This window comes from Paenibacillus anaericanus (assembly GCF_003994475.1).
GTDB classification, from domain to species: domain Bacteria; phylum Bacillota; class Bacilli; order Paenibacillales; family Paenibacillaceae; genus Fontibacillus; species Fontibacillus anaericanus.
The window spans coordinates 1-57,671 of sequence record NZ_RZNY01000025.1 but is presented as its reverse complement, the minus strand read 5'-3'; the positions used below and the strand labels follow the sequence as shown (position 1 = coordinate 57,671).

Genomic DNA, 57,671 nt, shown 5'->3' with positions numbered 1-57,671 from the left:
GAAGAACATGTTGTTCATTATGAGGAGCAAGAGGGAATTTCGCGTAAAGATGCGATGAAAAAAGCTGCGGGAGATCGAGGAGTCTCAAAAAGAGATATTTACCAACTGCTATTATAGAGGTAAGGACAAAAAAAGTGATCCCTACTAGTAGGAGTAATCCTACTAGAGGGACCAAGGAGATATGAAAAAGGTTAGAATTAACAGTTTCAATAAATCTATTATATACTATAATTCCTAGTTTGTCACAGGGGCAGGAATTTCAGAAATACATTCGTGACAAACGATCTTACCTTTGAAGTAAATAACGTTCTCAGCGTTGCCGCAGAAGATACAAGCAGGTTCATATTTCTTCAACATGATCCGCTCTCCGTCTACATAAATTTCCAGTGCATCTTTTTCGCCAATACCGAGTGTACGGCGTAATTCAATCGGAATAACAACCCGACCTAATTCATCTACTTTTCTTACAATTCCAGTTGATTTCATCATAACTGATGATAACCCCTTCCGCTATAATTTAAATATGTCATAGTTCGACAAACTTCTATCTTTTATGATATTTATAATACCAACCATTGCCAAAATAGTCAACCTATTAATGGAATATTTCTTTTAATTCTCCATATTTGCGCTTTGCAGGGTCTGTTTTTCCTATAAATCCAGTAAAAATAAGTGCTTTCCAACATTCGACATATTGGAAATCAACACTTCGTCGTTATTCGACATAATTCGACATTTTATGTCGATATAAGGCATAATTCTGCTAAATATTTTTAAGAATTAGATATGAAAAAATATGAGATAAGGAGTGTTAGCCATGCATCGCCAATTACGTGAAGAAAAGGTGTTCAAAGATCCGGTACACAACTATATACATGTGCAGGATGAAATTATCTGGTCTCTCATTAATACTACGGAATTTCAACGTCTCCGTCGCATCAGGCAGCTTGGCACATCTTACTTAACATTTCATGGTGCAGAGCACAGCCGATTCTCTCATTCTCTAGGTGTATATGAAATTACTCGTCGAATCATCTCGCAGTTTGAACAGGGTAAGTACCCTGATTGGCCAAGGGATGAGCGATTGGTTGCTCTTTGTGCGGCATTGCTCCATGATCTTGGGCACGGTCCCTTTTCTCATTCTATAGAACAGGCATTTCAAATGGACCATGAGGATTGGACTTGTAAAATATTGCTCGGAGATAGTGAGGTTGCTTCAGTATTAAGAAGATTGGGTGATGATTTCCCGGCCAAAGTGGCATCCGTCATTCGTAAAGATTATGACAAACCGATCGTTGTTAACTTGGTCTCAAGCCCGCTTGATGCGGATCGAATGGATTATTTGCTCAGGGACGCTTATTTTACGGGTGTAAATTATGGCACCATTGATATGGACCGAATATTACGGATGCTCCGGCCATTTCAAGGTAGGGTTGTTGTGAAGGAATCAGGAATGCATGCGGTGGAAGATTATTTGATGTCCCGTTACCAGATGTATTGGCAGGTTTATTTTCATCCCGTTACCCGTAGTTCAGAGATCATCCTAAGGCAAATTCTTCGCCGAGCTAAGGAATTGTATAAGAGTGGGCATTCCTTCGCTTTTTTACCTGATCCATTGCCAGGCCTATTCAAACGTGAATTAACTGTGCAGGAGTATCTACTATTAGATGAGGCGCTCATTCAAACTGCATTTATGCAATGGAGAAATGAGAAGGATGATTTACTTAGTGATCTTTGTTCCCGATTTATGGACCGTAAATTGTATAAATATGTAGAAACTGAATCCCTTGATAAGGAAATGATAGAAGAAATACGGCACGCTTTTGCAAAAGTGGGACTTAACCCAGATTACGACTTGGAAATTGATTTTCCCACTGATCTGCCGTATGATGTTTTTCGACCTGACGGGAAATTTAGGGAGAAACAAATACTACTCTTGGATCGTCAAGATCAGTTGCGAGAAATTTCTGAGGTATCGGATATTGTTCGGTCAATCAGTGGACTTCATCGGGGTAAATTTCATTTGTACTTTCCGGATAATAAATTGACCCCTGTGTTAGATAAGCTTCCCCAGGAAATTGCGGATTTGTTTCAATTACAGACATAATTAGGAGGATTAGCAGAATGCTATTCGATACTCATACTCATTTGGATGCAATTCAGTTTGATGAAGACCGCGAGGAAACGATTACAAGGGCACTGGAGCAAGGTGTTACTCGAATGATCAATATCGGTTTTAATCGGGAGACGATCCCGACAACAATGAAGCTTGCGGAGGCTCATGACTTCATTTATGCAGCTGTTGGTTGGCATCCACAGGATGCGATTACGATGCAAGAAGGTGACTTGGACTGGATCGCCGAATTATGTGCCCACGAAAAGGTAGTTGCGATCGGCGAAATAGGCCTCGATTATTATTGGGATACTTCACCTAAGGATGTACAACATACGGTACTCCGTAATCAAATTGGACTGGCTCGGAGTTTGGGCATGCCAATCTGCATTCACAACCGGGATGCACATGAAGATGTGGTTCGGATTTTACGTGAAGAGAAGGCAAGTGAGGTTGGCGGAGTGATGCACTCGTTCTCCGGAAGCTGGGAAATTGCTAAAATGTGTCTGGATATGGGGTTTCATTTGTCGTTTGGTGGCCCCATTACGTTTAAAAATGCCAAACAGCCAAAAGAGGTCTTAGCACAGACACCGATGGATCGATTATTGATCGAAACGGACTCCCCATATTTAACACCACACCCATATCGTGGTAAAAGAAATGAGTCTGCACATGTTCGTCTAGTTGCAGAAGCTGCAGCTGAGATAAAAGGCATGTCCTTCGAAGAAATCGCTGAAATAACAACTCAAAATGCGCTGGGACTATTTGGGATTAGATGAATTCGAGAGTAAAAGAGCTGAAAAAGTGAGTAAACGGGAAAGATTAATACTTTTTAACTGTTTAAAGCGAGAATATTACAAAAAATTAACCATATTTTAAAAGAAACGTGGTTGATTGATGCTTTACAACATGCATCGAAACAGGATAGAATCTTTTCAGTAATCGAATTCGGTGTCCATCTGGAAACTAATGGGACGTCTTCGATCACATGTTTCCATGAACCAGTCTCGCTGAATCTCCTAAATGGAGAACGGGGGAACCGATACGTAGATTGATCAGGGTTCGTATACCGATCCTCTCGTAATTGATTTCTTTATGGGTCTTTGGGGTGAATTCGAGGTCATTGCGCCATGAGCGAATGTACTGAGAAAGGGCGGCTCTCTGCGTCCGAATCCGACAGCTAACCTCGTAAGCGTCTCAAGAGAGGCAACTCGTGCATCCTATTACATCATGACATGCGGAAGCCACGAAGGAGTTCCTCTAACTCTTTCTTTAGGCTTCTTTTGTTTTTGAATAAATGTAATAGGCACATCATACTCTTGTTTAACAGGAGGATGACCTATGCCGACCGGACTGGGGCAGGATGCGGAATGCAGTTGTTTATGCATTTCGTACAAATGAATAATAGTCACGTCAAATGTATCTTATATCGACTTAGACGGCGGGGCTATGAAGGAGGAGAGAAGATATGGGCATTTTCCACAAAAAGGAGACCCATGAATCACGCTCATCCAGCATGTCTTACGCAATGCATTGGAAGCCTGAAAATTTACGTCGGATTTCTGTAATTAGCTTGTTCGTGATCGCTGCAGTTGTCACACTGATTGGTTTGAATAGCCAAGACAAGAAGAATGTCGCCTTGGCAAAAGACGGTGAGATGGGATCAGTAGAGACACAGCACTCGCTAATGAATGAGGTGTTGGATGAACACTCCATTTTATTGAATCCGGAGGACAAAGTTTCAAGTCCACTTGCAATTTCCGTTGTGAGAGCCGTTCCCGTAAAGCTTACTGTGGACGGAACAACCAAGACACATTTTACAACTCAGAAAGACGTAGAGGGTGCTATCAAGGAACTAGGTGTTTCCTTGGACCCCATAGATAAAATTACCCCTGCTTTGAGTAGTGAGCTTAAGTCCAATTTGGAGATTCGGATTGTCCGGGTTAACAAGCAACTGGTTCAAACTCAAGAGGCTGTACCATTCACCATCGTGAAGACCTCTGATCCAGATCTGCTTAAGGGGAAGACTAAGGTCATCCAGCAGGGAAGCAAAGGTTTAGTTACCCACAACATAGAGAAAGTATATGAAGACGGAATTTTTGTATCTAAGCAGTGGCTCGGTAAAGAGGTCTCTAAGACCGCTCAACCGAAAGTGATAGCCGTTGGTACAAAGAAACCAACAGCCGTTCTGTCTGCCAGTATCACTCGGACCGGTGATAAGGTTGATATTAGTGGACTAACGACCAAAGGTGGCGTCTCGTTTAAATATAAAAAAGTGCTGAAGAACGTCACTCTTACCGCCTATTCTGCCGAGGAAGACGGTATTGGTACGAAGACAGCTTCCGGTACTCGTGTGAAAGAGGGAAGAACAATTGCTGTAGATAAGAGCGTTGTCCCGATGGGATGGTGGGTCTATATCGAAGGTGTTGGCTTCCGTCGTGCCGAGGATACGGGTGGTGCAATTAAAGGTAATAAAATGGACGTCTATTACGATAGCTTGAAGGCAGCCAATCAATTTGGCCGCAAGAAGGGTCGTACAGTCTATGTCATTGGTCCTACCAAGCCTGAGTTAAACTAGAGATCTAGTTTTACATTGGGTAGGGAATCGGATAATATTATGTTAATAAATAAGCTTAAGTTCAAGAAGAGGATTTATCCTCTTCTTTTTGTTGTGATAAGGAAGGAAGAGAGTACATGATCAAAGAGATCATTGTGGTGGAGGGCCGGGACGATACGGTTGCTGTGAAACGTGCCTTAGAAGCAGATACGATTGAAACCGGTGGCTCTGCAATTAACGAAATGACACTGCGGAAGATAGCCCTAGCACAGGAGCGACGTGGTGTTATTATTTTTACTGACCCTGATCATGCCGGTGAGCGCATCCGCAAAATTGTAGCCAATCGGGTGCCTGGCTGTAAGCATGCCTTCCTGCGGGAAGCAGATGCGACGAAGCGGGGAGATATCGGCGTCGAGAATGCTTCTCCTGAGGTCATACGTGAGGCCCTAGCTAATGTACGCAGTGAAGTCGTTGGTGAAGCCAGTGAAGCGGGAATGATCGACTGGGAGGATTTATTGGCGGCAGGGCTTATTATTCATCCGGAGGCAGCTGCTCGGCGGAGAGTCATGGGTGAAATACTTGGTATTGGATATTGTAATGGGAAACAATTTTATAAGCGGATGACAGTATTTAGAATTAGCCGGGAAGAATTTGCGGCCGCATTAGCTCAATTGGAAGACAAAGGGGTATAACTTGTTATGAATATTTTGGAAGACGTTTCAACGCCACGCCGGACGAAAGAGATCATTGCGCGACACGGATTTAAATTTAAAAAAAGTCTAGGTCAGAACTTTCTGATCGATCAGAATATCCTCGGTAAGATTGTTGCTGCAGCAGGATTAGATGAGTCCAAAGGAGCACTGGAGATTGGTCCAGGTATTGGTGCGCTTACGGAAAAGCTGGCTCAAGAAGCAGGGAAGGTGGCGGCCGTAGAGATCGATCGTCGTCTCATTCCTATTCTTAGAGAAGTTATGGAGCCTTATCCTCAAGTAAATGTTATACAGGGCGACGTTCTGGATCTGGATTTGCGCGCACTATTTGAGGCAGAATTCGGCGATGTTAGCGGTGTTAGCGTGGTGGCTAATTTACCTTATTATGTAACGACGCCGATCCTGATGAAGCTATTGGAAGAGAAATTACCACTGGAACATATTGTCGTCATGATTCAGAAGGAAGTAGCCCAGCGGATGGCGGCCTCTCCAGGAGGCAAGGAGTATGGCAGTCTTAGTATTGCTGTTCAGTATTACAGCAAGCCAGAATTAATTTGTATGGTGCCTCCTACTGTCTTCATTCCACAGCCGAATGTAGAATCGGCAGTCATCAGGTTAACAGTTCGTGATGAGCCACCAGTGCAGGTGGATGATGAGGCTTTCTTCTTCGAGGTCGTACAGTCTTCTTTTACTCAGAGACGTAAGACGATTGCAAATAACCTGAAAAGCCGTTTCTTCTCAGGTGAAGGGCGCGAGACATTGGAACGCCTGTTGGCAGAGGCAGAGATTGAACCATCAAGACGTGCAGAAACGCTCAGTCTAGAGGAGTTCGCTCGTCTTAGCAATGTTTTCCTTGGTGCTGGATTGAACTCTTAGTTACTGTAACCATTCCCTCTGTTAGCCCATACGATGGGGGTAGAGGTGATGGACTTGACGAATTTGGGAGACTTGGTCGTTCGCAAATCTTACGGAGGAGATGTAACCTTCCGAATTGAGAAGATTGAGCGAAATGTGGCCATAATCAAGGGAATAGATTTTCGGTTGCTGGCTGACGCACCTTTGACTGACTTAGTTAAAGTGGATCCGGATTCCCCTAGCGAAAGAGCGAGACGTGCGAATATCCAGGCTACAAAATCGCTGGAGTGGTTACATCGAGAACGAGTCGAGCAAGCACAGCGAAATCAGACTGTATTAAATCAGGAATGGCTTCCACAAGATAACGTAGAAACTGAACCATCGTACTTTGAGGTGCCTGGTAAGGTACTTCATTTAGATGGTGATGAGCGGTATTTGCAGAAAAGCCTTGAACTGTATGAGAAGTTAAGAGTGCCTGCTGAAGGTTATTTTGTGAACGAGTCTGCTATGGCCGGAGCACTGCAGCGTTTGCTGCCAAGTGTTCGTCCAGATATCGTGGTAGTGACAGGTCATGACGGTGTACTCAAGAATCGCCCTAACAGCAATCTTTACAATTTGTCGAGCTATAAGAACTCAAGACATTTTGTAGAGGCTATTGGAGCGGCTCGGCAATATGAACGTAATTTTGATACCCTGACTATTGTTGCAGGAGCATGTCAATCGCATTTCGAGGCATTGTTACAGGCAGGAGCCAATTTTGCCAGCTCACCAGGGAGGGTGCTCATTCATGCACTCGATCCGGTCTATATTGCCGCGAAGGCTTCGTTTACGTCCATCCGGGACACCATTCATATCACCGACGTGCTGAACAATACAATTAGCGGTACTCAGGGTGTAGGTGGTATTGAGACACGGGGGAGCTATCGTATTGGTCTGCCCAAACCTAAAGATTTATCAACTTTGAAGGTTGTACCTTCTATGTAGTTTAGTTATCCTGAAACGTCCGATATTATCGGGCGTTTTCTTTGTTTTTACTGAGAAAATGAGGCGTAATACAGGTTTCCAAAAAAAACAATTGACAACCGATTTTTCTTGCTGATATACTTATTTGTTTGGAATTGACAAGACACTGCTTTCTGTTGTATAATAGAAAAAGAAAGTAGGTGGTCACAGGTAATGGCTAAAAATGCGCTGTCAGATATTAAGCACAGTCTCGAAGCTCACGTAGGACAGAAAATTCTGCTCCGGGCCAACGGAGGACGCCGAAAGACCGTCGAACGTACCGGTGTATTGGAGGAAACTTATCCTTCCGTCTTTATCGTGAAGTTGGATGAAGAGCAACAGACTTTTAAACGTGTGTCATACAGTTATGCCGATATACTTACTGAATCCGTTGAGGTTATGATCTGTAACGATAATAACAATAGCGAGATGCGGATTTCGTATATTAAGCCGTGAACATCATGATTATTCAGTAAACGACCTTGGCCCAAAGCTAGGTCGTTTTTTTGCGCCCAATAATGGATACTCAATAATAGACAAAAGCTCCTAGTCATGTGCGACTGTAGGGTGGGTAGGTTTTCCACCGTATGAGAGGAGCTTGAAGGCGTCATACTAACATTGTTTCTTCATATCCATCATTTCGTAAGGAGGGCTAGCTATGTCACGTAGAAGGCGCAGCGTTATGTCGGAGGATTTGAAGGTTGAACTTGCAAAGGATCTAGGGTTTTACGATACGGTCCAACAAGAGGGTTGGGGTGGCATTAAGGCCAAAGATGCTGGCAATATGGTCAAAAGAGCGATTCAACTCGCAGAGCAAGCCGCCTCAAAACGATAGAAAGGAAACGAAGCCATCCCTTTGGGAGGCTTCGTTTTTTTAAATTATAAAGGCTGTAATAATGCCAAGATAATAATTAGGGACTTTATAGCCTTTTATTCTTATGTGAAGATCAAGTAGAATGAGGGGATAGCGTGATACTTGTAAGCTAAGAGGAGCCTTTCCTTCTCTGCATAGACGAAGGTGAAAGTTTTTTTTATAATATGTTAAGTTATATGTGAATCTATGGAAATGCTGAGGGTGGGTGAATACCTTGAAAATATATGAAAAAGCACCGGCTAAAATTAATTTAATGTTAGACGTATTACATAAGCGAGAAGACGGATATCACGAAGTAGAGATGATTATGACGATGGTCGATCTTGCTGACCGCCTAGAAATGAGCACTCTTCCACGGGATACCATTATTATTTCAAGCCAGGCTGGGTACATTCCACTGGATGAGAAGAATCTTGCCTTTCAAGCGGCTAGGTTAATTAAGGATCGTTATAATGTGAGTAAAGGTGTATACATCCATCTCGATAAGAATATTCCCGTAGCAGCAGGGCTTGCTGGAGGTAGCAGTGATGCAGCTGCTACACTTCGGGGGTTGAATCGACTATGGGAGCTGGACATCCCTGTTGAAGAGCTCAAAGCACTAGGTGCAGAGCTGGGCTCGGATGTCCCCTTCTGTGTGACCGGTGGTACTGCGCTTGCAACAGGCCGGGGAGAGAAGCTCACCCCGCTACCTAATCCGCCGCAATGCTGGGTTGTTTTAGCGAAGCTTCCCATCAATGTATCAACCGCAGAGGTATACGGGCGTCTACGTAGCTCGAGAATCACACACCATCCTTCAGCCAATACTATGATTGAGGCGATCGAGAGTGGATCCTTCTCATCTGTATGCGAAGGGCTTGGTAATGTTCTGGAGGATGTGACACTACAATTGCATCCAGAGGTGGCTCACTTGAAGGAGGCCATGCTTAAGCTTGGCGCGGATGGTGTTCTCATGTCCGGCAGTGGACCTACGGTATTTGGACTTGTCTCCAAAGAGTCTAAAGTGTCACGAATATATAATGGACTGCGCGGCTTCTGTAAAGAAGTATATGCAGTGCGACTACTAACTCGAGGGTAAAGTTTGGACAAATCCGTACAAAAGTGGTATATTTTCTATAAAATATTCGGATTTAGCGAGGGGTACTTCGTGAAAAAATTAAAAAGAAGCGCTCGATTGGTAGACATGACACAATACTTATTATCCCGTCCGCATCACCTCATACCGCTCACTACGTTTGCTCAGCGCTATGGCGCAGCCAAATCGTCGATCAGTGAGGACTTGGCAATTATCAAGGAAGTATTCGAGGACCAAGGAATGGGTGAATTACTTACATTAGCCGGCGCAGCTGGTGGAGTTAAATACATTCCGAAGGTGAGTCGTGAAGGGGCTCTAATCTTTATTAATCAGCTCTGTGAGAAGTTGTCGCAGCCTGATCGCATTCTCCCTGGTGGTTATTTGTATATGTCAGATCTGTTAGGACAACCAGGTCTGATGAATGAAGCGGGTAAGTTATTCGCTACTGCTTTTGCAGACGCAAAAATTGATTGTATTATGACCGTAGAGACCAAAGGTATTCCTTTGGCTTATGCCACGGGTGCTGAGCTTAATTTGCCGGTCGTACTAGTGCGAAGAGATCATCAGGTGACGGAAGGGTCCGCTGTAAGCATTAATTATGTGTCTGGATCTCAGAAGAGCCTGCATACCATGAGCCTGTCTCGGCGTGCACTCAAAGAAAGATCCCGAGTACTTATCGTGGATGATTTCATGAAAGCAGGCGGAACGATTCAAGGTATGGTCGACCTGTTGGCTGAGTTTGATGCGACTGTTGCAGGGGTTGGCGTACTGGTGGAATCAGGTGAGGTTGAGTCGGAACAACGGCTACTACATGATTATGTGTCCCTTGCTACACTCAGAGCTGTAGATGCCAAGGGTAAGGAAATTTCAGTAGAACCTGGGAACTATTTCTCCAGGAAATAATAGGTCGAAAGAGATGTCGATTTTACACTAAAATAATGAGTTTGGGACGAAACTTGTCGAAAATCACTCATTCTTAAAAAAATTCCTGAATTTAGGTCATTTTGTTTACGAAAAAAAAAGGATTTCCGTTTGCTATGTGGAATAATACACCAAGTCTCTGATGGAAAAAGGTGGTGAACACATATGCAAATTACGGATGTAAGGCTTCGCCGGGTTAGCTCGGAAGGTAGAATGAAAGCGATAGCATCCATTACCATCGATAACGAGTTTGTTGTTCATGACATTCGTGTAATCGACGGGAATAATGGAATGTTCGTGGCAATGCCAAGCAAGCGCACACCGGACGGGGAATTTCGGGATATCGCGCATCCGATATCTTCCGGCACACGCGAGAAGATTCAAGCTGCGGTATTGGCTGAATACGAACGTGCTGCTGACCAGGAGGAAGTTATCGAAGAAGGGGCTTAATTCAATTTTAGTTTTTTAATCAATTGGGGTTTGAGAAAAGAGAGCCATGTAACATGGCTCTCTTTTCTTTTTGGCCTAAATGAGATATATTCAGTAATGAGTTTAAGAGAAGGAGGCAGGGGCCTTGAAAAGATTAGCGATTGTTCTTGCCGCAGGTCAGGGGAAGCGCATGAAGTCCAAGCTTTATAAAGTGCTCCATCCCGTGTGTGGCAAACCGATGGTCGGGCATGTCCTGAGCGCGGTGAAGAAAGTCAATTGTGAACGTAGTATTGTGGTCGTAGGCCATGGTGCTGAAGCGGTTCAATCTTATCTCGGAACGTCTGCTGAATATGTACTGCAAGAGCAGCAGCTCGGAACCGGTCATGCTGTGAAGCAAGTTAAACCGCTCTTGGGAGAAGAAGAAGGAATCACCCTTGTCGTTTGCGGAGATACTCCACTAGTGACAGAGGAGACCCTTGAAGCGTTGATCAGTCTTCATACCCGCAGCGGAGCCGCGGCTACTGTGTTAACAGCTTCCTTGGATAATCCTGGTGGTTACGGACGGATCATTCGAGGAGAGAACAATTCCGTTCAACGAATTGTTGAACAGAAGGATTGCTCGGCAGAGGATGCGGCAGTGCAGGAGATCAATACTGGCACCTATTGTTTTGATAACGCTAAGTTGTTTGCTGCGCTGGAGAAAGTCACGAACCAAAATGCCCAACAGGAATATTATTTGACAGATGTGATCGGTATTTTGGTGCAAGAAGGCGAGATTGTCGAGGGTTATTTGACAAATGATTACGCAGAATCTATTGGTGTTAACGACCGTTTGGCGCTGTCCGAGGCGGAGTCGTTTATGCGTGAGAGAATTTTGCGGAAGCATATGCTCGGTGGAGTGACCATTATCGATCCAAGTTCGACATATATCGGAGCGGATGTAACAATCGGAGCCGATAGTATTATCTATCCGGGTTCGTTTATCTCCGGTCATAGTGTCATCGGTGAGGATTGTATTATTGGGCCCTCTGCTGAAATTGAAGATTGTCAAATCCACTCTAATGCAAAGGTAAAACAATCAGTACTCTGTCAAGCAGAAGTCGGCAGGGGAACGACGGTTGGGCCTTTCGCTTATTTGCGTCAAGGTACAAAATTAGGAGAAGGTGTCAAGGTAGGCGATTTCGTAGAAATCAAGAATGCCTCTCTAGATGATGGCTCCAAAGTGTCACATCTTAGTTATATCGGTGATGCCAAAGTAGGCAAGAACGTAAATATCGGATGCGGCGCGATTACAGTCAATTATGATGGATATAATAAGTCTATTACTGAAATTGGGGACGATGCATTTATTGGCAGTAATGTTAATTTGATCGCACCAGTGAAGGTTGGTAAGGGTGCATATGTTGTTGCGGGATCGACTATTACTCATTCTGTAAATGACAATGACCTTGCAATAGCTAGAAATCGGCAGGAGAACAAATCTGGTTATGCCGAGAAGATACGTGCTCGTGCCAAAGCTAAGAAACAAAGAGAACAGGACTCATAGGAATCTCCTTAATTATGAGATAACTTAACTATCTATTACAGCACGGAGGGTTTTTAATTTATGACTTATTGTGATTCTAAATTGAAGATATTCACCTGTAATTCCAATCCCAAACTAGCCCATCAAATCGCCGATTATATCGGGATTCCCATGGGAGACTCGGAAACGACGAGCTTCAGCGACGGCGAAATCCAAGTTAAATTGAATGAGAGCGTTCGTGGCTGTCACGTGTACATTGTGCAGTCAACTTGCGGTCCGGTTAACGACAATCTGATGGAACTTCTCGTCATGGTTGATGCTCTGAAACGTGCTTCGGCTAAGAGTATTAATGTCGTTATTCCTTATTATGGTTATGCCCGTCAAGACCGGAAAGCTCGCTCACGCGATCCAATTACAGCTAAATTGGTTGCTAATTTGATCGAGAAAGCTGGAGCCCACCGTGTGATTACAATGGACCTTCATGCTATGCAGATTCAAGGATTCTTCGATATTCCCGTGGATCACATGTTAGGTGTGCCAATTTTGGCACAATACTTCCGTTCTAAGCAAATTGTTAACCCTGTTGTCGTTTCGCCGGATCATGGTGGAGTGGTCAGAGCACGTAAGTTGGCTGATTTCCTTAATGCACCGCTAGCGATTATCGATAAACGCCGTCCAGAGCCGAACGTAAGTGAGGTTATGAACATCATCGGGAACATTGAAGGTAAAACTGCGATTCTCGTTGATGATATTATCGATACTGCTGGTACGATTGTGCTTGGCGCTAATGCACTTAAAGAGGGTGGAGTTACAGAAGTTTATGCTTGCTGTACTCATGCAGTGCTCTCCGGTCCAGCAATGGAACGGTTAGAGAACTCCCCGCTTAAGGAAGTTATCGTAACGGACACTATTCCGATTACACATGCTAACCCAACCAGCAAGCTGAGAGTGTTATCTGTTGCTCCGCTGATGGGAGAAGCGATTATTCGTGTCCATGAGGAATTGTCCATCAGTAAACTATTCGAAATAGAATAAATTCTGAGATACAGTCATACAGGGGTTACACCTTCCACCTGGGAGGTGTAACCCCTATCGGCATATTTATACTTAGTGTGGCTTGAAAATGGAGGATTGATTAAAGTTGAAGTGGATCGTAGGTCTCGGTAATCCGGGGGCCCAATATGAGAAGACAAGGCATAACATTGGCTTTATGGCGGTTAATGAATTGGGTCGTAGACACGGTATTGACATCAAACAGAGCAAATGCAAAGCATTACTAGGCGAAGGCTTTATTTCAGGTCACAAAGTGGCATTAATTAAGCCGATGACCTATATGAATTTGTCAGGTGAAGCAGTTCGGGCATATATGGATTACTATAAAGTAGCTTTGGAGGACATGATTGTCGTCTACGATGATTTGGACACCGAGCTAGGTAGAAACAGACTCCGTTATCAAGGTAGTGCGGGTGGGCATAACGGCATCAAGTCGCTGATTCAGCATACGGGAACGCAAACTTTTAACCGTATTAGAATGGGAATCTCCAGACCAGATCCAGGACATGCCGTCGTAGATTACGTTCTATCTACTTTTGCAAAAAAGGATGCAGCGCTGTTGCAAACCTCAATTGATGCTGCATGTGATGCTATAGAATATAGCCTAGATCATTCCTTTGAACAGACGATGGCAAAATTTAATGGATAGTAGATTGAAGTGTACGGAAGAGGCTAAAGAGAGATCGCTTAGGGCATACTGAAGGAATAATGATTCTTCAGGAGGCATATAGATGGCAATAAACTATGTATGCAGGCATTGCCGAACATTTATTGGTAGAATCGAGGCCCCTCATGTCTCAGAGTTGCAACTGGGTTTCCATTTCTTGACCCCTGATGAGCGGAGAGATATAATAGCGTATGATTCAAGCGGGGAAACAACGGTTCGAGTGACCTGTGATTATTGCAGAGAAGCACTCCAGAATAACCCAGAACTCTCGCTACAATCAAGTCCGTTGCAATGAATGAAAATGATGGCGGAATAACGAAGGATGTATACCGAATTTAACGGTTATAGAGCCTTGGCACGTTTGCTGAGGCTCCTTTTTGATTCGTGTAGGGATGTCCCACAGGACTTACAATAGATTCCACTAAGCAATAAGAGAGGTGCCCCATTTGTTACAAGCACTTATTCAAGCATTTTCCCAAGATTCGGATTTTGCCTCAACAGTTGCAGGTGTAAAAGCCGGAATGAAAGAGCAGTTAATTTCTGGATTATCGGGATCGTCTAGACAAGTCATGTTGGCAGCACTTCATAAAGAAAGTGATCGTCCAATGCTTGTCGTTACCCATAATATGTTTGCCGCTCAGAAGATTGCTGAGGATTTACAGGAGGCACTCTCCACTGATGAGGTGTTACTGTATCCAGCAAATGAGCTAGTTGCTGCTGAATCTGCCGTCTCCAGTCCGGAGATGTTGGCACAGCGGATTGAGGTGCTGTTACAATGCTCCCAGGGTTTTCGGGGGATTGTCGTGGCGCCTTATTCTGGCGTTCGTCGGTTTATCCCCACACCGGAGACGATGCGCGAAGCCTGGCTTGAGATTAAGCTGGGAGGTACCCTTCAGCTTGATGCATTTCTGAACAAGATGATTGAGCTCGGATATGAGCGGGTTGAGCGGGTTGAATCCAGAGGAGAGATGAGTATTCGTGGGGGGATTATCGATTTCTATCCCTTAACCTCGACATTAGCATACCGGATAGAATTATTCGACGATGAGATCGACTCGATGCGTACGTTTGATCCAGCAGATCAACGATCGGTGGATCAAGTCAAGCAAGTGTCTATCCCTCCTTGTAAGGAGCTAATTGCCTCTAAGGATCGTTTGGAGAAAGCGGCGCAAGCTGCGAGCAACCGTTTGGAAGCGCAATTAGAGAAGATGACAGACCGTAAGGCTAAGGCCAAGCTGAAGGAAGAGGTCTCTAAGGAAATTGAAATGCTGCGTGAGCATATATATTTTTCGGAGATTTATAAATATATTTCGCTGATTTATCCGGAGAATAAGACGTTATACGATTATGTAGCGAGTGATACCTTGCTTATTCTGGATGAGCCAGCTCGTCTATTAGAGACAGCCAAACAACTCGAACGAGATGAAGCGGAGTGGAATCTAAACCTGTTTCAGAATGGTAAAAGTCTGCCAGAGCTTCCACTAGCGTTCGAGGGTGATCATGTTCTCTACCGTCGGCCGTTTCAAACATTATTCTTGTCGTTATTCCTACGGCAAGTACCGCATAGCCAACCTCAGAACATTCTGAATTTCGTTAGTCGTGCTATGCAAGACTTCCATGGTCAGATGAATGTGTTGAAGTCAGAAATGGACCGCTGGAAGAAGAGCGGAGCCAAGGTCATTATGCTGGCCAACGGGGAAGAACGGATGGAACGAATGCGGCGTGTGCTGCAGGATTATGGGATTGATGAGCCAACCCTACTGAATGGTAATCTTCAATCGGGGTTTGAGCTACCTTCCGTCCATTTGGTCGTTATAACCGAAGGAGAAATGTTCTCCCAGAAGCAGCGTAAAGTGCGTAAGATTAGCAAGAACATGGACAATGCGGAGCGCATCAAGAGCTATACGGAGCTGAAGGTTGGCGATTATGTTGTCCATCAGAACCATGGGATCGGGAAGTATATTGGGATTGGTACGCTTGAAGTAGGCGGGATTCATAAAGACTATATGCATATCCTGTATGCTGGCGGGGATAAACTGTCGGTACCGATTGAACAGATCGATCTGATACAGAAATATGTTGGCTCTGAAGACAAAGAACCGAAAGTATACAAGCTTGGTGGTAATGACTGGACTCGGGTGAAGAGTAAAGTGCAATCCTCAGTTCAGGATATTGCAGACGAGCTTATTAAACTATATGCCGATCGACAAGCATCTCCTGGTTACGGCTTTGAGAAGGATACACCTGAGCAACAGGAGTTTGAAGCCATGTTCCCTTATGAAGAGACTCGAGACCAGATTCGGGCTATCGAGGAAATCAAGAAGGATATGGAACAGACTCGGCCTATGGATCGTTTGTTATGTGGTGATGTTGGATATGGGAAGACCGAAGTTGCTATTCGTGCTGCTTTTAAAGCGGCCATTGAAGGCAAACAGGTTGCGGTACTTGTACCGACGACGATTCTCGCACAACAGCATTATGAAACTTTCCGTGAGCGATTTGCGGGTTATCCAATTAATATACAAAGTCTTAGCCGCTTCCGCAGTCGGAAGGAACAGAATGAGACGATTAAAGGCGTTAAGAAGGGTACGGTCGATATTGTGATCGGCACCCATCGCTTGTTGTCTCAAGACCTCATATTTAAGGATTTGGGGCTACTGATCGTCGATGAGGAGCAGCGGTTCGGTGTGACGCATAAGGAGAAACTGAAGCGCCTTAAGACGAATGTCGATGTGTTGACGTTAACGGCCACGCCGATTCCGAGAACCTTGCATATGTCGATGCTCGGAGTCCGTGATCTATCTGTTATCGAGACACCTCCGGAGAATCGCTTCCCTGTACAAACATATGTTGTCGAGCATAGCCAGTCACTGGTGCGTGAGGCGGTTGAACGGGAGATGGCGCGCGGAGGACAAATTTATTACTTGTATAATCGTGTTCAAGGAATTCAAGAAATGGCGGCGCAAATTTCGATGCTTGTTCCAGACGCACGGGTTGCGGTTGGTCACGGGCAATTGTCAGAGCAGGAGCTAGAGAAGACGATCCTTGACTTTCTTGACGGAGAATATGATGTCCTGGTAAGCACAAGCATTATCGAAACAGGGGTGGATATCCCGAATGTTAACACCTTGATCGTACATGATGCTGATAAAATGGGCTTGTCCCAGTTGTATCAGTTACGTGGACGTGTGGGACGTTCCAATCGGATTGCGTATGCTTATTTTACTTATCAGCGTGATAAGTCTCTGACAGAGGTGGCGGAGAAGCGGTTGCAATCCATTAAGGAGTTTACTGAACTTGGTTCTGGATTCAAAATCGCTATGCGTGACCTTACAATACGGGGGGCTGGTAATCTGCTAGGAGCGGAACAGCATGGGTTTATTGCTTCCGTTGGATTTGATCTATACTCGCAAATGTTAGCGGAGGAAATCAAGAAGCGTAAGGTATCCATGCTCGGTGAGAAGGTTCCGGAGGAGCAATCATGGAATACGTCGATCGACCTTAGTATAGATGCGTATTTACCGTCGGATTATATTTATGATAGTATTCAGAAGATTGAGATATATAAGAAGACAGCTTCTGCATCTTCGTTTGAAGATGTCTCGGAACTTGAGGATGAGATGCTCGATCGTTTCGGAGAATTGCCGGAAACTGTACAGAACTTGCTCTCAGTAGCGAGGGTCAAGCTGTATGGTAAGAAGTATGGTATCGAATCCATTACTAGACGAGGCGATGAGGTCATTATGAAGTTCTACGCGGGTCGTGAGAAGGACATTATGCCATCCAAGCTTGCGGAAGTTGGAAATCTGTTCGGAAGACGTGTACAATTTAATCAAGGACCGACGATGTTGATCAATATTAAAACTAAGGGAATGGACGACAAAGAATTGATGGCCCTATTGGAACAATTTCTGGAGGCGCTAAAGATTTCGTTCAAAGCGAAAGGGGAATTACTAGATGTTTCGAAGTAAAGAACGTACGTGGAAAAGGTTGACGATTGCAATGGTGGCCGTACTAGCTTTCTCAGTTATGGCAGGATGCGGTAAGAAAGATGAATCTAAAGACGCAGAAAATAGCGACAATAGTGCTGTAGTTGCTACTTATGAAGGTGGACAAATTACGGAAAATGAGTTCGATCGGGAGTTGCGCATCGTATTGTCGCTTCAACCTACAATGGAACAGTTCACTCAATTGGATGATTTCCGTGAATATCTGATCAAGCAAGAAATTGCCTACAAATATTTAGAGTCCAAAGCAGATGACAAGACGAAAGCAGAAGGCAAGAAAAAAGCCGATGAACAATATAAGGCAATGAAAGAAGCATATGGCGAAGATCAGTTTAAAGCAATGCTCGATGCACAAAAAGTGACAGAGAAAGAATTCCAGAATTATATGGTTCGTGTCTATACGGTAATGGAAGGTCAATTGAATCTGGTTACAGATGAAGAAGTTAAAGCTGAATTCGAAGCAACTAAGGACGATTTCACAACAGCTTCAGTCCGTCATATCCTAATTGGTTTGCAGGATGCCGAAGGTAACGAGAAGTATACTTTAGAAGAAGCGCTAAAAGTAGCGAATGAAGTTAAAGCAAAATTGGACAAGGGTGAGGATTTTGCAACTCTTGCCAAAGAATACAGTACCGACGGTGGTTCCAATGCTAACGGTGGATTGTATGAGAATGCTAAAGTTAATAAATGGGTAGAAGAATTTAAGCAAGCTGCTCTGACGCAACCGCTTAACGAAATAGGCGAACCGGTAGAGACAGCTTATGGATATCATATTATTCGTGTGGAATCACGGAATGAGAAGACTTTCGAAGGACTAACCGATGAAGAGAAGGAAACAGTGAAAACAACGGTAGCTTCCAATAAGTTGGACGAGTTTATGAATGGTGAACTAGAGACAAAGATCATCAAGGAAATCAAGCTACCTAAGGTTGAAAAAGCAGCAGATACAACTGAAGGAACTGAAGGAACAGAAGATAAAGATGGTGCTACAACACCAGATACTGGGACCAACACAGGGACTGAAGAAACTGATACAAATACCAACAGTGCCAAATAATTGCTTCCATAGGAAAGTTTGAGTTATAGTAATAAGAGGCAGCGTGATAACTCGCGCTGCTTTCTTGTCTCTGCGAAGGGACTAACGTTTCAAAATTCATCGATAAATCGGATGAATAAGTCGCTGAAAACGGATGAATACTATGGTTAGAATCACAGTAACCGAATCCCACCACTTCTTACAAACATCACTAAGTTGGTTATACGAAGCTCATGATGTTGTAATAACGTGCGGGTTAAATAAAATCCGTTACACCGTATCGTATTTCAAAACTTCTTTAGAAAGCGGGGCAACTTATAAAATGAAAGCAACTGGAATTGTACGCCGTATCGATGATCTGGGCCGTGTGGTAATACCTAAGGAAATCCGTCGCACCTTGCGGATTAGAGAAGGGGATCCACTAGAGATTTTTGTGGACCGTGATGGTGAAGTTATCCTGAAGAAATATTCACCAATTGGTGAGTTAGGCGATTTTGCCAAGGAATACGCTGAATCATTATTTGAGAGTACGGGTCATATTACGCTAATCTCTGACCGGGATACATTGATTGCCGTGGCAGGAGCATCCAAGAAGGAATATTTGGATAAGCAGATTAGCATGTTGTTAGAGAATTGTATGGAAGGCCGTAAGATTATTGTCGAAGTAAACTCGGGAACTTATGAAATTAATAAAGACCACCCAGAGAACATTTCTTCATTTGTGATGGCGCCCATCATTTCAGGGGGAGATCCAATCGGTACTGTGATTCTCTTGAACAAAGATGATTCCGTCAAGATGTCTGAGCTTGAGTCAAAAATGGCTGAAACAGCTGCTGGTTTTCTAGCTAAACAAATGGAGCAGTAAATGTCTCCTGACATAAAAATTTTGCTACATACACACTTCCGTCAATCAGATTGGCCAAGCCGCCCTGATTACACGGGAGTGTGTTCTTTTTGTCGTTTTATAAGGGTAAAGTGAGATGCTTAGCTTTTACGGAGGAGGCAATTCGTCATATAATGGATCTCAGTACTAGGTCATTATAAGAATTTCTCCGTAAAGTAGGGAACTCATGAAGGAATATAATCAACAAACAGGACCCTCTAAGTTGCTTAAAGGGGCAGCAGTGCTAAGCTTGGCAGCGATTGTAACCAAGTTGCTTGGTACCCTGCAGAAGATTCCATTACAGAATATAGGGGGCGACGGTGTCTTTGGGATTTATAACACCGTTTATCCCTTTTATACGATTTTGCTCATGCTGGCGACGGCGGGCTTTCCAACAGCGATCTCGAAGTTTGTAGCGGAGCGTCACGCTGTAGGGCAGGAAGCTGGCAAACGAGAAGTACTTCGGATGGCTACAATAGTGATGGCTATTCTAGGTGTGGCAAGTAGTTTTCTTATGTATTTTGGGGCTCCTTTTCTATCGCGTCTGATTGGAAGTAGTCAGTTAATTCCGGCGCTAAGGAGTTCGGCTCCAGCGCTGTTATTTATACCGCTTAGCGCAGCGATGCGCGGATACTTTCAAGGGTTGCAAGATATGATGCCCACGGCTGTCTCCCAAGTAATTGAACAGGCTGTTCGGGTAGCGGTTATGATCGTCTTGTTAGTTTATTTGGGTGGTATAGGATCCTCAGATGATATGATCGCGGGCGGGGCTTTAGCTGGGTCAGCTGCGGGCGGAGTAGCGGGACTTATTGTTATGCTGATGTATTGGCGTAGGTACAGTAGAGGCGAGAGCAAGATCCAAATGGTAACAGTCTCCCCTGCGGAGAAATACCCTAAGAGCACTCGTGAGACATCGTTGGATAAAGGGGAACGGGGTTGGGGGCTTCTACGGAGTATGCTTCGTTATGCGATCCCGATCTGCTTGGCTTCGCTAGCCGTGCCTTTGATTAGCCTGGTAGATACATTTACATTGCCGCGCCTACTTCGAGGGAGCGGGGGCGAAATAGGGGCGATGATAGAGGTTGGTATATATAACCGGGGGATTCCTCTAGTTCAACTAGTGACTATGATTGCAACTTCGCTTTCTGTGCTCTTTATTCCCGCTCTGGCGGAGTTGAAAATGAGAAGCGACCTTGAGGGGATTCGGCGTCAGTCGAGTGTGGCGCTGCGTTGGTTCTGGCTGATAGGTCTAGCTTCCTCAATTGGTCTGGCCATGTTAGCTGAGCCGATTAATGTGATGCTGTACGGTGATGTGGCTGGCAGTGGAACGATGGCCTGGGTTGCATGGACTGCGGCACCTGGAGCACTCGTTACTGTAACGGCTGCCCTGCTTCAAGGCCTTGGCTACGTTCGAGCGCCTGCGCTACACCTGCTTACTGCAGCTGTGCTAAAGCTGGTGCTGAACATGCTCCTCGTGCCGCAGCTAGGCCCTGACGGTGCCGCTATCGCCGGCATCGTCGCCTACGCTGTAGCAGCCGCGCTGAACCTCGCGCTACTGCTACGACGCGCAGGGATCGCGCTGCGCGTCCGTGACGCGCTGCTGCGCCCTGCTGTCGCGGCGCTTGCGCTCGCCGCGGCACTGGCCCTGCTGCGCTTCGCCACAGCCTCGCTGCCGCATACCCGCCTTGCGGCGGTTGCGGAGAGTCTGCTCGGCGTGCTGCTCGGCGCAGCCGTATTCGCCGCAGCTGTGCTGCGGACGCGCCTGCTGAGCGAGGCGGAGCTGTCCGCGCTGCCGCGCGTTGGGCCGAAGCTGCTAAGCGCGCTTCGGCGTCTGGGGCTGCTGCGCTAAGCACCTAACGCTCTCGCCCGAACTACCGCTTGCCCCGGGACACGGCCGCAACTGGCGCCTGGGCGGCCTTCGTCGTGTCTGACGGCTTTGCGGCATGATGAGGTCGGCCCACAGTCACTGCCGCCTCTAAGAGGCCTTTACCGCGCCTAATGGCCTTCACGGCATTTCGGGGTCGCTCGCGCTCAGTGACGCCCCTGCACGGCCTTCACTGGGCCTAACGGCTTTTGTGGCATTTCTGGCCGTATGCAGTCTCTGCCGCCCCTGCACGGCCTTCATCGCGCCTAACGGCACTTACAATACCCTAACTTTTGGTGCCTTGCGGCCTCTGTTAGCTTTACATTCTTTTCAGTGACAAGGCACCTTCGCCTCATGCACCTTAGGTTTTAGTAAACGACCGGAACTAGTGGTATAGTAATTACAAGAATTTGACCCGCCTTTGAGGCAGACTTGAATAAGTCGGTACGTATACTTATTCGCTGCTTTTATATTTGCGGGACAGGAGTGTGAAAGAATGAGCGCCATCATTACAGTTGTTGGACTAGGCTCCGGCGATCCCGACCGACTGACTCTGGGAAGCTTAAAACAGCTTCAAGTTGCGCAAGAACGGTATGTACGTACGAAGGATCATCCCGTTGTTACATGGTTGGAAGAGACAGGAGTAACCTTCTCATCATTTGATGAGGTATACGAGGAGAAAGCGGACTTTCCCTCCGTCTATAAGGAAATTACAGAGAGACTCATCACGCGTGCTAAATCAGAATCTGGGGGCAAAGCGATTGTATATGCCGTCCCGGGTCATCCGATGGTAGCAGAAGCCACAGTAAAGCTACTCAGGGAACGTTGCCCGCAGGAAGAGATCGAACTGAATGTTATCGGTGGAGAGAGCTTTATTGATGAGGCCTTCCTTCGGTTTGGATTTGATCCCATCGAAGGATTCCAATTGCTTGATGCCTCAGGGTTATCACCCGCCAATATTGATCCGCGGATGCATACGCTGATTGGACAAGTATATGATGTCTTTACGGCCTCAGAAGTGAAGCTGAGTCTGATGGAAATCTATCCTGATGACTATCAAGTCGTTATTGGTCATGCGCTTGGGGTAGATGAACAGGAACAGATCATTACGGTGCCACTCTATGAGCTTGATCGTACGGAAGGGTATGGAAATCTGTCCCTCGTATACGTTCCGGCGAGTAAGGATGATAATTTGCGGATTCGAAGCTTTCAGCGGCTTCATGAGATTGTTACTATCCTTCGTAGCCCTGAGGGTTGTCCGTGGGACCGCGAGCAAACGCATCAATCGATCCGCAAGAACCTGATTGAGGAGACTTATGAGGTTCTAGAGACGATCGATGATGATGATCCGGATCATATGCGTGAAGAACTTGGTGACCTGTTGCTGCAAATTATGCTTCACTCTCAGATTGAAGAGGAGACCGGAGCATTTACAGTATATGATGTCGTTCAAGAGCTGAATGAGAAGTTGTTATATCGTCATCCTCACGTATTTGGAGAGCTCAGTGCTGAGGATGCTGAGGCGGCGCTTAACAACTGGGAAGCTATGAAGGCGGAGGAGAAGCGGCAAAAAGGCATTAGGCCTGAGGAGCTCTCTGTACTGGATGGTGTGCCTCGGGATTTGCCTGCCTTGATGAAAGCATATAAACTACAGAAGAAGGCAGCTAAGGCAGGGTTTGATTGGGATCATATCGACGGGGCTTGGTCTAAGATCGAGGAAGAACTGGGTGAACTTAAGGATGCGGTGCAAGGTGGGCTTGATCCACTTGAGCAGACAAGGGAGCTTGGTGATGTGTTATTCTCGATTGTTAATGTAGCTCGCTTTATTGGGGTCGATCCCGAAGAAGCACTATCGTTGACGATTCTCAAATTTGTACGGCGTTTCGGATATGTAGAGGAGATACTGCGTGAGCGGGGGAAAACACCGCGGGAGAGTACCTTGGTTGAAATGGACAATTTATGGGATGAAGCTAAGGCCAAAGGTATACAATAATATGCAGGAAATACTAAATTTCGTCTAATTTTGCGAAAAAAACAAAATATTTATCACTTTGGAGCAGGAATTCGGGCTTCAAGAAAGAATATTCATACAAGATATTCTAGCGGTTGTACCAAGCTTACGCTGTTTATACTGCTGCATATCACCTATTTTCTTAACTATATGGGAGGCATTATTAATGAACAAGACAGACCTAATCAACAACATTTCAAGTAAAAGTGGTTTGACCAAAAAAGACGTTGAGTCTGTATTAAATGGATTCCTCGGTGAAATAACCGGTGCACTTGCAGACGGAGACAAAGTACAATTGATCGGCTTTGGTACTTTTGAAACTCGTAAACGTTCCGGTCGTACAGGCCGTAACCCACAAACGGGTATGACAATTGAAATCCCTGCATCGAATGTTCCAGCTTTCAAAGCAGGTAACAAACTTAAAGAAGCTGTAAAATAATGCGTCTTGATAAATTCCTGAAGGTGTCGCGGTTAATCAAGCGTCGCACGGTGGCGAAGGATATCTCCGAACAGGGGAGAGTTCTGATCAACGGGCGTGAATCTAAACCGAGTAGTGCGGTCAAAGTTGGCGATGAAATTACCGTTCAATTTGGCCAGAAGCTGGTGACGGTTTCTGTCGACCGACTAGCTGAATCAACTCGTAAGGAAGACGCTGCCACCATGTATACCTTGGTTAAGGAAGAACCGATCGTGAAGGAAACCGGGTTAGACTGGCCCTGAATGATTGGACTTTAAGAAGCATGCCTTTGTTATTCTGAGGCATGCTTCTTTCTTTATATGGAGTTCTAAAGGCAGCATCCCCTCCATAAGCTATCTGTAAGAAGGAGGGGTACATGCCATGATCGAACAAAGTAAAGGAAAACGTCAGGAACTGCATTTACTGCAAAGAAAGCTGTTGGAGATTTGCGGTGTCCTCAATGTAGAGAGCTTCGACAGTGAGGAGTTCCTGCTGCAGACCGAGCTTGGGCATTTAACGATTCGCGGCCAAAATCTGCATATTAAGAATTTAAATTTGGAGCAGGGACTCGTCAGTATCGAAGGCCTGGTTAATTCTCTGTCCTATTTGGATCCTGGCTCTAAGTCATCGGGCAAGGGATTGATGGGTAAGCTATTCCGATGAATCTACAGATGCAGTGGGCCACCCTACTGTGGATGTTATTCTCTGGGTTAATCATGGGGACTGCCTTTGACAGCTATCGCGTGATATCGGGACAACTTCGTTTCCCGCGCTGGAGTGTCCACACTTTGGATTTGATCTATTGGATTGCCGCCTCGTTGTTCGTATTTCGAAATCTTTATCACAGTAATCATGGTGAACTGAGGTTCTATGTCTTCCTAGGGCTGTTTATAGGAGTTTGGGCTTATTTTTTGTTCCTCAGTGTTATAACAGAACGTTTTGTGGTAATGTTAATTAGGATAGTTAGACAAATTTATGCAATAACGGTAAGAGTAGTTCAGATTTTGTTAATTGCTCCAATACTATGGCTGTTGAAACTAATGAAATTACTTTTGGGTTTTGTTGGGATCATATTGTTGTTTCTTGGACGGATCACGTTATTGCCGCTTTGGAAACTTTTAATATGGACAACTAGACCAATTGTAAAGCGTCTTCGAATTATAGATGGCTTTCGCTACATACAACAGCGGATAATTAGAATATGGCAACAATGGTTCGGTAAGAATTGATGGTTTGGAGGTGCCCAGGTGAGCTCAGTTAAGACGAAATCCAATAACAAAGGCCAAGCTTCTTCTAGTTCTACCGGGGCACGCAGGCGGCTTCGTTTATGGATGGGGTGTATGATCCTGTTCTTCGGTTGGGCGGGATATACTTTCATAGCCCAATCTGGGGAGATCGAAGCGAAGTCACAAGAGCTTGAGGAGAGACAGGCCTCCTTAACAAAGAGTCAACAAAGCTTGAATCAATTACAATATGAATTAAACCGCCTTCAAGATCCCGAATATATCGGCCAAATTGCAATGAAGAAATACGGTCTTTACAAACCAGGAGAAATTCCAGTCCGGGTATCGGAGTCAGAGACGGGGAATGATTGACTTAAGGGATATACGTCTGTTGACCTTGTTTGAGTCATTCGGTATAATCAAATCACCGCAGTCAAGACTGTGAGAACTGACTGTATATTTTTAAGGGAGGATCATTTCATTTTATGGCAATAGAAGTGGGCACCAAGTTAGAAGGAAAAGTGACAGGCATCACGCATTTCGGAGCATTTGTGGATCTGTCAGGAGGTGTCACGGGTCTCGTTCATATCTCGGAAATCGCCGACAATTACGTTAAAGACGTCAACGATCATCTGAAGATAGGCGACGCGGTTACCGTGAAGGTAATTAATGTCGATAAGGACGGTAAGATCGGACTATCCATTAAGCAAACTGTAGACAAACCAGTAGAGGCTGCTAGACCGCCTCGTGCACCAAGGCCTGATCGACCGCCAGGTGGCGGAAGAGATGGAGACCGTCCAAGTGGTGGCGGCGGTGGTGGTGGTGGATTTAACCGAGATCGGGGAGGTCGTTCATTTAAACCCCCTGTTGGTAAAGCTACATTTGAAGATAAGGTGTCACGTTTCCTTAAAGATAGTGAGGAACGTATTTCTTCACTGAAGAAGAACACCGAAGGCAAACGCGGAGGACGCGGAGCCAAACGAGTATAATTCCGCAAATTATATATTAAACCCACCGTAGGCAATTGCGATTGCCTACGGTTTTTTGTGTTTATTTTGAAATTAGGGCAAACTTCGTGCCTCCATTACCCATCCATGTTTTTTTTGTCGTCTTCCCTCTTTTGCCGACAGGTTATTACGCAATTCCAGTTATCTCAGCGTGAGGAGTTGATATTCTTCTGTAGAGATCATGCAAATATGTGCGAACATAAAGGCGTATAAGGAAAGCCAGATACAGTGTGCGTCTACGTTCGTGGTGTTTCGTAATTCCCTCTCAATTTGTCGGAAAATTCTTTTGTACCTATGCGGACATCTGACAAACTTTCCATCTTCGCCCTCCTATAATGGGACATACCTTATAAAAACTAGAATAGGTGGTGCCGGGACGATGGAGAAGTGGAATGTCATCTCATTCCCAGGGATGAAGAAGGCGAAGGAGCCGATCAAGACAACGTGGTGGAACGGGTGGACAAGCATCCCCATCGTGAATAAATTCAGTACAATCCTTGGGGCAAATAAATGGAACTGGTTACTGATGTTCATGGGCTTTTTGCTAGGCAAAGCAACAATCCTAGGGGAATTGTCTCCGTTTGCTGCCGCATTCTTCGCAGTGATTATGTTTATGCGCCGGGATATCGCCATCTTAGCTGGAGCGTCGATGGTTGCTGGAGCTTTATTTTCACCCGTTCAGGGTAATCATGTCATCGTTATTGCTGCAGAGTTGCTCATATTCTATTTGATCCACAAAGGAGTAGAGTCGTTCGATCGGGCGGATATATCTTATGCGCCGTTAATGGTGTTCACGTCCACCTTTTTCGTAGGTCTGTTTAATGCTATCGTTGGTCCGTCCCTTACTTGGTATGCCATGACCATGATAGTAATGGATGCAGTGTTAAGCTTTGTGCTCACTTTGGTATTTATTCAGGCACTGCCAATCCTGACTTATCGCAAGAAAACGTATCAACTGCGTAATGAGGAAATTTTATGTCTCGTTATTTTACTGGCTTCCGTAATGACTGGTTCGGTTGGTTGGGAAATTAGTGGGTTATCCATAGAGCATGTACTATCGAGATATTTGATTCTTATATTTGCCCTAGTAGGCGGTGCACCGCTAGGGGCGTCGGTTGGCGTTGTTACCGGATTGATTCTTAGTTTGGCTGATACATCGGCACTCTATCAAATGAGTCTACTAGCTTTTTCAGGGATGTTGGCTGGAATGCTACGCGAAGGACGTAAATGGGCAGTCGGTTTCGGGATGTTACTGGGTTCCTCTATCTTGTCCATCTATCTCACGGGGCCAGCCGATGTATTGTCCTCAACTTGGGAGAGTTGCATCGCTGTAGGGATGTTTCTTCTGACGCCAAAAGGTTTAATTAGCGCCATCTCCAAATATGTTCCTGGCACGCAGGATCATATCAATACACAGCAAGAATATGCGAAGCGTGTACGAGATATTACTGCAGAGCGGGTAACGAAATTTTCACATGTATTTAAACAGTTATCTCACAGTTTCGGGGTTACCTCAGGTTCTGGTGAGATGGCGAGACATAACAGGGATATGGAGCACTTCATGAATTCTGTGACGGAAGAAGTTTGTGGGAACTGCTTTCGCCGCAATTCATGCTGGGATGGTAAGTTCTATCAAACCTATAAATATATGACCGATATGATGACAATGATTGAAGATAAGCCGAATTTGAGCAAGGAGCAGCTCCCTCCAAAGTGGGGCAAAATTTGCTCTAAGACGGAGCAAGTATTAGAAGTGATGAAGCATGAGTACGACCTCTACCAACATGATATGCATTGGAAACGGCAAATATACGATAGTCGTCAGCTTGTGGCTGAGCAGCTCTCGGGTGTCTCGCAGGTTATGGAAGACCTGGCCAAGGAGATTAAGCGGGAAGGACAAGCGATGTATCGGCAGGAGGAACAGATTAGGGAAGCACTGGAGCAAATGGGTCTATCCATCCAAAGTATCGATATTGTTAATCTGGATCATGGGAACGTAGAGATCGAGATTGTACATGCTTATACTCGTGGGTACGACGAATGCCGGAAGATTATAGCTCCGTTATTGTCGGATATTCTAGTTGAACATATTGCAGTTATCAATGAAACTTCGCTTGGCGGAAGAGAAGGCCTTGCATGTGTAACTTTTGGGTCAGCCAAGACCTATGAGATTACTACCGGGGTGGCGGGTGCAGCTAAAGGTGGCGATTTACTCTCAGGTGATAGCTTTAGCGCCATGGAGCTTGGGAACGGCACCTACGCGGTAGCGATCAGTGATGGTATGGGCAATGGGGAGCGGGCGAGGATGGAGAGCAGTACTGCTCTAAGTATTCTCGAGCAATTGTTGCAATCCGGTATGGATGAGACCCTGGCCATCAAATCGGTCAATTCTATTCTGATGCTGCGATCACCGGATGAGATTTATGCCACGGTGGACCTGGCGCTGATCGATGAATATTCTGCCCGGACTACATTTATGAAGATTGGATCCTCGCCAAGTTTCATCAAGCGTGGGCAAGAGGTGATTCCTGTATCAGCCAGCAATTTACCCATTGGTATTATACAGGAGATTGAAATTGACTTGGTAACCGTACAATTGTACCCGGGGGATACACTGATTATGATGACGGACGGAATTTATGATGCCCCAGGTCACGCTGTGAATAAGGAATTGTGGATCAAACGATTGATCCAAGAAATTCAAGAGGAAGAGCCGCAGGAGATGGCTGACCGACTGCTAGATTCAGTCATTCGATATCAGCAAAATCTCATCCTAGACGATATGACCGTTGTGGTAGTGAAGGTTGATCACTTACGCCCGCAATGGGCAACGCTCAATATACCAGGTATCAGTAGATTAGAGCGACCTCGTACCGTGAGCTAGATTAATTATATGTGCTGACCCAGTAAGGTAAATCCATAAAATTCCTTTAGTATATTTTTTAAATATGGAATAGTTTAGGGGAATGAAGTAAAATAGAACTATCTTTGTTTTTGTAACTATTTTTTTCAATCTATTCTCAAATAATTAAATATTTCGGCAAAACTACTGAAAAGTAGTGACGCAAAGCTATAGGGACTTCCTTCCTGCCTTGGTGGGAGATGTCAGCCAGTTGCACAAAAATTGGTGATCTATGGTGTTTTTTGCTATGGGTCATTTTTTTTGTTCTCGGAATATTAGAAGTTTAGACATTGAAGGGGGAATAGGTATGGTGATGAAAGTTTAGCCATCAAGACCTACATAATAGATTCAAATAGATTCATACTAAGATACGAATGAGGAGACATAAAATGAAGTTACATAATGTATTCAAGATTGTGACTAACAGAAGTATTGTTTTTAAGAACATGCTACTGGCTAGTCTTTCTGTTGTTTTAACGGGAGCTATTTTAATTACAGCTAGTTATTATATTCAAGGGAAGGTTCTTACCAATCAATTGGAATCTGATTCACAACTAGTCATGGAGGCGTGGAAGAACAAAATCACCTCCGCAGAAGCGGCCGAAGCTATGGCTAGCACGGACAGGAATTCAGCTATCCAGAAGAAAGTAACCGAAATATTTGATGAATTGTCAGCGACACATCCTAATGTTGCCCAAGGATATATCTTTGGCTCAGAGATTGTAGAAGGCAACAAGACGTTGATGATTGCTTTCCCGACAGCCATTCTGGATATGTTTGCTGGAGAAGGCTTGAATTTGGGTGATAATCTGGGACAAGTAGATTTTCATATTGAAGGAGTAAAGGAACTACTTAAGACCAAAGAGATTACTTTTACTAAACCTTATAAGGATGATTATGGAACCTGGCTAACCGTGTTCTATCCTTTTCAGGATGAGCAGGGCAAGGTGTTTGCATATATGGGGATGGATATTGACGCTAGTTTGATCTTGAAAGGTAAGCAGGATTTGTTGAAATATACTACACTTGCACTGATTATAACCATTATCTTAATTTTGATATTCCAGTTCTGGACTACCAAACGTACATTTGCTCCAGTTAAGGATTTAATGCAAGCTCTGGATAAACTTAGCCAGGGTGATTTTAGCGTGCAGTTAAAGACAAGTCAGGATGAGCTTGGTCAGGTAAATGCGAAGTTTAACTCAACCGTAGCCAATATTAATACTTTAGTAACTACGATAAAGTCGGTTTCCATTCAATCTGCAGAACAGTCTAAAGTGCTATCGACAACAATGGAAGAAAATCATGGGCACTCTTTGGCTATTACCGAAAATATTGAGGAGATCTCTGAGAAGGTATCGCAGCAAAGCAAATCCATCTCGGAAGGGGTAACCTCACTTGAGGAAATCACTTCAGGGGTCAATACGATCGCTGGAAGCACTTCCTCCGTATCCGAAGCTTCTCTGCAAATGAGAGATCAATCGGAGCAAGGTAATGACAATGTCGTAAAAGTAATGAACCAGATGAACTCTATTCATCAATCTGTAATGAATTCCGTCGTTTCCATTGAACGTTTACAAGAACGTTCTGGTGAGATTGAGGAAATTGTGCAGGTAATTACAGATATCGCTACGCAAACCCACCTATTATCGCTTAATGCCAGCATTGAAGCGGCTAGAGCAGGTGAAGACGGACGAGGTTTTGCAGTTGTTGCTAATGAAGTGAAGAAGCTTGCGGAACAGTCTGGTAACTCAGCTAAGAAGATTACAGATTTAGTTCATTACATTCAGCAGGAAACCCTGACAGCCGTTAAATCAATCAATGAAGGTGAGCAGAATGTTAAGGTCGGCATCAACATTGTACAACAGACGGGTGAATTGTTTGGTGGAATTCTGATGGCTACAGATGCGGTGACGAGTCAAATTCAGGAGGTATCTGCGGCAACGGAAGAGATGGTTGCAGAGACGGAGCAAATTACAGCAGCGATCAAACAACTTGCCCAATTGGCAGAGAGAAATGCGGCTGTATCCGATGAAATCAAGACACGAGCTTTAGAGCAGCGTTCTTCATCCAATAAAATTGTAGATTCTGCACAGCAAATGAATCAAATTTCAGAGAAGCTGGAGAGTCTTGTTGCCGGACTGAAATTATAGATCAGCATAGATGAGCTAAGGAGCAAATACCGATGAATACCCTACTGTTATCAGAAAAGACCAAAGAGTATTGGATCAATGAGTTCAAACCACCTTTGTCAGGATGGAATATGTTCACTGATTATCCCAAACATCTATCCGTTACAGAGATTAAGCGAACGACTTTTATACTGGATGTTAGCAGAGATCAAATGGGTCATTTTGAGGGACATTTCGATTTGCAGACATGGATGTTAACCTGCTATGTTATATTCCTTTATAGAATGAGTGGAGAAGAAGATCAGATTGTTGGAGTAAAAAGAAGTAACGGAGAATTGATGCCAGTACGGATGGTTATTAACGGGAACATTTCCTTTAGAAAGCTGTACCAGCAGCTATCCGCTAAGCTCAAAGTAGACCATTCTACTCCTCTATCCCTAAGTGAAATTGAGCACATTATAGGACATTCTCCAATTATAGAGACCCTATATGGAGTAGACAGAACCTACGCACCTAGTTGCTTAAACTGGTATGTGAACAAAGGAGATGGTCAATGGACGATTGATATCTCCTATCATCAAAATTTATTCAAAGAGAGTACGATTCGTAAGTTCGCAGGTCATTATCAATGTATTGTTCAAACCTCGCTGGTCGATGACAGCATTGCTATAGCAAGCATTCCTATTCTTACGGAAGAAGATAAGGATGCGTATGACAAACTTAATGATACGTCTACAGTATTGCCTGACGCTTTGAATGTTCCTGCTATGCTGGAGGAGACCGTGCGGCGGTTCCGTGATCGTATTGCCTTATCATCCGGCCCGCAAGAGCTCACATATGGACAACTTGATAATTTGTCCAATCAAGTGGCTCATATGCTACAACAGCGGGGATTGTTTAAAGGCGGATTTGTATCGATATTCATGGAGCGAAGTATCGAAGCTGTGATTGCTATGCTAGGTGTTTTGAAGGCTGGGGGAGCTTATATTCCCCTTGATCCCGAGCATCCAGATGATCGGAACGCCTATATTATTTCCGATACAGACTGTCCTGTTGTCATTACAAAAGAGTGCTATACCGCTCGATTAACCACGCTGCTTGCCGGGAGAAATTTAGACGATGCCATTTTTTGTATGGATACGGGTCTTGATGGATATTCAGATGATCCTTGTAATGTATCTGTCACAGGGGATGATGTAGCCTATGTTATCTATACTTCTGGCACTACGGGTAAACCTAAGGGTGTCTTAATTCCTCATGTTGGGGTGATTAACCTGGCAGTGGATACGGTGAACCATTTGCAACTCAGTGAGCAGGATGTCATTCTACAGTATTCTACATTCAGCTTTGATGCGTCCGTGTACGATATATTCAGTTCCCTTTGTAGCGGATCTAGATTACATTTGCTGACGGGTGAAGAGCGTTTTTCGGTGGAAATGTTCACTTCAGCTATTCAATATACGGGAGCAACACGAATTGGTATTTTGCCAACTGTATTTTTCAATCAATTATCCACTTATCTCATTGATGAGGATGCGTTGAAATATACGGGAATCAAAAGCTTTGTTATTGGTGGCGAAGCGTTGACTGGAGAGGTCGTACGGACATTTCAGCAGAAACTTCATCACAATCCCGTGATCGTGAACGCTTATGGGCCAACAGAAGTTACAGTTGTGACGACTACGCATACCATTGATTATGTAGTTCCTGAACACACATCGAGCGTATGTATTGGTCAACCCATCTCTAACTACGAAGTGCTAATTGTAAATGAACATAACCAACCTTGTCCGCTGAACGTCATGGGCGAGCTATTGATCCACTCCGTTGGTTTGGCTAAAGGTTATCTGAACCAGCCGGGATTGACCGAGAAGGCCTTTGTATTAGATCCGGTTCATCCAGAGTCAGGTAAGAAATATTACCGTTCTGGGGATTTGGTGCAATTGCAAGAGGATGGTATTCACTACATGGGCCGGAAGGATTTGCAGGTAAAAATCAGAGGTTTTCGAATCGAGATTGGGGAAATCGAAGATAATCTGGCTAAGCATGAATACATCAAGGATGCGGTTGTGATCCCTAAGTTAGATGCTGACGGTAATAAAATGTTAGTCGCATTCTATACTTCGAAGGCGGGCGAGGTCCTAACGAAGAATGAGCTAGTGCAATTCCTGAAGACCAAGGTTCCTGTATACATGGTTCCTAGCTATTTTTATGCTGTGGAGTCGTTACCTGTTTCCCCTACCGGCAAAATAGACCGTAAGCAACTAGCGCTGCTTGAAGTGGTAACCGAGGATGAACAGGACGCAGATTATATGGCTCCTCAGAACGATCTGCAACGAGAAATTGCTACCGCTTGGGAGAGTGCCATTCATCGTACAAATATAGGCATTCAGGATGATTTCTTCGAAATTGGGGGGCATTCTCTAAAAATATTGGAGATATTAGTCAAGTTAAAACCACAGTTCCCTAGATTAAAAATAAACGACTTCTTCTTATTTCCTACGATTGAGAAATTGGCAGAGAGAGTAACCGCATTGAACCAATCGGCTCCTGAAGATGAGATGGACCAGGACAATGGTGAGATTAGGGATCTAGCTGAATATCCACTCTCCTTTATTAATCCATTCATCAAGGATACAGAATACAGCCAGCAGCATATTCTGTTAACTGGGGCTACGGGGTATTTAGGATCACGACTTCTATACGAGTTGCTAAACCGGAAGGACAATGTCGTAGTTTACTGTTTGGTCCGTCCGTCTTTAGGGGAGGAACCACGTCAACGTCTTACCCATGTGATGAGTAGTTATTTTGGTCAAGAAATAATAGAGAAGCTGGAGAACCAGGTCATTGTCGTTCAGGGTGATTTGGAGAAGTACAGTTTGGGATTAACGGTGACTAACACTGAATTGCTACGGCAGAAAGTGGATTCTATTATTCATTGCGGAGCTGAAGTGAAGCATTTCGGTGAGGCAGAGTATTTCAATCGGGTGAACGTTGAGAGTACATATTCCCTGCTAGGGTTGGTCAGAGGCAAACGAAATGCTCGCTTCCATTTTGTCTCAACAGTAGGAATTCCAGAAGAATTAGCCTTGAGCGGCCAATGGGACCAGTTCACGAGTAGGGAGTCGTATGATCATTCGGTCTCTCTCGATAGTGTATATACGAACAGCAAGCTAGAAGCAGAAAAGCTGGTTGTACGTACTTGTGAAATGGAAGGTGTTGCGGCAACCGTTTATCGAGTAGGCAATCTATCTTGTCATTCGCAAACGGGCGTATTCCAACGGAATATTGATAGTAATGCTTTTTATAGAATGCTGAAAGCTATGATTCTATTGAAGAAAGCACCGCGGGTTAACTGGCAGGTAGATATCACGCCGATAGACTATGCAGGAGAAGCGATTATCTCTTTGGCGCTCCATCAGGGGACCGTGGGCAGAATGTTCCACATATGTAATCCTGTTCAGGTTCCGTATGTCGACATGATTGAAAACTTCAGAGAATATGGCTATTACATTGAACTTATGGATATTCGGGATTATGAATCATGGCTGTTGGATAGTAGTCAACCTAAGGATGCCAGTGGATTGGAGCTAGCCATGGCTCAGCTTGAAGGGGACGGAGCTAAGAATAGTCCTTACAGGTATACTTGCCCGCAAACGATCGAATATTTGAGAGGATCCAATGTTACATGTCAGCAGATGGATCGCTCGTTTTTCACACGGATGATTCAATATGCTATATCTATTGGTTATTTTGAACAACCGTAAATATGGGTATCTTCAGTAGGAGCAAGTAATCCAGTTCGAGCAGAGAGAACTTGAGGGAAAACCTCAGGTTCTTTTTGGTCTTGCATCTTACCCGTTATATATTCCCGTCTTTTGTTTTGGCTCTCTATGGTTTGAATTTGTTCATCTCTGGAAATGATAGAGAAGAGAGAGTCACGGACAAAGAAGATGAAAGGCGGGATGATAATGAAGCAAATCATGCTTATTACGGACGGATGCTCTAATGTGGGAGAAAGTCCGGTTATGGCAGCAGCTTTAGCTCGGGAAGATGGAATTACGGTGAATGTGGTTGGAATTGTTGATTACGGTACGATTGGTGAATTGGGAAGCATCGAAATAGCGGAGATTGCTAAAGCTGGTGGCGGAATGAGCCAATTATCAGGTACGGAAAAGCTAGCTCAAACGATGCAGATGCTGACCCGGAAGACGGTGGTTCAGACTATTCAGCAGGCGGTTAATAGAGAGATAAGACATATTTTAGGTGATCAGTCCGTAGAGGACTTACCTCCGGATAAACGTTCTCAAGTTGTAGAGGTCATTGATGAAATGGCAGAGACAAGCCCTTTGCAGGTAGCTTTGTTAATCGATGTTAGCGCTAGCATGAAACCAAAGTTAGCTGCTGTAGAAGACGCAATACGAGATATGATGCTGAGTCTTGGTGCGCGGAAGGGAGAAAGTAAGTTAGCCGTGTTCCATTTCCCTGGTCATCGTAGTGGTGAAGACGCGGTGTTAGATGTGGATTGGACGGTAGATTTAGGCTCGGCACGATCGATCTTTCAACGGCTCGCTATGAGAGGTGCTACTCCAACTGGACCGGCCATCTTGAAGGTGATGGAATTCTTCCGTTATGGTACACTTAATAGAAATGGACACGGGCTATGGCCGGAGGAGTCTTATGAAAGAGAAGGAGTTCTCGGTGATTCCGTCATATAAATCGAGCTTACCGCCAGGGACGATGGTCATCGGACGTTGGAATGGTGGTCGGTACCTCATCCAGCGTCTGCTGGGGCAGGGAGCAAATGGAATCGTATATTTGGTGAAGCAGGTGGAGAGTGCCAAGTTGTATGCGCTCAAGATGGGCTTTGACACCATTGACATACAATCGGAGATCAACGTGCTGAAAGCTCTGCAACAGCAGGGTAAGCGACGAGTGGCGGCCGAACGGAATCCCTCTTTCTTGGTGGAAGTGGATGATTATTCACTTCAGGGAAGAGAGATTCCTTTCTACGTCATGCGCTATGTAAAGGGACAACCTCTTCGTACTTTTCTTGCCCAGCAGGGCGGGAAATGGATGCAGGTTGTCGGGCTACATTTATTGCAACAATTGCGGTCTTTGCATGAAACAGGTTGGGTATTTGGTGATTTGAAGCCAGAGAATGTACTGGTCGCACCTTACGGCGAAGTCGAATTGATTGATTTTGGCGGCGTTAGTGGGATGGGACGAAGCGTGAAGCAGTTTACGGAATGGTATGACCGTGGATTCTGGGGAGCAGGTGGGCGGACGGCTGAACCATCGTATGATTGGTTCTCGTTTGCTGTCGTATGCATACATCTGTTGGCGGAGGATTCTCTAAAGAAGGCAGCTAATCAGCTCCCGCAAACTCGAAGTCATACTGATTTGTTGGCAATCGTCGGTAGCGAACCATCGCTTGCTCCTTATCGGGAATGGCTCAAGCGGGCGATCATGGGAGATTTTCGTGATACAAGGGAATCTTGTGCTGTATGGAAAGAGCTCACATTGGGGGCGCGTACCCAGCGAAAGAGGATAAGACGTTCGACACCTAGGTGGATGGTAGGAGCATTTGTAGTATCGCTTAGTTTACTCATCTGCGCAGTTTATTTGACCCTTCGATTCTAACTATCTGGAGAATACATAAGCAACCAAGGGAAAGAGGAGGATATATGAACGATCCAAGCATGAACCGTTTGGTGGAACAAGTTCGCCGCACCTCTCGGGAATATCATTTATGGTCTCCTGGAGATTGCATCATAGTCGCAGTATCCGGAGGGCCGGATTCTGTGGCTTTATTGCATATCCTCAATCAACTAGCTAGGGATAATGAAATGTGCTTGAACCTCGTGTGTGCTCATGTTAACCACGGATTCCGCGGGCTGGAATCGGACAAGGAAGCGGAGTTTGTTGCAGAGATAGCAGCTAAGCTTGATATCCCATTTGAACTCGGTAGTTTCGACGTTCCAGCTTATATGAAGGAAACAGGTAAAGGGACGCAACTAGCAGCACGGGAGAAGAGATATGAATTTCTACATAGTGTAGCTGATAAATATGGAGCCAAATCCATCGCCCTAGCTCATCATGCAGATGATCAAGCGGAGACGGTTATGATGCGTTTGCTACGTGGGAGTGGACCAACGGGTCTAGCAGGCATGAAGATCACAAGGCACGAAAGAAATGTGGAACTTATTCGCCCCTTACTTCGTATATACAAGACGGAACTGGTCCGGGCGTGTCAGTCGGCTAACATTCCTTATGTAACAGATAGCAGTAATCTGTTGAATAAATATGATCGAAATGCTGTGCGTTTGGATGTGCTACCTTTTTTGGGGCAATATAATGGACAGTTGGTGGCTTCGCTAAATCGTCTGGCTGAGGTAATAGGTGATGAAGACGACTACATGCAACAAGAGGTGGTTCATGTCTACGATAATTTAGTATCTCAGGTTGATGGAGGTCTGGCCTTCAAAGTTCCACAGTTTGCATCCTTACATGCCGCTTTACAACGGAGGTTGATTAAACTAATATTAGATTATCTGCCTTTTAACATGGAAGAAAGTGACTTTGTTAAGATCGAAGCGATTCGAAAAGGGACGGTTCAGAACCGGCCCACGACTTGGAGTCTCGATCTTGGTGGTGGATTATGTTGTTTGCGGGAATACGATATCATCCGGTTTGTTTCGAATGTGGCGGATCGTGATTTATCTGGTTATAGTTACAGTGTAGATCCATTTCGCACTGAAGTGCCCATTCCTTGGGCGGGACATAGACTGCATTTTTTGCGGTCCGAGGCAGAACATATCGTTAAGCAGAGTAATAAGGTGGGTAAGGACGAGGCAGTATTTGATGCGGATCAATTGGTCTATCCGCTTACAGTCCGTTCCCGGCTGCCGGGAGACATCATGAGAGTTATGGGACTAGATGGGAGCAAAAAGGTGAAGGATATTTTTATTGATGAAAAGATTCCCCCCTCTCTTCGATCTCAGATTCCGATTGTGAGTGATGCTGAAGGCCGAATTCTGTGGATTGCTGGCATTCGTAGGTCCACAGTTGCCATGGTGACCCAGCATACGTCTTCCGTTATGCGGATTACCTTAGTTGCGGGTAGCGAGTAACAATACCCAGGTTATGGTTAAGTTCAGGCATTCATAGTATAACGTAGGAGGTTTACCTAACTTGCAGAATGATATTCAGGAAGTTCTAATTAGTCAGGAAGAAATCAAGGAGAAAGTTGCTGAGCTAGGGCAACGTCTTAGTAAGGAATATGAAGGACGTAATCCACTCGTGATTTGTATTTTGAAAGGCGCTTTTATTTTTATGGCGGACTTGGTGAAGGAAATTACAGTACCGATCGAACTTGATTTTATGGCTGTGTCTAGCTACGGTAACTCAACCAAATCATCCGGAGAAGTAAAGATCATCAAGGATTTGGACACTTCAATTGAAGGACGCGACATTCTGATTGTGGAAGATATTATCGATAGTGGACTTACACTAAGCTATTTGGTAGATGTATTGCAACGTCGTAATGCAAAATCAGTCAAGATCGTTACTTTGTTTGATAAGCCATCTGGCCGAACAATTGATTTGGAAGCTGATTTAGCAGGGTTTATCCTACCTGACGCATTTGTTGTTGGTTATGGTTTGGATTATGCTGAGGGATACCGCAATCTTCCGTATGTCGGAGTACTGAAGCCAGAAGTATACACCAAGTGAATTAGGGGCTCTTTGGGCCTGTTACCCATATCACCTCATTCTACATTCTGTTTTTTGTAAAAGCGTGAAGGACTATGTTAAAATAACTTAAGGTTTTGAGAGGAGGTAGGGGATGAATCGGTTCATCCGGAATTCTGGGTTTTATTTGATACTTTTCTTAGTCGTGGTGGGCATCGTGCAATTCCTCAACGGTGGAACAGAAACAACCGTCACCCCTAGGTACGATGAATTGCGGCAACAGTTGAAAGATAACAATGTTGCTGAACTAACCGGGAAATTTGACGGTTACGCCTATCAGGTAACCGGTAAGTATAGGGAAGCCGTCGAGGAAGGCAAGACCAAGACGAAGAACTTCGCCACGTTTATTCCTTTTGACGAGAATGTCTTGAAGGAAATAACAACCTACAGCGATCAAAATGACTTCCAATTGACTTGGAAGAAGATGCAAGGCGAGAGTATTTGGCTCACCTTCCTAACATCGATCGTACCATTAGCCATTATGTTCATTCTGTTCTTCTTCCTGTTTAATCAGGCGCAGGGTGGCGGCGGCAAGGTCATGAACTTCGGTAAGAGTAAAGCTCGTCTTTATAGTGAAGAGAAGAAGAAGGTTACTTTTGAGGATGTAGCCGGAGCTGATGAGGAGAAACAAGAACTTGTTGAGGTTGTTGAGTTCTTGAAAGATCCACGGAAGTTCACTGCCGTTGGCGCACGGATTCCAAAAGGGGTGCTACTTGTTGGCCCTCCAGGTACAGGTAAAACGTTGCTAGCTCGTGCAGTTGCGGGTGAAGCTGGTGTACCATTCTTCAGTATTTCAGGTTCTGACTTCGTCGAAATGTTCGTCGGTGTCGGTGCATCCCGTGTACGGGATTTGTTCGAGAATGCGAAGAAGAACTCCCCATGTATCATCTTTATCGATGAGATCGATGCCGTAGGTCGTCAGCGCGGTGCTGGACTCGGTGGTGGACATGATGAGCGTGAACAAACACTTAACCAATTGCTCGTAGAAATGGACGGTTTCGCAGGTAACGATGGTATTATTATGATCGCTGCAACAAACCGTGCAGATATTCTTGACCCGGCATTGCTACGTCCAGGACGTTTTGACCGTCAAATTACGGTTGACCGCCCAGATGTGAAAGGCCGTGAGTCAGTACTTAAAGTACATGCGCGTAACAAGCCGTTAACCAATGACGTGAAGCTGGATGTTGTCGCTAAACGTACCACTGGTTTCACGGGCGCTGATCTAGAGAATTTGCTAAATGAGGCAGCTCTCTTGGCGGCACGTCGTAATCGTAAAGATATTTCGATGCGTGAAGTGGATGAAGCAATTGACCGCGTTATTGTCGGTACTGAGAAACGCAGTCGCGTGATCAGTGATCGTGAGAAACGGATCGTTGCTTATCATGAAGCGGGTCATACGATTGTTGGATATTTCCTAGAGCATGCTGATATGGTTCATAAAGTAACGATTATTCCACGCGGTCGCGCTGGCGGATATGTTATTATGATGCCGAAAGAAGATCGTATGCTAGCGACCAAACAAGAATTGCTCGACAGAGTGACTGGATTACTTGGTGGCCGGGTTGCCGAAGAATTGTTCATCGGTGAAATTGGTACAGGTGCATACAGTGACTTCCAACAAGCAACAAGCATTGTACGTAGCATGATTATGCAATATGGTATGAGTGATAAGCTTGGTCCGATGCAGTTTGGATCCTCTCAAGGGCAAGTATTCTTGGGTCGTGATATCGGACATGAGCAGAACTATAGTGATCAAATTGCTTATGAGATCGATCAAGAAATGCAGCATTTCATTAGCAGTTCGTATGAACGTTGTAAGCAGCTTTTGACTGAGCATTCTAAAGAGCTTCACCTTATTGCACAAACGTTGCTTGAGGTTGAGACATTAGAATTGGATCAAATCAAATCGCTTATTGAGACGGGTAAATTGCCTGATGCGGTCGCGACTAACGATGAAGGAGATGGCGGTTCAACTGTAACTGGTGAGCCTGTCATTGATAATGTTGGTGATGTTCGCGTTCGTATTCAAGGAAAAACAGAGGAGTCGGGATCGTTAGCACCACTTGGTGATATTCCTAATGATGAGCCAGCTCCAACTCCAAATGATATCATTAGCGAACCAACGGTGGATGAACCTGCGGATAGCGTTAATGATGCACCGGAGAAACCGGATCATGATGATTCTGATAAAGGTCCAGGAAATGGTGGTAACACACCAACCGTTTAATTTTATCTTTACCTGCTTCTCACATGTAAGAATGTAGAACAATTCATTAAGCCCGGGAAACAGTTTTATGTTTCTCCGGGCTTTTGTTGTATTTATTATTTTAGCAGATTGACAGCGCAACTTTGCTTGTGTAAATTAGTTGTTAAACACCGCAAAGTAATTATTTAGTATATGGAGGATTACGCTGGAAATTAGAGTGGAGCTCCGAAACAAATAAACTTTAGCGTTCGCTGCCTAGCATCGTGAAATTTTATACTTTCTTATCGATTTTAGGCGTATTCAATGAATAGCATTAATAAGATGTATGATAGAGAGAGTCTGCGGCAGTGAACCGCAAAGCATCAAGGGGGAGGCTAATAGGTGGAAGCTCAAGCACAGGAACGGAAGGCTGAGATGAACCGCGAGCTGCGGGAGAGACTGATTACGTTGAAGAAGGAACGTAACGCTATTATTCTAGCGCATTATTATCAGCGTGATGAAATTCAGGAGGTCGCCGATTTCAGAGGCGATTCGTTTTTGCTTGCCCAGAAAGCGGCTTCAACGGATGCGGAAGTCATAGTTTTCTGCGGGGTTCATTTTATGGGGGAAAGCGCCAAAATTTTGGCTCCTAATAAGACTGTACTCATTCCCGATGAACGTGCAGGTTGTCCAATGGCCGATATGGTCAATGTAGACGGTTTGCGTAAAATGAAAGCTAAACACCCTAATGCTAAAGTTGTAACGTACATTAACTCTTCAGCAGAGATCAAAGCAGAAACAGATATTTGCTGTACATCTTCCAATGCGGTTAAAGTGATTAATTCAGTCGATGCTGACGAAATTATTTGGGTACCAGACAAAAATTTGGGTCATTATGTTCAGCAGCATACAGACAAGAAGCTAATCATCTGGGAAGGGTATTGTAACACCCATGATATGTTGACCATAAAGGACGTAATAGAGATGCGTGCGCTTCACCCAGGTGCGGAGTTTGTAGTACATCCTGAATGTCGCCCAGAAGTAGTAGCAATGGGTGATTTTGTTGGAAGCACGACAGCAATCCTTGACTATTGTAAAAATTCCACAAATAAAAAGTTCATTGTTGGGACAGAAGACGGTACGGGATATCAGTTACGGTTGGACAGCCCAGATAAAGAGTTCCACTTTGCGACAAAATTCCTTGTCTGCCCTAACATGAAAGTAAATAATTTGAAGAAGCTAGTCAAATGTCTGGAGACAATGCAACCACAGATTTATGTGCCTCCTGCCATTGCCGATCAAGCTAGAACCTCCCTAGAGCGCATGCTACAAGTAAAGTAGTATGCGCTACTCTCTTGTTCAAGATAGGTGACGTAATTGATTCCACAATACTTGGTTGATTTTGATGTTAATGAACTGACAGTAATCGATACGGACGTTATTGTGATTGGATCTGGCATCGCGGGTCTATTCACAGCAATTAAAGCGAGTGAAGATCGCCGTGTCATTATGATTACTAAGAAATCGCTGCTTGAAAGTAATACGAGATATGCCCAGGGAGGAATCGCCGCCGTTATCTCTGAAGAGGATTCACCTCAGTATCATCGGCAAGATACACTGCTTGCTGGAGCGGGATTATGTTCCTCAGATTCCGTGGATATTCTAGTTAATGAAGGCCCTGGAGGTGTGCAGGAGTTAATTAAGCTCGGTACTTCCTTTGATTTGGAGAATGGAGAATTAGCGCTTACTCAAGAAGGTGCACATAGTCATCGTCGTATATTACACGCTAATGGTGATGCAACCGGCTATGAAATTGTACGTGCATTGGCGGAGCAAGTCACCACGCATTCGAACATCGAAGTATGGGATAACCATTTTGTAATTGATTTAATTACAGAGGAGAATGAATGCTTAGGGGCTTTAGTCCAGCACCCAGATGGGAAGAAGGTATTTCTTCGCGGGAGTGCGACGATTCTGTGTTCGGGTGGCGCGGGTCAGTTATATCGTTACACGACGAATCCAGAAGTGGCGACAAGCGATGGTATCGCTATGGCCTATCGCGCAGGAGCGTTGATTCGAGATATGGAATTTATCCAATTTCACCCGACCTCATTATGTTATCCTGGAGCGCCGAGATTTTTGATCTCCGAGGCTGTACGTGGCGAAGGTGCTGTTCTCCGTAATATTAAAGGTGAGCGATTTATGGAGAAATATCATGAACTATTGGAACTTGCGCCTCGGGATATCGTGGCAAGAGCTATTGTTAGCGAGATGGAAGAGACAGGGTCAAGCCTAGTCTATTTAGATATTACGCATGAAGCACCCGAAACGATCAAACATCGTTTCCCAACGATTTATGAAACTTGTATTGGATACGGACTCGATATGACTACAGACTGGATTCCCGTTGCACCCGCTGCGCATTATATGATGGGGGGCGTCAAGACGAGTCATCATGGGGAAACTAGTGTGAATCGCTTATTCGCTTGTGGAGAAGTATCGTCCACAGGGGTTCATGGAGCAAACCGCTTAGCTAGTAACTCACTGTCGGAAGCCCTTGTGTTTGGACGGAGAATTATTGATCGCATTTCCCAGTTGGATCGTTTAGAAAAAACAGGGAAAGGTATTTCCTACAAGGCTAATCGCGAAGAGAAGGCAATCACACCGATTGTTGAGCTACGTATGAAGCTCCAAAGAATTATGGTTCGTCAAGTGGGGCTACGTCGGACGGGTGAAGGACTGCTGAAAGGATTACAGGATCTAAAACGACAACTGCCGATTTTTGATACCGTACTACATACACGAGAACAGTTGGAATTTGCTAATATGCTTACTAGCGCTTTGTTACTAGCGGAAGCAGCACTTGCGCGTGAAGAGAGTCGGGGCGGACATTACCGCGAAGATTATCCAGAACGAAATGATATAGAGTGGCGCAAACATATTTTACAGCATCGCGAAAAAGGAATGTCGGAGGAAATTAGTGATGATGTTTAACGGATATAACGCAGAGTTAATTGAATCGATTACCGGTTGGCTAAAGGAAGATGTTGGATCTGGAGATGTCACAACTCGTGTGACCGTGCCCGCTGGGCATCAGTCTAAGGGAATCATCCATGCCAAGGAAGATGGAATTATCGCCGGGATGCCAGTTTCAGAATTGGTGTTTGAGGTCGTAGACCCAGCGCTTTCATTTACCGCATGTGTTCAAGATGGTCAATTTGTGACTAAGGGAACGGTGTTAGCAGAGGTAGAAGGAAGTACGCATAGTATTTTGACAGGTGAGCGATTGGCTTTAAATCTGTTGCAACGTCTATCAGGTATTGCTACACGGACAAGCCAGTATGTGAATGCGATCGGAGGTTTACCGGTTCGATTGGTCGACACAAGGAAAACCACGCCAGGACATCGTATGCTGGAGAAGTATGCTGTTCGTACGGGTGGTGGTGCCAACCATCGTTTCGGATTGTATGATGCCGTAATGATTAAGGATAATCATATCAAAGGTGCAGGCGGAATTGCTGGCGCTGTTAGTCGTGCCCGTGCTAACATCCCACATACGATGACGATTGAAGTAGAGACGGAGAGCTTAGAGCAGGTTGAAGAAGCTCTGGCTGCAGGGGCCGATATTATTATGTTGGACAATATGGCACCTGATCTGATGAAAGAAGCAGTACGCCGGATTAAAGCTAAAGCCCCTCATGTAACTGTTGAAGCTTCTGGTAATGTCTCACTACTTACTATTCGTGCAATTGCTGAGAGTGGTGTAGATGTGATCTCCGTGGGACGGTTGACATATTCCTTTGATTGCTTGGACATTAGCCTGGACATCAATGAGAAGAAGGAAGGGTGAAAAAACCAATGTTCCTTGTGATAGATGTAGGTAACTCAAATATCGTGCTTGGAATCTATAGGAACCGTGAGTTGCTTCATCATTTCCGACTTGCGACGAACCGGCAGTCAACGGTGGATGAATATGGTGTTATGATTTACAATTTATTTCAAATGTCTAAAATTAATGTAGAAGAAATCGAAGGGGTCATTATTTCTTCGGTTGTGCCTCCACTCATGCATGTACTTGAGGAACTCTGTGAAAAATATATGAAGAAAAAGCCGATGGTTGTTGGTCCTGGCATAAAGACTGGACTAAACCTACGGTATGAGAACCCGAAAGAAGTAGGAGCAGACCGTATCGTTAACGCTGTTGCTGCGATTGAAAAGTACGGTGGTCCGTTAGTCGTCGTCGATTTCGGTACCGCAACGACATTTGATTGTGTTGACGCGGAAGGTAATTATCTCGGCGGCGCAATTGTACCGGGTATCGGTATTTCTACAGAGGCACTTTATTTGCGAGCATCTAAGCTGCCGCGGATCGAACTCGAGAAGCCGAAGAAAGTGATTGGGCGGAATACCGTTACAGCGATGCAGGCAGGAATTATTTTTGGCTATGCCGGTCAGGTTGATGGGATTGTTGAACGGATCGCCGTTGAGATGAACGCTCAGCCTAAAGTGATCGCAACCGGCGGTCTTGCTGAATTGATCGCGAGCGAGACACGTTCCATCCAAGAGGTTGACCCGCGTCTGACACTTGAGGGCCTCCGCATCATCTATGAGCGGAACCAGCAATAGGAACTATTTTTGCTTTTACAACGAGGTGAACTTTTCCCAAGGGGAGAATATCTAATCATCCAAATGTTGTAATACAATGCAGCCACAATAGCGCCTACCACAGCACTATTCTTTTGTAAGAGCGCCAGAAGCAGAGCGTACCCGAAGGGTACAAGCGGCTATGGCGCTCTTTGTTGCTTGAAACGTCAAGAAGTACGAGCGATTTGACAGGTAACTCGGGAGAGCCTAAAGTAAGACATACCCGCAAGGATAAAGTGTTCTAAACAAACCCATGCGCATCTCCGAAAGGCACAGAAGCGGGAGCGCCTATGTTATTTACCCGTTACCTAAGCGGGGTTAGAGGGCGATTTGGATAAGATAAGAACACTGTGATGAGAGCAAGAGAAAACTTAAGGAGGACATTATATGAACAAACAAATAGAAAAGGACCGCCTAATCCGCGGTACTGCAATGGATGGTAAAGTACGCGCATTTGCGGTACGAACTACACAACTTGTGGAGGAACTACGTCGTCGTCATGACACCTTTCCTACAACAACAGCTGCACTAGGACGTACAGTAACAGCAGCGGCTATGATGGGCGCTATGTTGAAAGGTAACGAGAAACTTACGATCCAAGTGAAAGGTGATGGCCCGATCGGAAGTATCGTCGCGGATGCGAATGCCAAGGGAGAAGTCCGGGGTTATGTAAAGGAGCCGCATGTTCATCTTCCAAGTAACAGTAAAGGGAAATTAGATGTAGCAGGTGCTGTTGGTACGACGGGCTTCATTCATGTGACCAAGGATTTAGGTCTGAAAGAGCCTTATCGGGGAAGTGTACCTATTATCTCCGGCGAACTTGGAGAGGACTTCACATATTATTTTGCTATATCGGAGCAAACACCTTCTGCAGTTGGACTAGGAGTGCTGGTGGATGTTGATTCTTCTGTCATTGTAGCAGGTGGATTCATCATACAGCTGCTTCCAGGATTGAGTGACAGTGAGATCAATGCTATTGAACATGCGGTAGGACAAATGCCTCCGGTTACATCGCTATTGGATCAAGGCCTCGATCTTGAGGAGATGCTTAGCTGGTTACTGCCTGATATAAAGGTGTTGGAGGAGATGGATATTAAGTTCACCTGTAACTGCTCTCGGGAGCGAGTTGAGCGGACACTGATCAGTTTAGGTAAGGATGAGTTAGTTGATCTGAATGAGGCTGGAGAAGAGACCGAAGTTGTGTGTGATTTTTGTAATGAAGCATATACATTTAGCGTAGAGGAAGTACAGACGCTTATTTCGCAGACAGAGAAGTCGAACTTAGATACCCACTAATATGAATTACCCCCTCCCTTTGGACTTCAATTGTTCCTTATAGCATAGGCTGATATTGAAGGCAGGTAATTTTTTTAGGCACTTATTGACAACTCCGATCGGTGTTGTTAAGATAATGATATCAAAACCAACTTATCCACTCGGAAATAAATGAAAGTGATATATATTCGCTTTTATTTTTACAACTAGAAGAATCGTTCTTATATTAAATTACTATATTTCCCAAAGGGAGGGCTTTTAGATGGCAAAAGTCGTTAATAGTGTAACTGATCTTATTGGTGGTACTCCGTTAGTTCGTCTGAATCGAATCGTTCCAGAAGACAGCGCAGAAATCTATGTGAAGTTAGAATACCAAAACCCAGGATCCAGTGTGAAAGACCGTATTGCAATCAGCATTGTTGAAGAAGCGGAAAAGGCTGGCCAACTTAAGCCGGGCGGCACAATTGTTGAAGCAACTAGTGGTAACACAGGAATTGGACTTGCTTTGGTAGCCGCTGCAAAGGGTTATAAAGCAATTATCGTAATGCCAGAAACAATGAGTATCGAACGTCGCAACTTGCTACGTGCTTATGGTGCTGAATTAGTACTGACACCTGGTTCAGAAGGTATGAACGGAGCAGTAAAGAAATCTCAAGAGATTTTGGCTGAAAACCCAGAATATTTCTTCGCGGATCAATTCGGGAATCAAGCCAATGTTAAGATCCACCGTGAAACAACTGGACCGGAAATCGTTGAAGCTATTGAGTCTTTGGATGGCCAATTAGACGCTTTCGTGGCAGGAATCGGTACAGGCGGAACTATTTCTGGTGCTGGTGAAGTACTGAAGAAACGTTTCCCTGATGTTAAGATTTATGCTGTTGAACCAGCTGGTTCCCCTATTCTAGCGGGCGGCAAGCCGGGACCACACAAAATCCAAGGTCTAGGTGCAAACTTTATTCCGGCAATTTTGAATCGTGAAATCTATGATGAAATCATTCATATTGAGAACGATGAAGCTTTCGAACAGGCTCGTATTGTAGCCAAAGAAGAAGGTATTCTATCCGGTATTTCTTCAGGAGCTGCTGTGCGTGCTGCACTGAAAGTTGCGAAGGAACTGGGTAAAGGTAAACGTGTAGTTGTTATTATTCCAAGTAACGGTGAGCGTTACCTTAGTACTCCGTTGTACAACTTCGAAGCTTAATTTCATTAAGACACATGATCCTCGCGTAAGGATCATTTATCAACCCTCATGGTTACCCTTAAATGGGTGGCATGGGGGTTTGTTTTATGAAGATAAGGAATGAATAACAAGGAGTTTCAAACTTGCTTGGCTTCTAGTATACTAGCAAGCAATAGAATGCTAAACGAGGGTTGGAGGGTCTTACCGAAGATGGAATGTATAACATCATGGGCACAGTGGAAGCAATGGGCGAAGGAAGAACAATGGACCTGTCTTCCTTATGCCGTTAAATGGAAGTCACCCAAAGGGCTACCAGCAGATTGGATGTCGGCTTGGGAACGATCGCAGGCTTACTCCTTTGTGCTGGAGAGTGGTAAAGGGGGGCGGTATACTTTTCTCGGATTGAATCCAATCTCGGTTATTCGGGGTAAGGGCGACACTGCAGAAGTTGAATATGTGGCCTCTGGGGTGAGAACACGTCTACATGGTAAGCCGTTGGAAGTGTTACATCAATGGATGGCTCCATTCAAATCACCTTATTTATCCGAGCTTCCCAAATTTAGTGGCGGAGCAGTAGGTTTTCTTGGTTATGATGTTGTAAGATCGCTGGAGCGTCTTCCTCATCTTGCGGAGGATGATCTTGGACTAGACGATTATGTCTGGATGCGAATGGAAGAATTGTGGGTTGTTGATCACGAGCAGGGAGAAATCTATGCTATCGTTCATTCCCAGCTTGATCATCTCGCCTCAGGTTTAAGAAGCGATGGAGAATTAGAAGTTGTCTACAGTGAGGCTGAAGATAGAGCAATAAGAATGGTAGCGCACTGGAATGCTATTGTTGATGACGCGAACACGGATAGCACAATGGATCGAGTAGCAAGTCGGCAGAAGACAATAAACCAGGTTGATAGAACTACTCCTTCATTACTAGACGATACCGTTCTGGATCATTCAACTGTATCCTTATCTCAGATAGATTTCGAAGCGGCTGTAAGGAAGATTCAGGACTATATCCGAGCTGGAGATGTATTTCAGGTTAACCTGTCGCTTAGGCAGAGTATTCCTTTGCAGGCCTCGCCGGAGGAAATCTATGAATGGTTGAGACTGCTGAATCCTTCTCCTTATATGGGGTTGTTACGGTTGCCTGATTTCCAGTTGGTCTCCGCTTCTCCTGAGCTTCTAGTGAAGCTGGAGCAAGATGAAGTTAGTACAAGACCGATTGCTGGGACAAGGCGGCGGGGTACTTCGCCGGAAGAAGATGCAAAGATGGCTCAAGAGCTACGTAGCAATGAGAAGGAGCAGGCTGAGCATATCATGCTCGTTGACTTACTGCGAAATGATGTGGGACGTGTCGCGCGGTACGGCTCCGTGCAAGCGAGTGAGCTACTAAGCATCGAATATTATTCGCATGTCATGCACTTGGTATCCCAAGTGGAGGGCATCATTCAGGACGGAAAGACCCCTTATGATGTCATCGCCGCCTTATTCCCCGGTGGAACCATTACCGGAGCCCCAAAGGTAAGGACGATGGAGATCATTGAAGAGTTGGAGCCGGTCACCCGAGGTCCGTATACAGGAGCTATGGGATGGATTGACTATAACGGGAATATGGAATTAAATATTATTATACGTACATTAGTAGTAAAAGATGGATTTGGTTATATACAGACGGGAGCTGGCATTGTTATTGATTCAGTTCCTTATCGCGAATACAGGGAATGCCATAATAAAGCTAGAGCCATCGTTTTGGCGGTGTTGCTTAGTCAGAATACTCCGGGTGAAGGCCAAGAACAGGGGATGAAATAATGATACTGGTTATTGATAACTACGATTCGTTTACTTACAACTTGGTACAGTACTTGGGAGAGCTTGGAGAAGAAGTCACAGTTCGCCGTAATGATGAAATCGATCTACAAGGGATCGAGGACATGCAGCCGAATCATATCTTGATTTCGCCGGGACCTTGCACACCAAATGAAGCTGGGATCACACTTGCGCTCATTGAGCGATTCAAAGGAGTTATACCTATCTTTGGCGTTTGCCTAGGCCATCAAGCGATCGGTCAGGCCTTCGGTGGAAATGTAATACGCGCTGAGCGGCTTATGCACGGGAAGACCTCGCCGATTCACCATAACGGACAATCGGTATTTACAGGACTCCCATCGCCTTTTACAGCAACTCGGTATCACTCTTTAATTGTTGAACGGGATAGCCTGCCGGATTGTCTGGAGATTACTGCGGAAACCGAAGAAGGCGAAATTATGGGGTTACGTCATAAACAATATGCTATAGAGGGAGTTCAGTTTCATCCAGAGTCAATCATTACGGATCATGGACATCAAATCCTTCGTAATTTTCTGAACCCTAAGACGGAAGTCCAAGCATGAAATACATCGGGGTGAATGGGAAGCCCACCCCTACTGCTGAAGCCGTGATTTCCGTAATGGATCACGGCTTCATGTACGGAGTGGGTCTATTTGAGACATTTCGTACATACGGGGGGCGTCCCTTTTTGTTAGAGAGACATTTGGAACGTCTGAGACAGGGATGTCATAGCTTAGGAATCCGCTATATTGGCGACCCTGATCAGGTGGCAACTGAAATACAAGACTTAATGCAGGCAAATGGCCTTCAGGAGGGGTATATTCGTTTTACCGTTTCGGCGGGCGAAGGTCCACTCGGACTTCCTTCAGACGACTACGTGAAGCCTACAGTCATAGTATACGTCAAACCACTTCCAGACCCCGGGACTCGGCTCTATACCGAGGGTAAAGAGCTATGGCGTCTCAGCACACGGAGAAATACGCCGGAAGGTGATATCCGCTTCAAATCGTTACATTATATGAACAATATTTTAGCAAAAAGGGAACTATCTCAATATAAACCGAATCCAGCTCTCCCAATCGAGGGGCTGCTGCTTACGGAACAGGAATATTTGGCTGAAGGTATAGTAAGCAATTTATTCTTTGTGCTTGGTGGCACCCTATATACACCTAACATTGGAACTGGCATTCTCCCTGGGATTACACGTGCTGTTGTATTGGAAATGGCAGAGGAGCAGGGATTGGACAAGCAGGAGGGGCAATATACGTGGGAGATGTTAATGGAAGCGGATGAGATATTCGTTACCAACTCCATACAGGAACTAGTGCCTGTGACAAAGCTTGTAGTACCTAGATTGGAATCAACTGAAGGAAGTGCTGGAAGTTCTAATAGGATTAGTGGTGGAGAGATTGGACCCATTACGGCAAGACTATTGAGCAGTTATAGAGCGAAAGTGGGAATTTGAAATGCAACCAATGTTGTACAAACGGATTTATCGCTGTGGAGATACGGTTTTAACGCTTGGAGAGCGGACTTTGGTGATGGGCATTCTGAATGTAACGCCGGACTCATTCTCGGATGGAGGGCGCTACAATGACGTAGACCGTGCGGTTGCGCATGCACTGCAGATGGTTGCAGATGGAGCTGACCTGATTGATATAGGCGGGGAGTCAACAAGACCCGGTCATGAGCCAGTTGGAGAGCAAGAAGAGTTAGAGCGAGTAATCCCCATTGTGGAAGCCTTACATCGCGAAGCACCTGGTATTACAATCTCAGTAGACACATACAAGTCTGTAGTAGCTCGGGAGGCACTTAAGGCTGGCGGGCATATCATAAACGACATCTGGGGATTTAAACAGGATCCAGATATGGCGAAGGTTGCTGCCCAATATGGGTGTCCGGTTATTTTGATGCATAATCGACATGATCGGAATTACACGAACCTGATTCAAGATGTCGCTAACGATTTAATGCAAAGTGTGGATATTGCCAAAGCTGCTGGCGTATTGGACGAAAATATCTTACTTGATCCAGGGATTGGCTTCGCTAAGGATTATGCAGAGAACTTAAAGGTCATGCGAGAGCTGGATGAGTTGATGAAATTAGGATACCCGCTACTACTAGGTACATCACGCAAAAGATTTATTCGCACTGCACTGGATCTACCGGTTGAGGATACGCTTCAAGGCACGGCGGCGACAGTGGCATTCGGAATAGCCCAAGGTTGTCAAATCGTACGCGTTCACGATGTGCTCGAGATCAAGCGCACGGTGAAGATGTGCGATGCCATGTTGTATGCGTAGCTAATTAAGAGTGCGGGGCTTTTTAAAATAGGGTTTCAGCTGTAAAATACAAAGAAAATTTTAAAGTGGAAGGCGTGGCTTTTTTTATGGATAAAATGATACTTAGACGCATGGAATACTACGGTTATCATGGCGTGTTTGATGAGGAGCGCAAGCTTGGACAACGATATTACATCGATCTTACACTGGAGCTTGATCTACATGAGGCGGGGATAAATGACGATCTGAGCAAAACGGTAAATTATGCCGAAGTTCATGAGCTTGTCAAAGGAATCGTCGAGAAAAAGAGCTTTAAGTTAATTGAAGCGCTGGCTGAGGATATTGCATCCTCGGTTTTGGACACTTATACTATGGTAGGTGCACTTACGGTTGGTGTGACGAAACCACATCCACCATTTGATATTCATTTTGAAGGTGTGACGGTCGAGATGTACCGTTCGAGAAAGTGAGAAGTGTTATGAATATGCATTCGTCCTCTGATATATCAGAGGCTTATATAGCTTTAGGAGCTAACTTAGGGGATCGGGAGAAAACTTTAATGGAGGCTATTGCCTGCCTTGAGGAACACGCCGATATTACAGTGGTACGCTGCTCTAATTTATATGAGACAGATCCCGTAGGTTATCTTGATCAACCGTGTTTTGTAAATATGGTTGTAGCGGTGAGAACAGCATTACACCCGGAGTCCTTACTTTCTCTTATGCTGGAGATTGAACTTCGTCTTGGACGTGAAAGATTGATTCGCTTTGGACCACGAACGGTCGATCTGGATCTCTTATGGATTGAGGGGAGAGAAGTGGATACTACCTTGCTTACCTTACCTCATCCACGAATGTTTGAACGGGCATTTGTACTAGTACCTCTAGCGGATATTGTTCCGGAGGAAGAAGCAAGTGGTCTGTATGCAAGTTTGCATGAGGCTTTGGATCAGATAGAAGGAAAGGAAGGCGTTCGGTTTTGGAAGACATGCACCTGGCACGGCGCATCCGCGCTTTCCGGAAATTAAAAGGGTATACGCAGCAGGAGCTTGCAGACAAATCAGGTGTCTCACTTGCTATCCTGGGAGCTATGGAGCGGGGCAACCGCCATCCAGAAGATCGAATTTTAAATAAAATTGCAGATATTCTGAACGTAAGTTTATCAGAGTTGAAGTTACCCAAATAGATGTAGGTTTTGTTCGAAGTGATCCAAGCTTACGATGCAAGTTTTGCACGAAGTCATCCAAAGAAGCAGATACACACAAAACTAAGCGGACGCTTACGAAGTAAGTTTTGTTCGATGCTATTCATAGGAGCGTATGCTCGCAAAACTAAGCGGATGCTTACGATGCAAGTTTTGTTCGAAGTAATTCAAGAAGTATATACTCGCAAAACTTTTAGGAGGAACCATCATGCTAAAAATCGGCGACATTGAAATGAAAAATCAAGTCGTGCTCGCCCCAATGGCGGGTGTGTGCAATCCGGCTTTCCGGCTTATTGCCAAAGAATTTGGTACCGGGCTCGTCTGTGCAGAGATGGTTAGCGATAAAGCCATCATTCACGGCAACAAACGTACAAAGGAAATGTTATTTGTCGATGAACGGGAGAAGCCACTAAGTCTACAGATTTTTGGCGGGGATCGTGCGTCCCTTGTTGAAGCTGCTAAAGTAGTCGATCAACAGACAAATGCAGACATAATAGATATTAATATGGGTTGCCCAGTGCCTAAAGTGACAAAATGCGATGCAGGTGCCCGTTGGCTCCTGGAACCAAATAAAATATTTGAAATGGTATCAGCCGTAGTTGATGCCGTTAGTAAGCCGGTTACAGTAAAAATGAGAATCGGCTGGGATTCTGAACATATCTTCGTCGTTGATAATGCGAAAGCCGTTGAGCAAGCTGGCGGGAAAGCCATCAGTGTGCACGGTCGGACGCGTGAACAATTGTATACAGGAAAAGCAGACTGGGATTATATTCGCCAAGCTAAACAGGCTGTGTCCATCCCTGTCATTGGTAATGGCGATATCACTACGCCAGAAGATGCTAAACGAATGCTGGATGAAACTGGCTGCGATGGCGTCATGATCGGTAGAGGAGCGCTAGGGAATCCATGGATGCTGTATCGTACAGTGGAGTACTTGAGGACGGGCCAGTTACATCCTGAACCTGGGATTGAGGAAAAGATTCGTATAGCTATTTTGCATATGGATCGGTTATCCGCACTTAAAGGTGAGTATGTTGCCGTTCGTGAAATGCGTAAGCATTTGGCTTGGTATCTGAAGGGCTTGAAAGCTGCAGCTCGCGTCAAAGATGTGATTATGGAGGAGACCAAGCGCGACGAGATGGTGCGAATTCTTGAAGATTTTGTCGCCGAGACGCTTGCTGCTAAATCTGAAGATGCAGAATCCGCGTAACCACGGGGTACGGATGATTTTGATGAATATAATGAATTTAATGAGATAAGTCCCGGTTCATGAAACGTTTACATTTGAAGAATCGGGTGTCATTGACATTTCGCAGTGCTTCACCTATAATTTCACAGTATAAATTCGCCACAGGAGATAACTTCCACAGCATGGAGAGGTCTCTCGCTCCATAAGAATGCATATGATATTCTCAAATGATGCGTGAATTTTCAAGACCGTTGCCATAGCGGCAACTCGGTAACCTTATGGGGACGAAAGTCTAAGCGGTCGGCTATTATTGTAACTGTTTTGACTAGAAGGCGATCGATGTTCGTGCGCATAGTGCGAAAATTATTTCCATGACAGGAGAATGGGTTGAATGAGCGATAAACAAGTCATCCTTACACAAGATGGGTTGAAGAGACTGGAAGAAGAACTAGAGAATTTGAAATCAGTTAAACGCCGCGAAGTTGCGGAGCGTATTAAGGTAGCTATCGGCTATGGAGATATTAGTGAAAACTCAGAGTATGAAGATGCTAAGAATGAGCAGGCTTTTATTGAAGGACGGGTTATTACTCTTGAGAAGATGCTACGTAATGCACGAATTATTAACAACGATGAGATTGTTACAGATACGGTGAGCATCGGTTCTACTGTAACGGTGAAAGATATGGAGTACGGTGATACAATGGAATATGCTATTGTAGGCAGTGCTGAATCTGATCCACTACAGAATAAAATATCCAACGAAAGTCCAGTAGGAAAAGCAATCCTAGGTAAGAAAAAAGGCGCTGTAGTTGATGTAGCAGTGCCGGCTGGAACGATTCAATATAAAATTGTTGATATCAAGAAATAATGCGGAATTACCGAGTGAAAGAAGCTTCCCCGGTGGAAGCTTCTTTCACTGTATTTTAGAATATAAGCAAAGTATGTTACTTATATTTTAGTTCATAAGGTTGGCGTTGTTGAAAGAGACAAGCTAAGCCCAAACCAAATACAAGTCTGCAAGGAGTGAAGCGAAGATGAGTGAAGAGCATAATCAACAGGATCAGGAAGTCGAAGTTAGTGAATTGTTACAGATTCGCCGTGATAAATTGGACGAGTTACGGGGGCTAGGTATAGATCCCTTCGGAGGTAAGTATGTAAGAACACATAACGCAGGAGATATTATGCAGCAATATGATCAACTCTCTAAGGAAGAATTAGAAGAGAAGAAGGTCGAGGTTTCGATTGCTGGACGCTTGATGGCCAAACGTGGTATGGGAAAAGCAAGCTTTGCCCACATCCAAGATCTATCGGGTAAAATTCAAATCTACGTTCGACAAGATAGTGTGCCTGAGGTTAAATACTCGGCATTTAGTCTGCTTGATCTTGGGGATCTTGTTGGTGTTACAGGTGAGGTGTTTAAGACTAAGACCGGAGAAACATCGATCAAAGTTAAAGATCTAGAGATTCTATCTAAATCGCTCTACCCACTTCCAGACAAGTATCATGGTTTGAAAGACGTTGAACTAAGATATCGCCAGCGTTACATCGATCTGATCGTCAACCCTGAAGTACAACAAACGTTTATTAAACGTTCGCGGATTATTCAATCCATGCGTCATTACTTGGATTCCCAAGGTTATTTGGAAGTAGAAACTCCAACTCTTCATAGTATTGCTGGGGGTGCAGCTGCCCGTCCATTTGTTACGCATCACAATGCATTGGATATGCAGTTATACATGCGGATAGCTATTGAGCTTCACTTGAAACGCCTGATCGTGGGCGGCCTCGAGAAAGTGTATGAAATCGGGCGAGTTTACCGGAACGAAGGTATGTCTACACGTCATAATCCGGAATTCACTATGATTGAATTATATGAAGCATATGCCGACTATAAGGATATTATGGCGTTAACTGAAAATATGATCGCCCATATTGCTCAAGAAGTATTGGGTACGACAGTGATTCGTTATCAAGATTATGAAGTAGATCTAACTCCGCAGTGGCGCCGTGTATCTATGGTAGATGTGGTCAAAGAAGTCACTGGTGTTGATTTTGGAGTGCACATGACCAATGAGGAAGCACATGCTTTGGCGAAAGAACATAAAGTTCCAGTGGACGCACATATGACGTTTGGTCATATTTTGAATGCATTCTTTGAACATTTTGTTGAGGAAACCTTGATTCAACCAACATTCGTATATGGGCATCCGCTAGAGATATCTCCGCTAGCTAAGAAGAATCAAGAGGATCCTCGGTTCACGGATCGGTTCGAATTGTTTATCGTTGGACGCGAACACGCCAATGCGTTTACCGAATTAAATGATCCTATCGATCAACGCCAACGTTTTGAGGCACAAATCTTAGAACGTGAACATGGTAATGATGAAGCGCATGAGATGGATGATGACTTCATCCGGGCATTGGAATATGGTATGCCTCCAACTGGTGGATTAGGTATCGGTGTAGACAGACTCGTTATGCTATTGACCGACTCAGCCTCGATTCGCGATGTACTACTCTTCCCTCATATGCGTCCTATCGCAGCAGAGTAAGATATATTGTTATTTATAGAAACAAGTACGGCATTCTGCCGTGCTTGTTTTTTTGAATATACAGTACAATCACGGGGGGATGAAGCATCTCAACTCCTAAAGTGCAGATGTGCGGTAGAGAGCCATCCTATAGAAGGAATCAGTAATAAGATAGTCTGAATAAATGTATTTAAAAAAACTTTAAATTATTGCTTGCATGAGCCCAGGAAAGATGTTATATTATTAGTCCGGCCGATGAGAGCAACGGTTTGCAGCTAACAACTGAGAAACACCAGCAAAAAT

General features: G+C 44.8%; 52 protein-coding genes and 2 riboswitches (1 of these 54 running past the window's edge). Of the genes, 51 read left to right on the top strand and 1 reads right to left on the bottom strand.

What is annotated here, in order from left to right:
* Window positions 1-117, top strand: the end of a protein-coding gene (gene rsmI, locus EJP82_RS22130) for a 16S rRNA (cytidine(1402)-2'-O)-methyltransferase (RefSeq protein WP_127194245.1). Its footprint begins 774 nt before the window's first position; 117 of the gene's 891 nt are visible here — the last part of the coding sequence; its start codon lies beyond the left edge, outside the window; its stop codon occupies window positions 115-117.
* A 117-nt stretch (window positions 118-234) separates the two neighbouring features.
* Here the strand turns inward: rsmI and EJP82_RS22125 are convergent, their stop codons facing one another.
* Window positions 235-489 (bottom strand): AbrB/MazE/SpoVT family DNA-binding domain-containing protein, encoded by a 255-nt coding sequence (locus EJP82_RS22125; protein ID WP_127194244.1) that lies wholly within the window; start codon window positions 487-489, stop codon window positions 235-237.
* 328 nt (window positions 490-817) lie between these two features.
* Here EJP82_RS22125 and EJP82_RS22120 point away from each other — a divergent pair, with 328 nt between their 5' ends.
* The 50 genes from EJP82_RS22120 to lysS all read left to right on the top strand — a co-directional run bounded on the left by EJP82_RS22120 (window position 818) and on the right by lysS (window position 57,389).
* Window positions 818-2,107, top strand: a complete 1,290-nt coding sequence (locus tag EJP82_RS22120) for an HD domain-containing protein (protein ID WP_127194243.1) — start codon at window positions 818-820, stop codon at window positions 2,105-2,107.
* A gap of 17 nt (window positions 2,108-2,124) precedes the next feature.
* Complete coding sequence (locus EJP82_RS22115) at window positions 2,125-2,892, top strand: TatD family hydrolase (RefSeq protein WP_127194242.1); 768 nt, start codon at window positions 2,125-2,127, stop codon at window positions 2,890-2,892.
* Between the two features lie 219 nt (window positions 2,893-3,111).
* A riboswitch (cyclic di-AMP (ydaO/yuaA leader) is annotated at window positions 3,112-3,324 on the top strand.
* 257 nt (window positions 3,325-3,581) lie between these two features.
* Window positions 3,582-4,691: a resuscitation-promoting factor gene (locus EJP82_RS22110; RefSeq protein WP_127194241.1), complete on the top strand. Its 1,110-nt coding sequence runs from the start codon at window positions 3,582-3,584 to the stop codon at window positions 4,689-4,691.
* A gap of 116 nt (window positions 4,692-4,807) precedes the next feature.
* Entirely contained in the window at window positions 4,808-5,362 is a 555-nt protein-coding gene (gene rnmV / locus EJP82_RS22105) for a ribonuclease M5 (protein WP_127194240.1), read from the top strand.
* 6 nt (window positions 5,363-5,368) lie between these two features.
* On the top strand, window positions 5,369-6,256 hold the full coding sequence (rsmA, locus tag EJP82_RS22100; RefSeq protein ID WP_127194239.1) for a 16S rRNA (adenine(1518)-N(6)/adenine(1519)-N(6))-dimethyltransferase RsmA: 888 nt from the start codon (window positions 5,369-5,371) through the stop codon (window positions 6,254-6,256).
* A gap of 48 nt (window positions 6,257-6,304) precedes the next feature.
* A complete protein-coding gene (gene yabG, locus EJP82_RS22095; protein ID WP_127194238.1) occupies window positions 6,305-7,219 on the top strand; it encodes a sporulation peptidase YabG in 915 nt (304 codons plus the stop codon).
* Window positions 7,220-7,411: 192 nt separating this feature from the next.
* The gene (gene veg, locus EJP82_RS22090; protein ID WP_127194237.1) at window positions 7,412-7,693 is read left to right on the top strand and encodes a biofilm formation stimulator Veg; all 282 of its coding nucleotides are present in this window, start codon (window positions 7,412-7,414) and stop codon (window positions 7,691-7,693) included.
* A 202-nt stretch (window positions 7,694-7,895) separates the two neighbouring features.
* Window positions 7,896-8,072 carry a small, acid-soluble spore protein, alpha/beta type gene (locus EJP82_RS22085; RefSeq protein ID WP_127194236.1) on the top strand — a complete coding sequence of 59 codons (177 nt, stop codon included), beginning with the start codon at window positions 7,896-7,898 and terminating at the stop codon, window positions 8,070-8,072.
* Between the two features lie 253 nt (window positions 8,073-8,325).
* A complete protein-coding gene (ispE, locus tag EJP82_RS22080; RefSeq protein WP_127194235.1) occupies window positions 8,326-9,186 on the top strand; it encodes a 4-(cytidine 5'-diphospho)-2-C-methyl-D-erythritol kinase in 861 nt (286 codons plus the stop codon).
* Between the two features lie 69 nt (window positions 9,187-9,255).
* Window positions 9,256-10,086, top strand: a complete 831-nt coding sequence (gene purR / locus EJP82_RS22075) for a pur operon repressor (RefSeq protein ID WP_127194234.1) — start codon at window positions 9,256-9,258, stop codon at window positions 10,084-10,086.
* 183 nt (window positions 10,087-10,269) lie between these two features.
* A complete protein-coding gene (gene spoVG, locus EJP82_RS22070) occupies window positions 10,270-10,554 on the top strand; it encodes a septation regulator SpoVG (RefSeq protein WP_110930526.1) in 285 nt (94 codons plus the stop codon).
* Window positions 10,555-10,678: 124 nt separating this feature from the next.
* Window positions 10,679-12,079, top strand: coding sequence for a bifunctional UDP-N-acetylglucosamine diphosphorylase/glucosamine-1-phosphate N-acetyltransferase GlmU (gene glmU, locus EJP82_RS22065; protein WP_127194233.1), 1,401 nt, complete (start codon window positions 10,679-10,681; stop codon window positions 12,077-12,079).
* Window positions 12,080-12,139: 60 nt separating this feature from the next.
* A complete protein-coding gene (locus EJP82_RS22060; RefSeq protein WP_127194232.1) occupies window positions 12,140-13,093 on the top strand; it encodes a ribose-phosphate diphosphokinase in 954 nt (317 codons plus the stop codon).
* 106 nt (window positions 13,094-13,199) lie between these two features.
* Complete coding sequence (pth, locus tag EJP82_RS22055) at window positions 13,200-13,760, top strand: aminoacyl-tRNA hydrolase (RefSeq protein ID WP_127194231.1); 561 nt, start codon at window positions 13,200-13,202, stop codon at window positions 13,758-13,760.
* A gap of 82 nt (window positions 13,761-13,842) precedes the next feature.
* Window positions 13,843-14,073, top strand: coding sequence for an anti-sigma-F factor Fin family protein (locus EJP82_RS22050; protein WP_127194230.1), 231 nt, complete (start codon window positions 13,843-13,845; stop codon window positions 14,071-14,073).
* Window positions 14,074-14,224: 151 nt separating this feature from the next.
* On the top strand, window positions 14,225-17,749 hold the full coding sequence (gene mfd / locus EJP82_RS22045; protein WP_127194229.1) for a transcription-repair coupling factor: 3,525 nt from the start codon (window positions 14,225-14,227) through the stop codon (window positions 17,747-17,749).
* On the top strand, window positions 17,736-18,842 hold the full coding sequence (locus tag EJP82_RS22040) for a peptidylprolyl isomerase (RefSeq protein WP_127194228.1): 1,107 nt from the start codon (window positions 17,736-17,738) through the stop codon (window positions 18,840-18,842). The genes mfd and EJP82_RS22040 overlap by 14 nt, the downstream gene beginning before the upstream one ends.
* A gap of 301 nt (window positions 18,843-19,143) precedes the next feature.
* Window positions 19,144-19,686: a stage V sporulation protein T gene (gene spoVT / locus EJP82_RS22035; protein ID WP_127194260.1), complete on the top strand. Its 543-nt coding sequence runs from the start codon at window positions 19,144-19,146 to the stop codon at window positions 19,684-19,686.
* A gap of 205 nt (window positions 19,687-19,891) precedes the next feature.
* Entirely contained in the window at window positions 19,892-21,553 is a 1,662-nt protein-coding gene (locus EJP82_RS22030; protein WP_127194227.1) for a putative polysaccharide biosynthesis protein, read from the top strand.
* Window positions 21,554-22,064: 511 nt separating this feature from the next.
* Entirely contained in the window at window positions 22,065-23,561 is a 1,497-nt protein-coding gene (gene yabN / locus EJP82_RS22025; protein WP_127194226.1) for a bifunctional methyltransferase/pyrophosphohydrolase YabN, read from the top strand.
* Window positions 23,562-23,745: 184 nt separating this feature from the next.
* The gene (locus EJP82_RS22020; protein WP_127194225.1) at window positions 23,746-24,018 is read left to right on the top strand and encodes an HU family DNA-binding protein; all 273 of its coding nucleotides are present in this window, start codon (window positions 23,746-23,748) and stop codon (window positions 24,016-24,018) included.
* Window positions 24,018-24,299: an RNA-binding S4 domain-containing protein gene (locus EJP82_RS22015; protein ID WP_127194224.1), complete on the top strand. Its 282-nt coding sequence runs from the start codon at window positions 24,018-24,020 to the stop codon at window positions 24,297-24,299. The genes EJP82_RS22020 and EJP82_RS22015 overlap by 1 nt, the downstream gene beginning before the upstream one ends.
* Window positions 24,300-24,417: 118 nt before the next feature.
* A complete protein-coding gene (yabP, locus tag EJP82_RS22010) occupies window positions 24,418-24,699 on the top strand; it encodes a sporulation protein YabP (protein WP_127194223.1) in 282 nt (93 codons plus the stop codon).
* Entirely contained in the window at window positions 24,696-25,265 is a 570-nt protein-coding gene (yabQ, locus tag EJP82_RS22005) for a spore cortex biosynthesis protein YabQ (protein WP_127194222.1), read from the top strand. The genes yabP and yabQ overlap by 4 nt, the downstream gene beginning before the upstream one ends.
* An 18-nt stretch (window positions 25,266-25,283) precedes the next feature.
* The gene (locus EJP82_RS22000) at window positions 25,284-25,631 is read left to right on the top strand and encodes an FtsB family cell division protein (RefSeq protein ID WP_246054383.1); all 348 of its coding nucleotides are present in this window, start codon (window positions 25,284-25,286) and stop codon (window positions 25,629-25,631) included.
* A gap of 113 nt (window positions 25,632-25,744) precedes the next feature.
* Window positions 25,745-26,248, top strand: coding sequence for a S1 domain-containing RNA-binding protein (locus tag EJP82_RS21995; protein ID WP_127194221.1), 504 nt, complete (start codon window positions 25,745-25,747; stop codon window positions 26,246-26,248).
* 397 nt (window positions 26,249-26,645) lie between these two features.
* Window positions 26,646-29,150: a stage II sporulation protein E gene (spoIIE, locus tag EJP82_RS21990; RefSeq protein ID WP_127194220.1), complete on the top strand. Its 2,505-nt coding sequence runs from the start codon at window positions 26,646-26,648 to the stop codon at window positions 29,148-29,150.
* Between the two features lie 145 nt (window positions 29,151-29,295).
* Window positions 29,296-29,387: riboswitch (cyclic di-GMP riboswitch) on the top strand.
* A gap of 170 nt (window positions 29,388-29,557) precedes the next feature.
* Window positions 29,558-31,321, top strand: coding sequence for a methyl-accepting chemotaxis protein (locus EJP82_RS21985; protein WP_127194219.1), 1,764 nt, complete (start codon window positions 29,558-29,560; stop codon window positions 31,319-31,321).
* 32 nt (window positions 31,322-31,353) lie between these two features.
* Entirely contained in the window at window positions 31,354-35,067 is a 3,714-nt protein-coding gene (locus tag EJP82_RS21980) for a non-ribosomal peptide synthetase family protein (protein WP_127194218.1), read from the top strand.
* Between the two features lie 204 nt (window positions 35,068-35,271).
* Window positions 35,272-36,018, top strand: a complete 747-nt coding sequence (locus tag EJP82_RS21975) for a VWA domain-containing protein (RefSeq protein ID WP_170220271.1) — start codon at window positions 35,272-35,274, stop codon at window positions 36,016-36,018.
* A complete protein-coding gene (locus EJP82_RS21970) occupies window positions 35,981-36,943 on the top strand; it encodes a serine/threonine protein kinase (protein WP_127194216.1) in 963 nt (320 codons plus the stop codon). The genes EJP82_RS21975 and EJP82_RS21970 overlap by 38 nt, the downstream gene beginning before the upstream one ends.
* 44 nt (window positions 36,944-36,987) lie before the next feature.
* A complete protein-coding gene (tilS, locus tag EJP82_RS21965) occupies window positions 36,988-38,433 on the top strand; it encodes a tRNA lysidine(34) synthetase TilS (RefSeq protein ID WP_127194215.1) in 1,446 nt (481 codons plus the stop codon).
* 61 nt (window positions 38,434-38,494) lie between these two features.
* Window positions 38,495-39,034 carry a hypoxanthine phosphoribosyltransferase gene (gene hpt / locus EJP82_RS21960; RefSeq protein WP_127194214.1) on the top strand — a complete coding sequence of 180 codons (540 nt, stop codon included), beginning with the start codon at window positions 38,495-38,497 and terminating at the stop codon, window positions 39,032-39,034.
* A gap of 112 nt (window positions 39,035-39,146) precedes the next feature.
* Window positions 39,147-41,282, top strand: a complete 2,136-nt coding sequence (gene ftsH / locus EJP82_RS21955; protein WP_127194213.1) for an ATP-dependent zinc metalloprotease FtsH — start codon at window positions 39,147-39,149, stop codon at window positions 41,280-41,282.
* 360 nt (window positions 41,283-41,642) lie between these two features.
* Complete coding sequence (gene nadA, locus EJP82_RS21950) at window positions 41,643-42,581, top strand: quinolinate synthase NadA (protein WP_127194212.1); 939 nt, start codon at window positions 41,643-41,645, stop codon at window positions 42,579-42,581.
* Between the two features lie 36 nt (window positions 42,582-42,617).
* On the top strand, window positions 42,618-44,234 hold the full coding sequence (gene nadB, locus EJP82_RS21945) for an L-aspartate oxidase (protein ID WP_127194211.1): 1,617 nt from the start codon (window positions 42,618-42,620) through the stop codon (window positions 44,232-44,234).
* Window positions 44,224-45,090, top strand: a complete 867-nt coding sequence (gene nadC / locus EJP82_RS21940; RefSeq protein WP_127194210.1) for a carboxylating nicotinate-nucleotide diphosphorylase — start codon at window positions 44,224-44,226, stop codon at window positions 45,088-45,090. Before nadB ends, nadC begins: the two co-directional genes overlap by 11 nt.
* Before the next feature lie 8 nt (window positions 45,091-45,098).
* Window positions 45,099-45,866 (top strand): type III pantothenate kinase, encoded by a 768-nt coding sequence (locus EJP82_RS21935; RefSeq protein WP_127194258.1) that lies wholly within the window; start codon window positions 45,099-45,101, stop codon window positions 45,864-45,866.
* A 405-nt stretch (window positions 45,867-46,271) separates the two neighbouring features.
* Complete coding sequence (gene hslO / locus EJP82_RS21930) at window positions 46,272-47,180, top strand: Hsp33 family molecular chaperone HslO (RefSeq protein WP_127194209.1); 909 nt, start codon at window positions 46,272-46,274, stop codon at window positions 47,178-47,180.
* Window positions 47,181-47,421: 241 nt separating this feature from the next.
* A complete protein-coding gene (cysK, locus tag EJP82_RS21925) occupies window positions 47,422-48,360 on the top strand; it encodes a cysteine synthase A (protein WP_127194208.1) in 939 nt (312 codons plus the stop codon).
* A 189-nt stretch (window positions 48,361-48,549) separates the two neighbouring features.
* A complete protein-coding gene (locus tag EJP82_RS21920) occupies window positions 48,550-50,145 on the top strand; it encodes an anthranilate synthase component I family protein (RefSeq protein WP_127194207.1) in 1,596 nt (531 codons plus the stop codon).
* A complete protein-coding gene (gene pabA, locus EJP82_RS21915; RefSeq protein ID WP_127194206.1) occupies window positions 50,145-50,726 on the top strand; it encodes an aminodeoxychorismate/anthranilate synthase component II in 582 nt (193 codons plus the stop codon). The genes EJP82_RS21920 and pabA overlap by 1 nt, the downstream gene beginning before the upstream one ends.
* Window positions 50,723-51,628 (top strand): aminodeoxychorismate lyase, encoded by a 906-nt coding sequence (gene pabC / locus EJP82_RS21910; protein WP_127194205.1) that lies wholly within the window; start codon window positions 50,723-50,725, stop codon window positions 51,626-51,628. Before pabA ends, pabC begins: the two co-directional genes overlap by 4 nt.
* Window position 51,629: 1 nt before the next feature.
* Complete coding sequence (folP, locus tag EJP82_RS21905; RefSeq protein ID WP_127194204.1) at window positions 51,630-52,466, top strand: dihydropteroate synthase; 837 nt, start codon at window positions 51,630-51,632, stop codon at window positions 52,464-52,466.
* An 86-nt stretch (window positions 52,467-52,552) separates the two neighbouring features.
* Window positions 52,553-52,915, top strand: coding sequence for a dihydroneopterin aldolase (folB, locus tag EJP82_RS21900; RefSeq protein ID WP_127194203.1), 363 nt, complete (start codon window positions 52,553-52,555; stop codon window positions 52,913-52,915).
* 8 nt (window positions 52,916-52,923) lie between these two features.
* Window positions 52,924-53,472, top strand: a complete 549-nt coding sequence (gene folK, locus EJP82_RS21895; RefSeq protein WP_127194202.1) for a 2-amino-4-hydroxy-6-hydroxymethyldihydropteridine diphosphokinase — start codon at window positions 52,924-52,926, stop codon at window positions 53,470-53,472.
* Window positions 53,424-53,630 (top strand): helix-turn-helix domain-containing protein, encoded by a 207-nt coding sequence (locus tag EJP82_RS21890; protein WP_211350247.1) that lies wholly within the window; start codon window positions 53,424-53,426, stop codon window positions 53,628-53,630. Before folK ends, EJP82_RS21890 begins: the two co-directional genes overlap by 49 nt.
* 226 nt (window positions 53,631-53,856) lie before the next feature.
* Complete coding sequence (gene dusB / locus EJP82_RS21885; RefSeq protein ID WP_127194201.1) at window positions 53,857-54,858, top strand: tRNA dihydrouridine synthase DusB; 1,002 nt, start codon at window positions 53,857-53,859, stop codon at window positions 54,856-54,858.
* Between the two features lie 370 nt (window positions 54,859-55,228).
* Entirely contained in the window at window positions 55,229-55,705 is a 477-nt protein-coding gene (gene greA / locus EJP82_RS21880) for a transcription elongation factor GreA (protein ID WP_127194200.1), read from the top strand.
* Between the two features lie 166 nt (window positions 55,706-55,871).
* Window positions 55,872-57,389 carry a lysine--tRNA ligase gene (gene lysS / locus EJP82_RS21875; protein ID WP_127194199.1) on the top strand — a complete coding sequence of 506 codons (1,518 nt, stop codon included), beginning with the start codon at window positions 55,872-55,874 and terminating at the stop codon, window positions 57,387-57,389.
* The last annotated feature ends 282 nt before the right edge of the window (window positions 57,390-57,671 follow it).

Bases quoted from the DNA above. Each gene is read 5' to 3' on its own strand.
- yabP (WP_127194223.1), top strand. From the start codon at position 24,418: ATGATCGAACAAAGTAAAGGAAAACGTCAGGAACTGCATTTACTGCAA.
- yabQ (WP_127194222.1), top strand. From the start codon at position 24,696: ATGAATCTACAGATGCAGTGGGCCACCCTACTGTGGATGTTATTCTCT.
- yabG (WP_127194238.1), top strand. From the start codon at position 6,305: ATGGACTTGACGAATTTGGGAGACTTGGTCGTTCGCAAATCTTACGGA.
- spoVG (WP_110930526.1), top strand. From the start codon at position 10,270: ATGCAAATTACGGATGTAAGGCTTCGCCGGGTTAGCTCGGAAGGTAGA.
- cysK (WP_127194208.1), top strand. From the start codon at position 47,422: ATGGCAAAAGTCGTTAATAGTGTAACTGATCTTATTGGTGGTACTCCG.
- veg (WP_127194237.1), top strand. From the start codon at position 7,412: ATGGCTAAAAATGCGCTGTCAGATATTAAGCACAGTCTCGAAGCTCAC.
- lysS (WP_127194199.1), top strand. From the start codon at position 55,872: ATGAGTGAAGAGCATAATCAACAGGATCAGGAAGTCGAAGTTAGTGAA.
- EJP82_RS22015 (WP_127194224.1), top strand. From the start codon at position 24,018: ATGCGTCTTGATAAATTCCTGAAGGTGTCGCGGTTAATCAAGCGTCGC.
- EJP82_RS21935 (WP_127194258.1), top strand. From the start codon at position 45,099: ATGTTCCTTGTGATAGATGTAGGTAACTCAAATATCGTGCTTGGAATC.
- EJP82_RS22050 (WP_127194230.1), top strand. From the start codon at position 13,843: ATGGCAATAAACTATGTATGCAGGCATTGCCGAACATTTATTGGTAGA.
- folK (WP_127194202.1), top strand. From the start codon at position 52,924: ATGAATATGCATTCGTCCTCTGATATATCAGAGGCTTATATAGCTTTA.
- EJP82_RS22020 (WP_127194225.1), top strand. From the start codon at position 23,746: ATGAACAAGACAGACCTAATCAACAACATTTCAAGTAAAAGTGGTTTG.
- ftsH (WP_127194213.1), top strand. From the start codon at position 39,147: ATGAATCGGTTCATCCGGAATTCTGGGTTTTATTTGATACTTTTCTTA.
- folB (WP_127194203.1), top strand. From the start codon at position 52,553: ATGGATAAAATGATACTTAGACGCATGGAATACTACGGTTATCATGGC.
- EJP82_RS22115 (WP_127194242.1), top strand. From the start codon at position 2,125: ATGCTATTCGATACTCATACTCATTTGGATGCAATTCAGTTTGATGAA.
- nadC (WP_127194210.1), top strand. From the start codon at position 44,224: ATGATGTTTAACGGATATAACGCAGAGTTAATTGAATCGATTACCGGT.
- tilS (WP_127194215.1), top strand. From the start codon at position 36,988: ATGAACGATCCAAGCATGAACCGTTTGGTGGAACAAGTTCGCCGCACC.
- EJP82_RS22110 (WP_127194241.1), top strand. From the start codon at position 3,582: ATGGGCATTTTCCACAAAAAGGAGACCCATGAATCACGCTCATCCAGC.
- spoVT (WP_127194260.1), top strand. From the start codon at position 19,144: ATGAAAGCAACTGGAATTGTACGCCGTATCGATGATCTGGGCCGTGTG.
- EJP82_RS22060 (WP_127194232.1), top strand. From the start codon at position 12,140: ATGACTTATTGTGATTCTAAATTGAAGATATTCACCTGTAATTCCAAT.
- greA (WP_127194200.1), top strand. From the start codon at position 55,229: ATGAGCGATAAACAAGTCATCCTTACACAAGATGGGTTGAAGAGACTG.
- EJP82_RS21995 (WP_127194221.1), top strand. From the start codon at position 25,745: ATGGCAATAGAAGTGGGCACCAAGTTAGAAGGAAAAGTGACAGGCATC.
- EJP82_RS22125 (WP_127194244.1), bottom strand. From the start codon at position 489: ATGATGAAATCAACTGGAATTGTAAGAAAAGTAGATGAATTAGGTCGG.
- EJP82_RS22085 (WP_127194236.1), top strand. From the start codon at position 7,896: ATGTCACGTAGAAGGCGCAGCGTTATGTCGGAGGATTTGAAGGTTGAA.
- EJP82_RS22120 (WP_127194243.1), top strand. From the start codon at position 818: ATGCATCGCCAATTACGTGAAGAAAAGGTGTTCAAAGATCCGGTACAC.
- EJP82_RS21970 (WP_127194216.1), top strand. From the start codon at position 35,981: ATGAAAGAGAAGGAGTTCTCGGTGATTCCGTCATATAAATCGAGCTTA.
- yabN (WP_127194226.1), top strand. From the start codon at position 22,065: ATGAGCGCCATCATTACAGTTGTTGGACTAGGCTCCGGCGATCCCGAC.
- EJP82_RS21980 (WP_127194218.1), top strand. From the start codon at position 31,354: ATGAATACCCTACTGTTATCAGAAAAGACCAAAGAGTATTGGATCAAT.
- pabC (WP_127194205.1), top strand. From the start codon at position 50,723: ATGAAATACATCGGGGTGAATGGGAAGCCCACCCCTACTGCTGAAGCC.
- EJP82_RS21975 (WP_170220271.1), top strand. From the start codon at position 35,272: ATGAAGCAAATCATGCTTATTACGGACGGATGCTCTAATGTGGGAGAA.
- spoIIE (WP_127194220.1), top strand. From the start codon at position 26,646: ATGGAGAAGTGGAATGTCATCTCATTCCCAGGGATGAAGAAGGCGAAG.
- hslO (WP_127194209.1), top strand. From the start codon at position 46,272: ATGAACAAACAAATAGAAAAGGACCGCCTAATCCGCGGTACTGCAATG.
- EJP82_RS22040 (WP_127194228.1), top strand. From the start codon at position 17,736: ATGTTTCGAAGTAAAGAACGTACGTGGAAAAGGTTGACGATTGCAATG.
- EJP82_RS21920 (WP_127194207.1), top strand. From the start codon at position 48,550: ATGGAATGTATAACATCATGGGCACAGTGGAAGCAATGGGCGAAGGAA.
- rsmA (WP_127194239.1), top strand. From the start codon at position 5,369: ATGAATATTTTGGAAGACGTTTCAACGCCACGCCGGACGAAAGAGATC.
- pabA (WP_127194206.1), top strand. From the start codon at position 50,145: ATGATACTGGTTATTGATAACTACGATTCGTTTACTTACAACTTGGTA.
- dusB (WP_127194201.1), top strand. From the start codon at position 53,857: ATGCTAAAAATCGGCGACATTGAAATGAAAAATCAAGTCGTGCTCGCC.
- rnmV (WP_127194240.1), top strand. From the start codon at position 4,808: ATGATCAAAGAGATCATTGTGGTGGAGGGCCGGGACGATACGGTTGCT.
- EJP82_RS22030 (WP_127194227.1), top strand. From the start codon at position 19,892: ATGAAGGAATATAATCAACAAACAGGACCCTCTAAGTTGCTTAAAGGG.
- folP (WP_127194204.1), top strand. From the start codon at position 51,630: ATGCAACCAATGTTGTACAAACGGATTTATCGCTGTGGAGATACGGTT.
- EJP82_RS21985 (WP_127194219.1), top strand. From the start codon at position 29,558: ATGAAGTTACATAATGTATTCAAGATTGTGACTAACAGAAGTATTGTT.